The sequence below is a fragment of the Curtobacterium sp. MCBD17_013 genome (assembly GCF_003234565.1).
Taxonomy (GTDB): Bacteria; Actinomycetota; Actinomycetes; order Actinomycetales; family Microbacteriaceae; genus Curtobacterium.
Genome location: NZ_QKTU01000013.1, coordinates 1 through 56,170, shown reverse-complemented (window position 1 = coordinate 56,170; position 56,170 = coordinate 1). Strand labels below are relative to the sequence as shown.

The window sequence follows — 56,170 nt, the reverse complement described above, 5'->3', positions numbered from 1 at the left end:
CGCCCATGACGCCCGCGAGCCCGACCGGGCCGGCGTCATCGGCGATGACAAGGTCCTCGGGGTCGAGTCGGCGTTCGACGTCGTCCAGGGTCACGAGGGTCTCGCCCGGCGTCGCGCGGCGGACGGTGAGCCCGCCCTGCAGCGCGCCGAGGTCGTAGCCGTGCAGGGGCTGGCCGAGTTCGAACATCACGTAGTTCGTGATGTCCACGGGCAGCGAGATGCTCCGGACGCCGACGAGTCGGAGCCGCGCGATCATCCAGGCGGGCGTCGGGCGGGTCGGGTCGATGCCGCGGACCACGCGCGTCACGAAGGTCCGGGCGCCCACGTTGCCGCGGATCGGTGCGTCGTCCGCGATGGTGACCGCGAAGCCGTCACCCGACCGCGGAGCCGGACGCTCGGCGGGGTCGTGGAAGGTCGCCCCCGTGGCGTGGGCGTACTCGCGCGCCACGCCACGGATGCTGAACGCGTACCCGCGGTCGGGGGTGACGTTGATCTCGACCGCGGCGTCGTCGAGCCCGAGGAGCGCGATGGCGTCCGCGCCGACCTCGGGCTCCATGCCGAGGTCCGCGAAGCGGAGGATGCCGTCGTGGTCCTCGCCGAGGCCGAGCTCGCGGGCGGAGGCGATCATGCCGTCGGACACGTGTCCGTACGTCTTCCGGGCGGCGATCGGGAACGGACCGGGCAGCACGGCACCAGGCAGCGTGACGACCACGAGGTCACCGACGTCGAAGTTGTGCGCGCCGCAGACGATGCCCCGCGGTTCCGGTTCGCCCACGTCGACCTGGCACCAGTTGATCGTCTTGCCGTTCTTCTGCGGCTCCGGCACGCGTTCGAGGACTCGGCCGACGACGATCGGCCCCGTCAGGTCGAACGCGTGCTCGGCCTCTTCTTCGAACCCGACCGACACGAGGGCGGCGTGGACGTGCTCGAGGGTCGCGTCCTCGGGGAGGTCGACGGACTCACCGAGCCATCGGAGTGGGACGCGCATCAGACCACCGTTCCGAACTGCTGCGAGAAGCGGATGTCGCCCTCGACCATGTCACGCATGTCGTTGAGGTCGTTGCGGAACTGCAGCGTCCGCTCGATCCCCATGCCGAACGCGAAGCCCTGGTACTCGGACGGGTCGATGCCGGCCGAGCGGAGCACGTTCGGGTTGACCATGCCGCACCCACCCCACTCGACCCAGCGCGCGCCGCCCTTGGCGTTCGGCTGCCAGACGTCCATCTCGGCGGAGGGCTCGGTGAACGGGAAGTAGTTGGGCCGGAGCCGGATCTGGGCGTCGGCGCCGAACATCTGCCGCGCGAAGTGCTCGAGCGTGCCGCGCAGGTGCGCCATGGTCAGTCCCCGGTCGACAGCGATGCCCTCGACCTGGGTGAAGACGGGCGTGTGCGTCGCGTCGAGTTCGTCCGACCGGTACACGCGTCCGGGCGCGATGACGTACAGCGGCACACCGCGCCCCAGGAGCGATCGGACCTGGACGGGCGACGTGTGCGTGCGCATGAGCAGGTGCCGCTCGACCGGCTCGACGAACAGCGTGTCCTGCATCGCGCGAGCGGGGTGGTCCTGGTCGAAGTTGAGGGCGTCGAAGTTGAACCACTCGTGCTCGAGCTCGGGGCCCTCGGCGACCTCCCACCCCATGCCGACGAAGATGTCCGCGATCGTCTCCTGCAGCAACGACAGCGGGTGTCGCGCGCCGGGCTGGTGGCGCACCGGCAGCGCCGTGACGTCGACCCGCTCCGACTCGAGGCGGGCGCGCTCCTCGGCCACGGCGAGGACGGCCTCTTGCTCGGCGATCGCCTGGTTCACCCGGGCCCGCGCCTGGCCGACGAGCTTGCCGGCCTCGGCCTTCTGCTCCTTCGGCACCGTCCGCATGGACGCGTTGAGCCGCGCGAGCACCGACTGCTCGCCGGTGTGTTCGGCGCGGGCGTGCTTGAGCTCCGCGACCGTCGTCGCGGCGCGGACGGCGACGAGTGCCGACTCCACGGCAGCGGCGACCGCCGGCTCGCTGATCTCGAGTGGTTCTGACACGGTACGCAAGCCTACCGGGCAGGCGTCGGGCCTCCCGGTACACCGTCCGGACCGTGGACAGCGGCATGGGCTGCCGGACGGTGGAGGACCACCAGCGGTCAGGACCGGTGCGCGAACGCGCTCTCGTACAGACAGACCGACGCCGCCGTCGCGAGGTTCATCGACTCCGCCTGGCCGTAGATGGGCACCCGGACCGCGCGGTCGACGAGGGCCAGGTCCGCGGCGGTGAGTCCGCGGGCCTCGTTGCCGAACACCCAGGCGGTCGGACCGTCGAGCATGCCGTCGCTCCGCACCACCGGGAGTTCATCGCCCGACACGTCCGCCGCGAGCACGGTGTAGCCCGCGGCGCGTGCTCGGTCCACCGCCGAGGCCAGCTCGACACCGACGGACACGGGGACGTGGAACAGCGACCCCGTCGTCGACCGCACCACCTTGGGGTTGTAGGGGTCGACGCTCCGACCGGTCATCACGACGGCCTGCGCGCCCGCGGCGTCCGCGGCACGGATGATCGTGCCCGCGTTGCCCGGATCGCGCACCTGTTCGAGGATCGCCACGAGACCGGGCAGACCCGCGTCCTCGCCGGCGCCCGGCCGGAAGACGTCCTTGACCGACGTCGGGAACTGCTCGCACACGGCGACCACACCCTGCGGCGTGACGGTGTCGGCCATCGCCTCGAGGACCTGCTCCGTCACGAACACGACCGGGAGGTCGGCGGCCGCCGCGGCCTCGCCGAGCTCCGGATGGCGCTCGAGAGCCGTGGGGGTCGCGAACAGGTCGTGGAGCAGCTCGGGCCGGAAGCGCAGGGCCTCGGACACGGCCTGGGGCCCCTCGAGCAGGAAGCGCCGCGTCTCGGCGCGGACCTCCTTGCGGGACAGCTGTGCGACCGTCCGGACGCGGGAGGAGCGGGGGTTGTCGAGCAGTTCGGTCACCCGCCCAGTGTGGCAGGGACGGCCGTCACGCCCGTCCGAGCCGCGTGCGCCGCGGGCCGCGAGGCGCGGGTCGGGCCCGCACCGGACCTCCCGACCGCCCCCGGGACAGCGAGCGGGCCCGACCACGTGACGTGGTCGGGCCCGCTCGGGTGCGCGATGGCTCAGGCAGCGGCCTTCGGCGCGGACGTGTCCGCCGGGAGCGCGTTCTTGGCGGTCTCGACGAGCGCCGCGAAGGTCTCCGGGTTGTTGACCGCGAGGTCGGCGAGGATGCGGCGGTCGACCTCGACACCCGCGAGCCCGAGGCCCTGGATGAGGCGGTTGTAGGTCAGCCCGTTCGCGCGCGACGCGGCGTTGATGCGCTGGATCCAGAGGCGACGGAACTCGCCCTTCTTGGCGCGGCGGTCGCGGTACGCGTAGACGAGGGAGTGGGTGACCTGCTCCTTCGCCTTGCGGTACAGGCGCGACCGCTGACCGCGGTAGCCCTCGGCGCGCTCGAGAACGACGCGACGCTTCTTGGCGGCGTTGACCGCCCTCTTCACTCTTGCCATGGTGGTTTCCTAACGTTCCGGGTCGGCGATGGTCGGCGAGGGCCGATCAGTGGCCGAGGAGCTTCTTGACGGCCTTGACGTCGGCCTTCGCGAGGACCTGGTCCTCGTTGAGGCGGGCCTTGCGCTTGGCGGCCTTGACCTCGAGGTTGTGACGCATACCAGCCTGCTGCTTCATGATCTTGCCGGAGCCGGTGATCTTGAAGCGCTTCTTGGACCCGGAGTGGGTCTTCTGCTTGGGCATGTGGGTGCCTTTCCGTACGGGGTGTGGGGGTCGTGGTGCCGCAGCGCTGCGACGGGGCCGGACGGCCCGGGTGGTGCTCGGAGCGGTGTTACTCGGCGGCGCTCGGCGCCTCGGCCTCGGCGGCTGCCTTCGCGCCCTCGGGGTTCGACTGCGCGCGGTTGGCGGCGCGGACGGCGGCCTTCTTGGCGTTCGACTCGGCCTTGGCGTCCGACTTGTTCTTGAGCGGCGAGATCACCATCGTCATGTTGCGGCCGTCCTGGGTCGGTCGCGACTCGACGACGCCGTACTCCGCGATGTCCTCGGCGAAGCGCTGGAGGAGACGCACGCCCTGCTCCGGACGCGACTGCTCACGGCCGCGGAAGAGGATCATGGCCTTCACCTTGTCACCCGCCGCGAGGAACCCCTCGGCGCGCTTGCGCTTGGTCTCGTAGTCGTGTGCGTCGATCTTCAGACGGAACCGGACCTCTTTGAGGATCGTGTTCGCCTGGTTGCGCCGGGCCTCCTTGGCCTTCTGCGCGGCTTCGTACTTGAACTTGCCGTAGTCCATGATCTTGGCCACGGGCGGCTTCGAGTTCGGAGCAACCTCGACCAGATCCAGCTCTGCCTCTTGCGCGAGGCGGAGGGCGACGGCGATGGGGACAACGCCGACCTGCTCACCACCAGGGCCGACGAGTCGGACCTCGGTGACACGGATTCGGTCGTTGGTACGGGGATCGCTGATGCGGAACTCCTTCGTGAAGTGGTCTCCGTCCGGCGGTTCGGCCGGGACGGGGCACGCGATGCGAGGAGTTCGTACGCACGGATCGACCCGTGGTACCCGCCCGACCCCGGCCCGTGGGGCCGGACGACCGTCGGGACGCCCTGTCGGACAGGACGCCACCGTCGGCGGAGCGGTTGTGACCCGGTAACCTGTGGTGCGCGGTCGCGGGTGGGAGAGACTCCTCTTGTTCGCGCTGCTGCCGGTGCGTGAGCACGTGGACAGCAACTGCCGCTCAGAGTCTAGCAGAGGAGCACCGTGACCAACAGCCCGGACGAGGCCCAGCCCATCGCGACGGACGAGTCACCCGAGGAGGGCGGTGCCGCCCGGGACATCGCGGAGGTCCCCGCGGTCGAACTCATCAACACCGTCAGCATCCACCTGCTCAGCGCGGCCGCCGTCAAGGTCGGGCTCGCGGACGACCCGGACTCGCAGACGGACCTCGACGAGGCGCGGAAGCTGATCACGGCCCTGGCCGGGCTGGTCACGGCTGCCGCCCCGGAGATCGGCGACCACCACGCCCGTCCACTCCGTGACGGCCTCCGGAGCGTGCAGCTCGCCTTCCGCGAGGCGTCGAGCATCCCCGATGCACCGGGGCAGGGACCGGGCGAGAAGTACACCGGGCCGGTCAACTAGGGCGCCGCGGGCCGGTCGACCAGCGCGCCACGGTCCGCTCACGCGACCCCGCGCGCTCCGGCCGGACGACCCAGCGCTCCGCCCCGACCGCCCAGCGCTCCGCCCGACGGCCCAGCGCTCCGCTCAGGCCGCCCGGAGCGCGACGCCGAGGCTGTCGACGTGCTCGGTGATGAACCGGTCCGCCGACCAGCGGGCCTGGAGGCGCGACACGAGTCCGCGCACCGCCTCCGCATCCAGACCGGGTACGAGCACGAGACCGACGATGAGTTCGGGGCCCGCGAAGCGGCCACCGGCGTCACCAGGGGCCAATTCCACCCGGACGACGTCGGGCTCGTCGGCGAACGACGCGACGAAGGCCTCGCCGACGAGCGGGTCCGCGTAGCTGGGAACCCAGGGGACGTCCTGTCCCAGCGCCCACACGGCCGGACGGCGCACGACGAACTCCGTCGGCGCCGTCGGGTCGAGCACGATGAGCTCCGTGCCCTCACTCGCCGCCGCGAGCGCGACGCGGCGGGACTCGACCGGGACGGGTCGAGCTCGCGGCTCCCACGACCGCATGGCGTCGACCGAGGTGAACGCCGGCATCACGCGGCGCCCGTCCGGCCCCGCCACCGTGACGATCGAGAGCTCCTGCGTCTTGTCCACCGGGCGGCCGTCCGGTCCCACCCCGACGTCACCGGCGTGGGCCACGAGCGGCACGAGCAACCGGGCGCCGCGGAGCGCGTCGAGCACCGTGACGTGCGAGCCCGTCCCCGCCCGGACGCCCTCGAGCGCTGCGGACAGCGCCGGGTCGGCCGTGCCGTCGTCGCCCGCGAACGTCGTGTCGTGCGCCTGGAACGTGCGGCCCGCCCACGGGAGACCCGCGCTGTCGGCCGCCATGCCGGAGGACGCGGATGTGCCGTCGCCACCGTGGTGGTGACCGGCGTGGTCGTGATGGTCGGCGGCCACGCCCTACTCCCCCGCGACCTCGAGCGCCGCGGGCAGGGTGAACGCACCGGAGTACAGCGCCTTGCCGATGATCGCGCCCTCGAGCCCCAGGGGCACGAGTTCGCGGAGCGATCGGAGGTCCTCGAGCGCCGAGACACCGCCCGAGGCGACCACAGGTCGTTCGGTGCGCTCGAGGACCTGCCGCAGGAGGTCGACGTTCGGCCCCTGCAGCGTGCCGTCCTTCGTCACGTCCGTCACGACGTAGCGGGCACACCCGGCGTCCTCGAGCCGCGCGAGGACGGTGAACAGGTCGCCCGCGTCCTCGGTCCACCCACGGGAGGCGAGGGTCGTCCCGCGGACGTCGAGGCCCACGGCGATGCGCTCCCCGTGCTCGCCGATCACGCGAGCGGCCCACTCCGGGTGCTCGAGCGCCGCTGTGCCGAGATTGACCCGGGCCGCTCCCGTCGCGAGCGCCGCCTCGAGCGAGGCGTCGTCACGGATGCCTCCGGACAGCTCGACCGACACGCCGTCGACCGCGGCGATGACGCGCCCGATCACATCGCGGTTGTCGCCACGACCGAACGCCGCGTCGAGGTCGACGAGGTGGATCCACTCGGCGCCCTGCCCGCGCCACGCGGCGGCGGCGTCGACGGGGTCGCCGTACCCGGTCTCGCTGCCGGCTTCGCCCCGGGTCAGCCGGACGGCCGTGCCGTCGACGATGTCGACCGCGGGCAGCAGGACGAGGGCCGGTGTGGTGGAGGAATCGCTCATGGTGTTCCCGGGTTCGGAGGGTCAGAGGGTCCGGAGCCAGTTCCGGAGCAGCGCGATGCCCGGCTCGCCCGACTTCTCCGGGTGGAACTGGGTCGCTGCGAGCGCACCGTTCTCGACCGCCGCGACGAAGCGCTCGCCGTGCTCCGCCCACGTCACCTTCGGGGCGGGGAACGGCGGCTGTGCGTCGATGTCGAGGGACGTCGCGCCGTAGGAGTGGACGAAGTAGAACCGCTCGCCGCTCAGACCGTCGAAGAGCACGGAGTCGGCGGGCGGCTGCACGGTGTTCCATCCCATGTGCGGCAGGACCTCCGCGCGCAACTGGTGGATCGTCCCCGGCCACTGCCCGAGTCCCGGCACATCGGACCCGCGCTCGACGCCCCGCTCGAACATCACCTGCATGCCGACGCACACGCCGAGCACCGGCTTGCCCCCGGCGAGCCGTCGGTCGACGAGGTCGCCGCCCCGCACGGTGTCGAGCTGGTCCATCACCGCTCGGAACGCGCCGACCCCAGGGACGACGAGCCCGTCGGCCGCGAGCGCCGCCTGGCGGTCCGCCGTGACCGTGACGTCCGCCCCCGCCCGCTCGAGCGCCTTGGCGGCCGAGTGGATGTTGCCCGACCCGTAGTCGAGCACGACGACGTCCGGACGAGCGCTCACAGCGAACCCTTCGTGGACGGGATGCCCTCCACCCGCGGGTCCGGCTGGACCGCCGCACGCAGTGCCCGCGCGAACGCCTTGAACTCGGCCTCGGCGATGTGGTGCGGGTCACGGCCCGCGAGGACCCGGACGTGCACGGTGAGACCGGCGTGCATCGTCACGGCCTCGAACACGTGCCGGACGAGCGAGCCGGTGAAGTGGCCGCCGATGCGGTGCAACGCGAAGCCCTCGGGCTCCCCCGTGTGGACGAGGTAGGGACGACCCGAGACGTCGACCACGGCCTGGGCGAGCGCCTCGTCCAGGGGCACGAGCGCATCGCCGTACCGCCCGATCCCGGCGCGGTCGCCGAGCGCCTGCCGCAGCGCCTGTCCGAGGACGATGCCGGTGTCCTCGACGGTGTGGTGCGCGTCGATGTCGGTGTCACCCGACGCCTCGACCTGGAGGTCGATGAGCGAGTGTTTCGCGAACGCGGTGAGCATGTGGTCGTAGAACGGGACCGACGTCGAGATCGAGGAACGACCGGTGCCGTCGAGGTCGAGCGACAACGTGACACTCGACTCGCTCGTCACGCGGGTGATCGAAGCGGTGCGCGAGCCGGTCATGCTCCAACCCTAACGGGGTCGATCTCGCGCATCGCCGTGAGGAACGCCGAGGTCTCGTCGGCCGTCCCGGCACTGACCCGCAGGTGCTCGGGGATCCCGAGGTCGCGGACGATGACGTCACGCTCGAGGAGTTCCTCGAACACGCGGCGGGGTTCCGCCACGCCGCCGAAGAGCACGAAGTTGGACCAGGTCTCGTAGGGGCGGAAGCCCATGTCCCCGAGCTCGCGGACCATCCGGTCGCGCTGGACCACGATGTCGTCGACCATCCGGAGCATCTCCGGCGCGTGCCGCAGCGCGGCGACCGCGGCGGCCTGCGTCAGGGCCGACAGGTGGTACGGCAGCCGGACGAGGCGGAGCGCGTCGACCACCGCGGGATCGGCCGCCAGGTAGCCGACTCGCGCGCCCGCGAAGGCGAACGCCTTGCTCATCGTCCGCGACACGACGAGCCGTTCCCGCCCGGGCAGCAGGGTCAGGGCCGAGGGGTGGTCCTTCGGCATGAACTCCGCGTAGGCCTCGTCCACCATGACGATGCCGTCCGTCGCGTCGTAGGCCTCGGCCACGGTGTCGAGCGACAGCGGCGTGCCCGTCGGGTTGTTCGGACCACAGAAGAAGACGATGTCGGGGCGGTGCTCGCGCACCGCCGCGACCGCCGTCGCCGGGCTGATGCCGAACTCGGCGTCCCGCTGCGCGGGGATCCACCGGGTACCGGTACCCGAGGCGATGATGGAGTGCATCGAGTAGGTGGGCGGGAACCCGAGGACGGACCGCCCGGGACCACCGAACGCCTGCAAGAGCTGCTGGATGACCTCGTTCGAACCGTTCGCAGCCCAGACGTGTTCCGGCGCGAGGCCGTGCCCGAGGTACGAGGCGAGCGACGAGCGCAGCGCGGTGAACTCGCGGTCCGGGTAGCGGTTCACCGTGGCGAGCGCCGCGCCGATCGAGGCGAGGATGTCCTCGGCGACCTCGGGCGGCACGGGATGCGTGTTCTCGTTGACGTTCAGCTGGACGCGGACGTGCTTCTGCGGCGCCCCGTACGGGGTCTGACCACGGAGGTCGTCACGGATGGGGAGGTCGTCCAGGGTGATCGCCACCGGACCATCGTAGGGCGGCGGCAGTCAACGCGGACCGACCAGCCGGACGGGATGACGACGGCGTCACCCCGTCCGGGAGGCCGATCAGGAGCCCGTCGTGTACTGCGTCGGGATGGCGAGCTTCTCGCCCGCCTGGACGGCGGCGCTCGGGAGGTTGTTGAGGTCGACGACGTCCTGCACGAAGTCGCGCGGGTCGACGTTCGGGGCTTCGTCCTGCGCGAGTTGCCACAGGGACTCGCCCGGCTGGATCGTCACCGTCGTGAAGTGCACGTGCGCCGCGTGGTCCCCCGCTGCGGCCTGCCCACCGTTGAGGGCGGCGAGGGCGACCACGAGCAACACGGGGAGTGCACTGACGGTGGTGAGGACGACCCGGCCCCGCCGAGTGATCCGGAGCCGGGGACGGACCGTACCGGCGGATGTGCTGCTGATGGTGCTCATGCTGACGCCTTCCTCGTACATGGGTCGCCTCGGTGGTCCGAAGACTTGTACCGAACATACGTTCGATCCGAAGCGCACGCAAGTCCTACTGATGCTGAACGGGGTGTCGTATCGACGACACGCTCGAACAGGTGTTTGGCGCGCCTGGTCCTGGCGGATACAGTTTCGATCGACTGGAGCCAGCCTGGCGGGAACCACCGACATTCCCGTCGGACGGGGCGACGACCACTGGCCGGACCGGGGAGCACGACGCACATGGCAGACGACGCACCACGCGAGATGCGCACCCAGAAGCCCCTGACCCCGAAGCAGCAGGCGATCCTCGACGCCATCCGCTCCTCGATCGCGAACCGCGGGTACCCGCCGAGCATGCGCGAGATCGGTGACGCGGTCGGCCTCTCCTCGCTGTCGAGCGTCACGCACCAGCTCGGTCAGCTCGAGCTCGGCGGCTGGATCCGCCGCGATCCGAACCGACCGCGCGCGCTCGAGGTCCTCGTGGACGAGCCCCGACCGGAGGACGGCCCGGACATCGACGCGACGACGCTCGTTCCCCTCGTCGGCCGGATCGCCGCCGGTATCCCGATCACGGCCGAACAGCACGTCGACGAGATCGTCCCGCTCCCCCGTCAGCTGGTCGGGACCGGTGACCTGTTCATGCTCCGCGTGGTCGGGGACTCCATGGTCGACGCCGCGATCTGCGACGGCGACTGGGTCGTCGTGCGGAGCCAGCAGACCGCCGAGAACGGCGAGATCGTCGCCGCGATGCTCGACGAGGAGGCGACGGTCAAGGTGTTCCGCCAGCGCGACGGCCACACCTGGCTGCTCCCGCGGAACACCGCGTTCGAGCCGATCCTCGGCGACGCGGCCACGGTGCTCGGACGCGTCGTGGCGGTCCTGCGCTCCGTGTGACGTCGCGCACACCCGGGTCCGTCCGCTGGACGCGGAACGGCACGGTGGTGCGCCGGGCCGGTTTCGGGCCTCCCAGCCGCGACGCCCCGCTCAGGCGGAGTGGACCGGCGCGACCACGAACGGCGCGAGCTCGCTGACCTGGCGCGCGAAGACGCGGACGTCCAGGCGGGTGCCGTCGACCAGGTACTCGGTCTGCTCCACCGCGCCCTCGTCGTGCAGCCGGGACACGAGGTCGCCTCGGTCGTACGGGACCACGATCGTCAGCTCGACGTCGGGCTCCGGCAGACGCGCCTCGATCGCGGCGAGCAGCTCGGGGATCCCCTCGCCGGTCCGCGCGGACACGAAGACGGCGTCCGGTACGAGGCCGCGGAGGACGAGACGCTGGTCGGCGTCGACGAGATCGGCCTTGTTGAACGCGACCACCTCGGGCACGTCCCGGGCACCGACGTCGGCGATGACGTCGCGGACGGTGCTCAGCTGCGCGCCCGGGTCGGGGTGGGAGCCGTCGACCACGTGCAGCACGACGTCGGCCTCACCGACCTCCTCGAGCGTGGACCGGAAGGCCTCGACGAGCTGGTGCGGCAGGTTCCGGACGAACCCGACCGTGTCGACGAACGTGAACGGGCGGCCGCCCCCGGTCTCGGTCCGACGGACGGTCGCGTCCAGGGTGGCGAAGAGCTGGTTCTGCACGAGGACGCCCGCGGAGGTCAGGCGGTTGAGCAGGCTCGACTTGCCGGCGTTCGTGTACCCCGCGATGGCGACGCTCGGCACCTCGTTGCGGTGCCGCTCGGCGCGCTTCGCCTCGCGCGCCGGGGCGAACCCCGCGATCTGTCGACGCAGCCGGGCCATCCGGGTGTGGATGCGACGCCGATCGAGCTCGATCTTGGTCTCACCGGGACCACGGGACCCCATGCCGGCGCCCGCGCTGCCGACCTGGCCACCCGCCTGACGGGACATCGACTCACCCCAACCACGGAGGCGCGGGAGCAGGTACTCGAGCTGCGCGAGTTCGACCTGTGCCTTGCCCTCGCGGCTCTTGGCGTGCTGGCTGAAGATGTCGAGGATGACGGCGGTGCGGTCGATGACCTTCACCTTGACGACGTCCTCGAGCGCACGGCGTTGGCTCGGCGCGAGTTCCGTGTCGGCGATGACGGTGTCCGCGCCCGTCGCCTTGACGACCATCGCGAGTTCCTCGGCCTTGCCGCGACCGAGGTACGTGCTCGGGTCCGGGTGCGGGCGGCGCTGGAGCAGACCGTCGAGCACGACCGCGCCCGCCGTCTCCGCGAGGGCAGCGAGCTCACGGATCGAGTTCTCGGCGTCCTGGGCGTCACCCTGCGCGTACACGCCGATGAGGACGACGCGCTCGAGCCGCAGCTGCCGGTACTCGACCTCGGTGACGTCCTCGAGCTCGGTGGACAGACCGGACACGCGACGCAGCGCGGCGCGGTCCTCACGGTCGTACTGTTCGCCGTCGCCCTGCCACCCCACGACCTCGGCGTCGGTGGTCTGGATCGCCTGCGCCGGCGCGAACACCGCCGGGGTCGTCCTGCTCTCGGCGTTCCGCAACACCCGCTCGACCACACCGTCGTGCTGCTGCTCCTCGAGGACACCCTCGACCATGTCGTCCTGCTCCGTCATCGTCCACAGGCTACCTCCGGGCACCCGGCGACACACGGAGATGCCGGTACGGTTCATCCATGGCGAACGAGCACTACTTCTCGGCCCAGCCGGAGAGCGACGCCCGACCGCGGCGCATCACGGTCACCCTGGCCGGGAGGACGCTCACCCTCGCCACCGCCGCGGGCGTCTTCAGCCCGGACCGGCTCGACGCGGGCACGCGGGTGTTGCTGCAGAGCGTGCCGCCACCGCCCGCGACCGGGGCGCTCCTCGACGTCGGGTGCGGGTGGGGTCCGCTCAGCATCGCCATGGCGCTGCAGGCGCCCGAGGCCGAGGTCTGGGGCGTCGACGTCAACGAGCGTGTGCTCGACCTGGCTCGGGCGAACGCGGCGACGGCCGGTGCCCGGAACGTCACGGTGCGTCTGCCGGAGGCGGTGCCGGAGGACCTCCGGTTCGCCACCATCTGGTCGAACCCCCCGATCCGGGTGGGCAAGGACGAGCTCCACTCGATCCTGCTCACGTGGCTCCCGCGCCTGGAACCGGGTGGGGACGCCTGGCTCGTGGTGGCCAAGAACCTGGGCGGCGACTCGCTGCAGCGGTGGCTGGCCGAGACGCTCGACACCGACCTCGTGGTCACGCGCGCGACGACCGACCGCGGGTACCGCGTCATCCGGGTGCACCGGACACGCTGATCGCGGCGGGTGCGTCATGGCACCGGCCGTCAGACGGTGAGGTCGCCCTCGAACACCAGGTCGGCGGGACCGCTCAGCGCGACGTGCTCGCCGTCCTCCGCAGCGGCCATCCGGACCGTCAGGACGCCGCCGGGCACGCGGACCCGCCAGGTGTCCGGCGCCTGCGGACCGGCCCAGTGGCGGACCGCCAGGGCCGCCGCGACGGCCCCCGTGCCGCACGACAGGGTCTCGCCACTGCCGCGCTCGTGGACGCGCATCGTGATGTGGCCGACGCCGTCGCGCACGAGCGGATCGCCGGGCAGGACGAACTCGACGTTCGCGCCCGCGGGCGGTGCCGGCTCGAGGACCGGCACGTAGGTCAGGTCGAGCCCCGCGAGTTCGTCGTCCGTCGCCACGGCGACGACGACGTGCGGGTTGCCGACGTCGATCGGGAGGCCCGGGCGCGCGCCGTCGAGGTTGCGGGCGCGGACGAGGACCTCGTCGCCGTCGAGACCGGCGATGCCGAGCCCCCATCGTCCGAGGTCGGCCGAGAACCCGTTGGTCGACCGCTGCAGGTCGACCACGCCCTTCCGCGTCCCGATCGCCAGGGTCTCGCCCGGCGCGAGGTCGACCAGTCCGGCGTCGGTCAGGTAGCGCGCGAACACCCGCACGCCGTTGCCGCACATCTCGGCGACGCTGCCGTCGGCGTTGTGGTAGTCCATGAACCACTCGGCCTCGGGAGCGACGCCGGCGATCGATCGGCCGTCCGGCACCGCGGCCGTCCTGACCGCGCGGATCACGCCGTCGGCACCCACGCCGAAGCGACGATCGGCGATGGCACGGATGCGCTCCGGGGTCAGGTCCACTGTCGCGTCCGGGTCGGCGAACAGCACGAAGTCGTTGCCCGTGCCGTGGCCCTTGGTGAAGTGGAGTTCGGTCACGCCCCGATCCTAGCGAGGGCCTCGGACGCGTCCCCGCGGCCGCGGTCGGCAGCCACGGCGACGGCCACCCGCTCGAGGTCGTCGTGGCCCGCTCCGGTCACGTCGAGCGACTCCGCCTCGCGCAGCCGCCGGAACCAGGAAACCTGTCGGCGGGCGTACTGCCGCGTCGCGACCGCGGTCGACGTCACGGCGCCCTCGAGGTCCGAGCGGCCGTGCAGCACGTCGAGAGCCTGCGCGTAGCCGATCGCCGCGCGGGCCGTCCGTCCGGCCTCCAGGCCGACGTCGACGAGCCCCGCGACCTCGTCGACGAGGCCGTCGTCGAACATCCTCGCGGCACGCTCGTGCAGCATCGGCACGAGGACCTCACGCCGCCGTTGCAGGTGCAGCACCCGCATCGGTCGCCACGGCCGCGGTGCGGACGGGAGGCGCGGGCGCACCGGATCCCGGTTCGTCGCGACCTCGACGGCGCGCACCAGACGCCGGGTGTTCCGCGGGTCGACCGCTGCCGCCGCCGCAGGGTCGAGGGCACGCAGTCGTTCGAGCAGTGCGGCCGCCCCGTGCTCGTCCGCCTCGCGCTCGAGCGCCGCGCGGAGTTCCGGATCCGTGGCGGGGAAGGACAGGTCGTGGAGCACGCTCGACACGTACAGGCCGCTCCCGCCGACGAGCACGACCGGCGCGCCCGCCCCGACCACGGCGTCGATCGCCGCCCGGGCGTCACGCTGGTACGCCGCGACGCTCGCCTCGTCGGTCACGTCGAGCACGTCGAGCAGTCGATGCGGCACACCGCGTCGGGCGGCGATCGGGACCTTGGCCGTCCCGATGTCCATCCCGCGGTACAGCTGCATCGCGTCGGCGTTCACGATCTCGGCGGGGAGACCGTCTCGGCGGAGTGCTTCGGCGATGCCGAGCGCCAGGTCCGACTTGCCGGTGCCCGTGGCACCCACGATCGCGATGACGTCCGGGCCCTCCACGCCCGGATCGCTGGCCCGCGCCTCCGACGACGCCGACGCCGACGCCGATGCCGATGCCGATGCCGATGTCCCCGACGATGCAGGCGTCCCGAGCACCGTCAGCGGCCGGAAGGCGCGCCGACCCGCAGCGTCGGCAGCCCGAGCGACACCGGCCGGGGCCCGACCGCAGCGTCCGCCACACCGGCGTCGGCCCGGACCGGCACGCCACACGAGGCGGCCTGCGCGCGGTCCCACGCGTCGCCCGCGCGGGTGCGGCGGACGCGCAGCGGCGCGTTCGTGTCGGCGATGAGGTACCGGGGCGCGCCGCGCGTGATCTCGAGCGTCACGACGTCGCCCGGGCGCGGGACCTCCGAGCCGGCGGGTACACCGAAGTGCACGAGACGGGCGTCCTCGGCCCGCCCGCTCAGTCGGTGCGTCGCGTCGTCCTTCCGCCCCTCGCCCGTCGCGACGAGGACCTCGACCGTTCGGCCGACCTGCCGTGCGTTCTCCTCGGCGACGATCCGGTCCTGCAGCGCCACGAGTCGGTCGTAGCGGTCCTGCACGACCTCCTTCGGCACCTGTTGCTCCATCGTCGCCGCGGGCGTCCCCGGGCGGATGGAGTACTGGAACGTGAACGCCGACGCGAACCGTGCACGCTCGACGACCCGGAGCGTGTCCTGGAAGTCGGCCTCGGTCTCGCCGGGGAAACCGACGATGATGTCGGTCGAGATCGCCGCGTGCGGGATGCGGGCGCGGACCCGGTCGAGGATCCCGAGGAAGCGGTCGCTACGGTAGCTCCGCCGCATCGCCCGGAGGATGCGGTCCGAGCCGGACTGCAGCGGCATGTGGAGCTGCGGCATCACGTTCGGCGTCTCGGCCATGGCGTCGATGACGTCGTCGGTGAACGCGGCGGGGTGCGGGCTGGTGAACCGGACCCGCTCGAGCCCCTCGATCGAACCGGCAGCGCGGAGGAGTTTGCTGAACGCCTGGCGGTCGCCGAACTCGACGCCGTACGAGTTGACGTTCTGGCCGAGCAATGTGACCTCGATCGCGCCGTCGTCCACGAGCGCCTGGATCTCGGCCAGGACGTCGCCCGGTCGGCGGTCCTTCTCCTTGCCCCGGAGCGACGGGACGATGCAGAACGTGCACGTGTTGTTGCAGCCGACGGAGATCGACACCCACCCGCTGTGCGTGGAGTCCCGCTTGGTGGGCAGCGTCGATGGGAACACCTCGAGCGCCTCGAGGATCTCGACCTGCGCCTCGCCGTTGTGGCGTGCGCGCTCGAGCATCGCGGGCAGCGAGCCCATGTTGTGGGTGCCGAACACGACGTCGACCCACGGGGCCTTCTCGAGGATGACGTTCTTGTCCTTCTGCGCCAGGCACCCACCGACGGCGATCTGCAGCCCCTCGTGCTCACGCTTGACCCCGGCCAGGTGGCCGAGGTTGCCGTACAGGCGGTTGTCCGCGTTCTCGCGGACCGCGCAGGTGTTGATCACGACGACGTCGGCCTGCTCGTCCACAGCCGGCACGTACCCGGCCGCCTCGAGTGACCCGCTGAGACGCTCCGAGTCGTGCACGTTCATCTGGCACCCGTAGGTCCGGACCTCGTAGGTGCGGGGGCGCGCTGCGGTGGTGGTCGCCATGGTGCTGTCAGTGTACGGCGGCGTCACCGTCGCCCAGACCGGCAGGCCCGGCCCGCCTACTCGAAGCGCACGCCACCCCGTCGGCCGCCGCCGTCGAGTGCGATCCGGACGGCGGTCCGCACGACCGATCCGCCGTAGCCCTTGCGCATGAGGAACCCCGAGAGCCGGCGCTCCGCGGTCTCGTGGTCGAGCCCCCGCATCTGTCCGGCGCGCTTGCGGGCCAACTCGATCGCACGCTCGGACTCCGCCGCGTCGTCGTCCTGGTCCGCCAGGGCCGCGTCGATCGCCGCCTGGTCGACGCCCCGCCGCCGGAGCTCCGCCACCACGCCTTGTCGCCCCAGGCCCTTGCGGTCGTGCAGACGGTCGACGAGGTCGGCAGCGAGCCGCACGTCGTCGAGGAGACCGACCCGGGCGAGTCGAGCGATCTCGTGCTCGACGATGTCCTCCGGGAGTTCGCGGCCGAGGAGGACGGTCCGCAGCTCGGACGTGCTCGTGCCACGGCGGCTGAGCGCCCGGATGCTGATCCGCTCTGCCGCGGCGAGCAACTCGTCCTGCGTGGGTGGCGACTCGACCGTCTCGTGCTCGGCGTCATCGTCCCGGTCGGCAGCCCGCAGTCGGCGCACCGGGGCGGCGGGCCCGACGGTCTCGACGGACCCGACGGTGGAACCCGTCACCGGAGGGAGCCACGCGTTGGAGGCGTCCGGGCGGTCGACGTCGGTCTCGTCGCGGACGAGACCGACCGGGATCGCGTCATCCCCGTCCGGGCCGCCCATGCTCGCGCCGCGTGCGTCGGGCTCGGCAGACGGTGCTCCGCCTTCCGCCGGTCCGCGCCGGGACGACGTCGCCCGTGCCGACGACCGCGCACCGAAGATGTCGGTGACCGGTGCGAGGCCGTCGTCAGGCATGGAGCTGTCTCGGGAGCTCACGCGCCCTTCTTGGCGGCGAGTTTCTTCTCGAGGGACTCGACCGGCGCCGGGACGTCAGCGGTGGCAGCGGCAGCACCGACACCGAGCTTCGCGAGGATCTTGCGCTCGATCTCGGCGGCGATGTCGCCGTTCTGGATGAGGAAGTTGCGCGAGTTCTCCTTGCCCTGGCCGAGCTGGTCGCCCTCGTACGTGTACCAGGCGCCCGACTTCTTGACGATGCCGTGCTCCACACCGAAGTCGAGCAACGAGCCCTCGCGCGAGATCCCCACGCCGTAGAGGATGTCGAACTCGGCCTGCTTGAAGGGCGGCGCCATCTTGTTCTTGACGACCTTGACCCGGGTGCGGTTGCCCACGGCCTCGGTGCCGTCCTTCAGGGTCTCGATGCGGCGGATGTCCAGCCGGACCGAGGCGTAGAACTTGAGCGCCTTACCGCCAGCGGTGGTCTCCGGGCTGCCGAAGAACACGCCGATCTTCTCGCGCAGCTGGTTGATGAAGATCATTGTGGTCTGCGTCTGGTTGAGCCCACCGGCCAGCTTCCGGAGTGCCTGCGACATGAGGCGGGCCTGGAGGCCGACGTGTGAGTCGCCCATCTCGCCCTCGATCTCGGCGCGGGGCACGAGCGCGGCCACGGAGTCGACCACGACCAGGTCGATCGAGCCCGAACGGACGAGCATGTCCGCGATCTCGAGCGCCTGCTCACCCGTGTCGGGCTGGGAGACGAGGAGCGCGTCGATGTCGACGCCGAGATTCTTCGCGTACTCGGGGTCGAGGGCGTGCTCCGCGTCGATGAAGGCCGCGATGCCGCCGTTGCGCTGCGCGTTCGCGATGGCGTGCAGCGTCAGGGTCGTCTTGCCGGAGGACTCCGGACCGTAGATCTCGATGATGCGACCACGCGGGAGGCCGCCGATGCCGAGAGCGACGTCGAGCGCCACGGATCCGGTGGGGATGGTGGCGACGGGGGCGCGTTCGTCACTCCCGAGGCGCATCACCGTGCCCTTGCCGAACTGTCGGTCGATCTGGGCGAGTGCGGTCTCGAGGGCCTTCTCGCGGTCTGCGGGTGAGGGCATGATGCGCTCCTTCTGCTCGTGTACGGCGCCTGTAGGCTGTCGCCTTCGCGAGGACCGGTGGGGCAGGGTCCTCGGTTCACCGACAAGGCTCGGATGCTCATCCGATGGACCGAACCTACGACCGGCCACCGACATCACCGCGCCGAGAGCAGACCGCTGTGGACGGTACGTCGCCACGAGCATCTGTGCAGGACGGTAGCACCGGGTCGAACACCCGTTCGAGCAACACGCCGAAGACGTGTTCGAGTGGGCGTCAGTCGCGCGGAGCGCGGAGGCCCTTGCCGTGCCGCCGTCCGACGGGCACGTCCTGCGCGTCGCACAGGGCCTCCCAGACGTCGCGGGCCGGCACCCCCGCCGCGAGCGCGTCGGCCGCCGAGCGTCCGCCCACCGCCCCGAGGACGACGTCGCGCGTGACCACCTGACCGTAGGCCGGACCGAACTCGTCCTCGACCGCCTGCCAGAACTCACTCACGCGCACGGTCCCATGGTAGCCAGGACCCCGGACACGAGGCGGGGCCGGACGCGCTCGTCGAGGCGGCCACCGCCGCTGGCCCTGATCGCCGCGCCCCCGGAACGCGGAACGCCCCGGTCCAGCAGGACCGGGGCGTTCCGACGCGGACTGCGCTCAGCGCACCGCGAGGTCGTTGTCGAACTCGGCGACGAGGTCGTCCGGCAGCATGTCCGGAACCGGGGAGGTGATCCCCTCGACGACCGCGAGGCGGTCACCGACTTCGCGCATGATGACCGAGATGGGCGTGTCGAGCGCGTCGGCGACCGAAGCGAGGATCTCGGAGCTGGCTTCCTTCTGACCGCGCTCCACCTCGCTCAGGTATCCGAGCGCGACACTGGCCTTGCTGGCGACCTGACGGAGGGTCCGGCCCTTCTGCAAGCGGAAGTCCCGCAGGACATCGCCGATTTCCTGACGAACGAGAACCATGAGAACTCCTCCTTCCTGTCATCCCGATCCCGCTCGATCCCGGTGACCGAGAACGGGACAGCAACACTATCGCCGCCGGTTCGTGCATGCTAACCAGGGGGCTCTGGGTGGTGCTTGTGAATGCACCACTTGTAACCGGATGGAAACGCGCCCTATTCCCCGGACGTGCTCGCCGTGACCGCCTGGTGCAAGCGTGTGAGGAGTTCGGAGACGGCCCCCGCGCGGATTGCCGCACGGTCACCATCGAGCCGGAGTTCGGACGCCTCCGCGACACCGGCCCGCGCGATCCCGACGAACACCGTGCCGACCGGCTTGCCGTCCTGCGGTTCCGGTCCGGCGACGCCCGTCGTGCTGATGCCCCAGGTCGCCGCGAGGCCGTCGACCGCCGTCGCCGCACGCACCCCGGTCGCCATCTGCCGCGCGACCTCCGGATCGACCGCCCCCCGGGTCGCCAGCAGCGCCGCGTCGACGCCGAGCAGCCGGTGCTTCAACGGCGTCGCGTAGGCGACCACACCCCCGCGCACGACCGCGCTCGCACCCGGGACGGCGACGAGCTCCGCCACGACGAGACCGCCGGTGAGCGACTCCGCGACGGCGAGCGTCTCGCCGCGCGCCGCGAGTGCGCGCACGATCGCGACCGCCAGCGAGCCGGGAGGCACGACAGCGTCGGGTGCGTCGGTGACCGTCACCGCGCCTCCCGGCCGTGCCGCCAGGCCTGCCACAGGTAGTCGAGACCGCTCAGGATCGTCGCGAGGAACGCCAACACCATGAGGACGGCGTCGACGACGTGCACCCAACCGCCGAAGACGTTCCAGAAGGGGATGAGGGCCAGGGTGATCGCGACGGCCTGCAGGACCGTCTTGACCTTGCCGCCGCGGCTCGCGGGGATGACCCGGTCGCTCAGCACCGCGAAGCGGAAGACCGTGATGCCGATCTCGCGCACCATGATGAGGACGGTGACGTACCAGGGCAGTTCCCCGAGCACCGAGAGCGAGACGAGGGCGCCGCCGATGAGCACCTTGTCGGCGATCGGGTCGACGAGCTTGCCGAAGTCGGTGACGAGGTTCTGCCGGCGGGCGATGATGCCGTCGGCGCTGTCGGTGACGATCGCGACCACGAACAGCACGGCTGCCCAGATCCGGAGGGGACCGTCCTGCCCCGCGTCGAGGAGCAGGAAGACGAAGAACACCGGCGCCATCAGGATCCGGATGACGGTGATGACGTTGGCGACGTTCGCGGTCGACGCCGGCCCCGATCCCGATCGGATCACCCGCCCCCGCCACGGGAACCGCTTCTGCGTCGCGGTGGACTCACCGGAGGCGCTCATGGTGATCACTCCCTGCCGGTCAGGCTCCAGGCGTCCTCGTCCGGATCGCTCTCGACCTCATCGTACCCACGGGTCATGTCGGCGACCGGGTCGTCGGACCCGCGGTACCCGACGTCGCCCTCCGCGCCGTCGCGCGTCGGGGTGACCGGGGCGGCCGGCGCGGGGGGCTCCTCACCCCGGAGTCGCGCGAGGGTCTCGGGAAGCTGCTCGACCGTGATGAGGACGTCGCGGGCCTTCGAGCCCTCGCTCGGCCCGACGATCTCGCGTGACTCCATGAGGTCCATGAGCCGCCCCGCCTTGGCGAAGCCCACGCGGAGCTTCCGCTGGAGCATCGAGGTCGACCCGAACTGCGTCGAGACGACCTGCTCCACGGCCGCGAGGAGGAGCTCGAGGTCGTCACCGATGTCGGCGTCGATCTCCTTGCGCTCGACGACCGCCTGGACGTCCTGGCGGTACTCCGGGCGGGCCTGGCGGGTGACGTGCGCGACGACCTCGGCGATCTCGCTCTCCTGCACCCAGGCGCCCTGCACGCGGACGGCCTTCGACGACCCCATCGGCAGGAACAGTCCGTCGCCCTGGCCGATGAGCTTGTCGGCTCCCGGCTGGTCGAGGATGACCCGGGAGTCCGTCACGCTCGTCACCGCGAACGCGAGCCGCGACGGCACGTTCGCCTTGATGAGCCCCGTGACGACGTCCACCGAGGGACGCTGCGTCGCGAGGACGAGGTGGATGCCGGCCGCCCGGGCGAGCTGCGTGATGCGGACGATCGAGTCCTCGACGTCGCGCGGGGCGACGAGCATGAGGTCCGCGAGCTCGTCCACCACGACGAGGAGGTACGGGTAGGGCTTGAGCTTCCGCTCGCTGCCGGCGGGCAGGACGATCTCGTCGTTCGCCACGGCACGGTTGAAGTCGTCGACGTGCCGGAACCCGAACGACGCGAGGTCGTCGTACCGCATGTCCATCTCCTTCACGACCCACTGCAGCGCCTCGGCCGCCTTCTTCGGATTCGTGATGATGGGGGTGATGAGGTGCGGGACACCGGCGTAGATCGAGAGCTCGACGCGCTTCGGGTCGACGAGGACCATGCGGACCTCGCTCGGCTTCGCGCGCATGAGGAGCGACGTGATCATCGAGTTGACGAAGCTCGACTTGCCGGACCCCGTGGAGCCGGCGACCAGGAGGTGCGGCATCTTCGCGAGGTTCGCCACGACGAAGCCGCCCTCGACGTCCTTGCCGACGCCGATGGTCATCGGGTGCTTCGACTTCGTGGCCGCGTTCGACCGCAGCACGTCGCCGAGCGAGACGATCTCGCGGTCCGAGTTCGGGATCTCGACGCCGATCGCGCTCTTGCCGGGGATCGGCGAGAGGATGCGGACCTCGTTCGAGGCGACCGCGTACGACAGGTTCTTGCTCAACGCCGTGACGCGCTCGACCTTGACCCCCGGGCCGAGCTCGATCTCGTACCGGGTGACCGTCGGGCCGCGCGAGAACCCGGTGACCTTGGCGTCGACCTTGAACTCGGTGAGGACGCCGGTGATCGCCGCCACCATCTCGTCGTTCGCGGTGCTGTGCGCCGTCGCGGGGGTGCCCGGGCTCAGCGTCGAGGCGGCGGGCAGGCGGTAGGGCGCGGCCGGAGCGTCGTCGGCGGTCGTGTCGGGCAGGCCGTCCTGCTCGTCTTCGTCGAGGGGCAGCACGTCCGTGACGGGCTCGGCCACGGCGGGACGGATGACCTCGGTCGCGGCCTGGGCCTCGTCGTGGCGCACGCGGCCCGGCGCCTGCGCGTCGAACGCACGGAGGGCCTCCTCGGCGCGGTCGAGGTCCTCGGCGACGTCCTGTTCGAGCGAGTCGTTGAGGTTGACCGACACGGGTTCGGCCGGCGTCAGGTCGACGAGGCCCGCCGCGGCGCCCGAGCCCACCGCTCCCGCGACCCCGACCGGACCCGGGGCGACCGGCGCAGCCGCGGCGCCGCGGCCGGTGGCGGCCGCGGCGCCGGACGTCTCGGCGTGCGGGAGCACGGGGGTGTCGTAGGCGGGATCCTCCTCGCGCCCGGTCTTGTTGCGCCGCCACCACGGGAGCGTCCCGGGCTCGCCCTCGCCCGAGCCGTCGCCGCTGCCGTCGCCGTCGAGGTCCTCGAACGGGTCGAACGACGACGACGCCGAGGTGTTCCGGCCACGGCGCGGTGCCACGGGCGCGGGTGCGTCCGCGTCGATCGGAGCCGGCCCCGGCGTGCCGAACAGGTACGCGTAGAGCTCGTGCACGCGTCGACCCACGTGGTTCGGGGGCGTCTTCGTGATGATGAACAGCGAGAGCGCGATGAGCGCCACGGCCACGGGGGTGGCGATCCACGCGGTCGCGGCCGCGACGATCCAGCCGATCACCACCCAGCCGATGATCCCGCCCGCCTGTGCGAGCACGGGCATGCCGTCGGACGCCGGGGGCTGACCGCCGTAGATGTGACAGACGGAGGAGATGCCGATGACGAGCAACCCCAGGCCGATGCCGATGCGGGTGTTGTCGTGCACGGACGCGGGATGCCGGAACAACCACCCGGCGAACACGATCATGATGACCGGCAACGCGACCGCGAGCCGACCGAACAGACCACCGAACGTGTAGGCGTCCAGGGCCACCGCGACCGGGTTGGCGGGGTTGAGCCACTCGACCACGGCACCGGCGATCGCGAGCAGGAACAGCAGGAACGGGAAGCCGTCGCGTCGTTCGTCGTGCTCGAGCGACTCCTTGCCGAGCAGCCGGAACACCGCGCCGACACCGTGCGCTGCACCCGTCCAGGCGGTCACGAGGGGGTTCGGCCCGACGACCTCGACCGGTTGCGGGAGCTTCCGGGTGGTCGCCTGGGTCCGGGAGGTGCTGCCGCGGGCCCCCGTGCCGCCGGACCCGCGCGCGGGCGAGGACGCCCGCGACCCCGAGGACGCGCGGGACCCCGAGGACGCGCGCGACGACGACTTGGTGCTCCCGGCCATGAGCGGAACCCTAACCCGAGCCGGGGACGTCCGGCGGGAGGCCCGCCGTGACGGGCCGCGCCCCCGCACCCGGTACCGTGGGGCCAGGAGTGACGAGGAGGACGACACGATGGTCACGGTCCGCCCCGACGCACCGATCCGTCGCCTCAAGGGCGCCTCGGTCGCCGAGACCCGGAGCGCGATCGTGGACCTCATCCGCTCGAGTGGCACCATCAGCCGCACGGAGCTCGCGGAGCGGTCCGGACTGACGAACGCGACGATCTCGAAGATCGTCCGGACCCTGCTCGACGACGGCCTCGTGTCCGAGGTCGGGTACGCGGAGTCGACCGGCGGCAAACGCGCCGTCCTGCTCGAGCTGAACAGCACCGCCGGCTACGCGGTCGGGGTCGCCCTGGACACCGCGCAGGACGTGTACGTCCTCGTCGACCTCAGCGGTCGCCCGATCGACGCACGGAGCGTCGCGGGGACCGGGACCGAGTCACCCGAGGCCGTCGTGGCCCGCGTCGCCCGGGACGTCGCCGTCATGCTCGCCGACCACGGGATCGACCGCGACACCGTGATCGGGATCGGCGTCGCCGGCGAGGGACGGCTCGACCTGCCCGGTCGGGTGCTCCGGTCCACCGACTCGTGGAGCGAGTGGGACGACTTCGCGCTCGGGCACGCGCTCACCGCGGCGACCGACCTGCCGGTCACGGTCGACAACGACGCGAACTGCGCCGCCCTCGGCGAGTTCTGGTCGGGCCGCGTGCCGTCCACGCGCGACTTCGCCACCGTCTACATGGCGACGGGCATCGGGTGCGGGCTGCTCGTCGGAGGCGACGTCCACCGGGGCGCGTCGTCGAACGCCGGGGAGATCGGGCACATGTCCCTGCGGTGGGACGGGCCGCCCTGCTGGTGTGGGTCCCGCGGCTGCCTCGAGGTCCTCGCCGCGCCCGCCGCCGTCGTCGCACGAGCCCGCACCGACGCGGCCCTCGTCGCGCGGCTCGGCATCGACACCACCACGGACGGCGACGACGCCCGGGCGGTGACGGCCGACGTCCGCGCGACCTTCGCACGCGTCGCGGCCGCGGCCGTCCAGGGCGACACCGGCGCGCTCGCCCTCGTCGAGGAGTCCGCCGAGTACCTGGCGCGGGCGATCCTGAACCTCGTCAACCTGCTCGACCTCGACGAGGTCTACCTCGCGGGCCCGGGGTTCGCCACCGCCGGCGAGCGCTACCTGCGGGCGGTGCAGCGGGAGCTCCACGCGCACGCGGTGATGCGGGGCACGCATCCCGTGCACGTGGCGATGAGCGCCGTCGGCCGGGACGCCGCCGCGCTCGGCGCTGCCGCCGCCGTGCTCCACGCCCGGCTGACGCGGACCCGCGCCGGTCGCGGCTGACGCGGCGGCCCTGGCGGACCCGGCGGCCCCGGCGGACCCCGCGACTCCGGCGGACCCGGCGGCGTCGGTCAGTCGAGCCGCACGACCCGCAGGTCCCGCCACCGCACGACCGCGCCCGGCCCCCACCGCTCGTCCCCGAGCGCGGGGTCGTTGTCGTGCACCTCGAGCGCGATGTGCCCGGCGCGACCGAGCAGGGCGCGGACGGCGGCGCGGTCGAACCGGTCCGGTGGGAGCGCCCCGGTGTCGCACTCGGCGACGAGGAGCCCGTTGACCCAGGTCGTCAGCACCGGCCACTCCCCCACGCACCGGATCCGGAGCTCGTTCCAGTCGTCCCATCGCCACGCGGCGAGGAACGCCTCGGCGCTGGCGGCGTACGTCAGCAGGGCCCGCTTCTCCGGCGTCACCGGCTCGCGGCTCGTCACCGGGTCGTCCTCGGTCAGACCGACCGCTCGCCCGCCGGCGTCGCGGACGGCGTCGACGGCGAACCCGACGGCGTGGAACCCGCCGATCCCGTTGCCGTAGAACCCGCCGATGGAGCCGGACGGCCGGTGGTCGACGAGCACCTGGTACCCCTGCGACCCGAGCGCCGAGGCTCGGAGCATGATCCCGGTGTCCGCGGGCCAGTCCGGTCGCACCAGCACCGTCAGGTCGACGTCACCGAACACCTCGTCGCTGACCAGGTAGCCGCCGAGTCCGCGGCGCTCCTGGCCACCCACGACGGCGCCGTCGACCACGGACCACGCACCACTCGTGGCGAGGGCGTCGCGGACCGCGGGTGACGCGGGGTCCGGTGCCGGGCCTCCCGGCCGTGCGGCCACGGGCGTGCGCGGGACGGCGTGCCAGCCGTCGAGCGTGACGCCGTCGAAGAGCGCGGTCGCGACGAACGACGGCGCGGATCGGCCGGGAGGGCCGGCGACGTCACGCACGCGACGTCACCCAGGGCTCGTTCGAGATCGTCACCGCCGTGCCGGTGCCAGCGGCCTCCTCGATGGCGAGCCCGACGTGGTGGTCGTGCAGGCCCTCGGCGAGCGGGTAGGGGCCCGGGGCCTCGTCGCGGGTCCATGCGCCGGTGCGCGTCAGCAGCTCGGCGACGGCGAGGTCGTCGTCCATGAGGCGTCCGCCCTCGTACAGGTTCCGCCACACTGGGCGCCCGTCGAGGCTGATGTGCGTCGTGTCGAGCCCCTCGTAGTCCATGCCGTGGCCGGTCTGCGCCCGCTCGAACCGCGACGTCACCGGGGTCGTGGCGTCGAGCATGCGCACGAGGGTCTCGTCGTGGAGCTCGCCCGTCGACCCGCGGACCGCCAGGTGGTCCGGACGCACCGGGTTCCACCACTGGTTGTCCGTGAAGTCGTAGAGCCCCGTGCGGCCGTCCCCGAGGTCGAGCGTCGACAGGATCGTCCGGGCCGGCTTCGGCTCCGTGTCGTGTGTCCAGCCGTCCGGCGTGATCGGGTCGACCAGGGGCGCGGTCGAGGTCACGGACCGCACGGTCACCGGCCCCGGGGCGACGTCGAGGAACCCGCGGATCATCGACACCGCGTGGTACAGGTGCGTCGAGCTGACGTGCACGGAGGTCGGGGCACCGACTACCCCGTCCCGCACCGCTGCCAGCCGAGCGGCGTGGAGCGGCATGAGCAGGTACTGCTCGGCGACCTGGACGAGGTCCGCCGCGCCGACGTCGGCCCAGAGCGACCGCATGCCGTCGAGGTCCGGCGCCGGCGGCGTCTCGGTGAGCACGGGGACCCCGCGTCCGACGAGCTCGCGGACGAGCCCGGGCGTCACCGGCCACGGGACGCTCGGCACGACGAACTCGGGACGCTCCGCGGCCAGGAGGTCGTCGAGCGTCCGCCAGGTCGGGACGCCCCACCGGCGCTCGAGTTCCGCCCCGGCCTCGGCTCGACGCGTCACCACGCCGGTCACCCGGAACCGGTCGGGCAACAGCTGCGCCACCCGGAGGTAGACCTCGGTGCGCCACCCGTTGCCGACGAGCGCGTACCGGGTCGGTGCGACGGTCGGGAGGCGCTTGGTCGCGACCGCCGGGGTGCGCAGCGGTGGCTCAGCGGCGGCCGGGTCGGTGCGGTCCGTGTCGGTGGTGGTCATGCCTGGGCTCCTGACTGCTCGGTGGTGGTCGCGAGGGGGCCGCCGAGCACGCCGGCCAGCCAGCGGCCGCTCCGCTTGACGGTCCGCTGCTGGGTCGCGTAGTCGACGTGCACGATGCCGAAGCGGCGCGTGTACCCGAACGCCCACTCCCAGTTGTCGAGGAGGCTCCAGCAGAAGTACCCGCGGAGCGGGATCCCCTCGCGGACCGCGTCGGCGCACGCCGCGAGGTGCGCCTCGACGTACGCACGGCGCTCCTCGTCCTCGATGGCACCCGTCTCGTCGACCACGTCCTCGTAGGCCGCGCCGTTCTCGGTGACCGCGATCGGCAGCTCGGGCCGGAGCGTGTGGACCATGCGCAGGACGTCGACGAGGCCGTCCGGGTGGATCTCCCACCCCATCTGCGTGCGCGGTGCACCGGTGTCGACGGTCTCGACGAACTCGCTGCCCGGGTTCGCGCTCACCGCGCCGACGGCGCCACCGGCGTTGGTCGCCGCGCCGGTCCCGCCACCGGCCCGCACGGTGTGCCGGCTGTAGTAGTTGACGCCCACGAAGTCGACGTCCGCCGCGATCTCGGCGGCGTCGGACTCGGGGTTCGCCGCGAACCAGTCCTGCTCCCCGAGGTCACGGACGACGTCCTCCGGGTAGTGGCCGAGGAGCAGCGGCTCGAGGAACAGCCGGTTCTGGAGGCCGTCGATGCGTCGGGCGGCGTCGCGGTCGTCGGCCGAGTCGGTCGCCGACCGCACCGAGTAGAGGTTGAGCGTGACCCCGACCTGCGCGGTCGGCCGGGCGGCAGCACGGATGGCCGGGACGGCACGCCCGTGCCCGAGCATCAGGTGGTGGGCCGCGTGCGCGGCACGGGTCCCGAGCTGCTTGCCCGGCGCGTGCACACCCGACGCGTAACCGAGGAACGCCGAGCACCACGGCTCGTTCAGGGTGATCCAGTGGTCGACGAGGTCACCGAGGCCCGCGACGACGAGGCCCGCGTACTCCGCGAACCGGTCCGCCGTGTCCCGCTCGAGCCAGCCGCCCCGCGCCTCGAGCGCGCTCGGGAGGTCCCAGTGGTACAGCGTCGCCCACGGGGTGATGCCCCGCTCGAGCAGTGACTCCGCGAGGCGGCGGTAGTGGTCGAGCCCCGCCTGGTTCGCCGGCCCGGTGCCGTCCGCCTGGACGCGCGGCCACGCGACCGAGAACCGGTACGCGTCGACGCCGAGGTCCGCCATGATCGCGACGTCCTCGCGGTACCGGCGGAGGTGGTCGTCGGCCGGGTCGCCCGTCGAGCCGTCGGTGATCGCGCCGGGGACGCGGGCGAAGTCGTCCCAGATGCTCGGTCCGCGGCCGTCGACGTCGACCGACCCCTCGACCTGGTACGCGGCCGTGGCGGTGCCGATGACGAAGTCGTCGGGCAGATCGCTCCTGGTGAACGCCACGTCAGGCCTCCTTGTCCGGGGCGCACCAGTCGCTGCCCTCGTTCTCGGTCACGGCGATGAGGACCTCGTCGCGCTTCACCCCGGCACCCACCAGCTCGTCGACCACGCACCCGTACATGCGCTGCTTGTCCTCGGGACCGTAGATGCGGGCGAGCAGGATCTGCACGAAGAGGATGTCGTTGCGGTCCGCGTTCGGGAACGTCCGTGAGTACACGAGCTCCCCGGGCTCGTGGAGCCGGAAGACCTGGAACAGGTCGTCCTCGGGCATCGCGAGCCCGTCGACGAGTCCCTTGTGGATGGCGGCGCTGATGGCCTCGCGACGTGGTGCGAGGGCCGCGTGCATGTCGACGCGGACGAGGGGCATGGTCTCCTGCTTCCCGGGCCCGCGTCGGTGCGGGCCCATGTCGTGGTGCTCGGCGCCTCAGCGGGCGTCGAGCCAGTGCTCCGGAGCCGGCCGGAGGGCGGCGAGTTCCACCCACAGGTCGTCCGGGAGGTCCGTGGTCGCGGCGTCGACGGTCGTCGCGATCCGCTCGGGTCGACTGAACCCGACGATCGTGCTCGCGACCGCCGGCTCCCGCACGGACGCGGCGAGCGCCGCCGTCGCGAGGTCGGTCCCGTACCGGTCGCAGACGTCGGCCATCGCGGTGATGGCGGCGCGAGTGGCCGGAGGCGCGGGGCGGTAGCCGTAGTCGGTCCGGCCACTCCGCGGTGCGGCGAGGATCCCCCCGCCGAACACCGCCGCGTTGACGACCGCGACGTCGGTCTCGGCCGCCCGGGCCACGAGCGACTCGGCGCTGCGGTCGACGAGCGTCAGGCGGTTGTGCACGAGGAGGACCTCGAACACCCCGAGGTCGAGGTACCGCCGCATGACGTGGACGTCCCCGCCCGCGAGGCCGATGTGCTCGACGACGCCCTCGTCCCGGAGGGCGACGAGCGTGTCGACCGCGCCACCCGGTGCCGTCATCGCGTCGAGGTCGTGGAACTCGGGGTCGTGGAGGTGCACGAGCGGCAGCCGGTCGATGCCGAGCCGCTCCTGGCTCTCGCGGACGGACGCGCGGACGCGGGCGCCCGAGTAGTCGCCGTCCCGGGCGTCCACCTTCGTGACGACGAGCACGTCGTCCGGCAGGCCGCCGGCGCGCGCGATGCCGAGGCCGATGCGCCGTTCGCTCGCGCCGCCCGAGTACCCGTTCGCGGTGTCGATCGTCCGGATCGGGCTGTGGAGGACCTGGTCGACGAGGGCGACCGCGTCGTCCTCCTCGACGGCATGGCCGAAGTTCTCCGGCATGCTGCCGAGGGGTGCGGCGCCGAGGGTGACCGCGGAGACGGTGAGCCCGGTCCTCCCGAGGGGCCGCATCCAGCCGCCCGGGGTCACATCGAGGTCGGGATCGATCGTGGTACCGAGGTCGACCATCAGCTCTTCACCGCCCCGAGGGTCATGCCCGCGACGAACTGTCGCTGCATCCAGACGTACACGAGCACGACCGGCACGATCGACAGCGTCAGGCCGGCCGCGAGCGACGGCCAGTCGGTCTGGTACTGCCCGATGAGGCTGAACAGGACCGGCTGGAGCGGGAGTGCCCGCGTGTTCTGCAGCACCGTGTTCGCGATGAGGAACTCGTTCCACGTCGACAGGAACTGGAAGATGACGACCGTCGCGACCCCGGGTCGGGCCAACGGCAGGATCACCCGCCAGAACACCGTGAACTCGCCGGCACCGTCGATCCGCGCGGCCTGGACGAGTTCGTCGGGCAGGGTCTCGAAGAAGGCGCGCATGAGGAACATGGCGAACGGTGCCGAACTGCTGATGTAGAGCACGAGCAGGCCGAACTGGCTGTTGAGCAGCCCGATGTTCTTGAGTTGCAGGTAGAGCGGGATGATGAGCGCCGTCGACGGCATCATCAGGGTCGACAGGAGTGCGACGTAGAGGACGTTCTTGAACGGGAACCGGAGCTTGGCGAAGGCGTACCCGGTCATCGACGCGAACACGAGCACGCCCGCGACCGTCGCCGTGGTGATCCAGAGGCTGTTGAGGAAGTGCAGCCCGAAGTCCGTCGACGTCCACGCCGTGCCGTATGCCCGCGTCGTGAGCATCGTCGGGAAGAACGGTCCGTTGAACACGGTGTTCTCCGGGCGGAGCGACGTCGCCAGCAGCCACAGCAGCGGGAACACCGTCACCGCGCAGATCGCCACGAGGATGATCGCCGCGACCGACCGGGCGTACGGGACCCGTCGGTGCCGCGGCGCCTGGTCGAGGCGGCGGACGTCCGTCCGGGACACCGGTTGCTTGATGGCGGTCATCGGGCGGCCCTCCTCGCGAGCACGATCTGGACGAGCACGGCGACGCCGCACAGGAGCATGACGACGACGCTGAAGGCACTGCCGTAGCCGAGTTGCGGCACGGACCCGCCGGTGGACCCGAACGCGAGGCTGTACAGGTAGGTGCCGAACACCTCGGACTGGTGGCTCGGACCACCGCCGGTCATGACGAAGATGATGTCGAACACCTTGAAGCCGTTCATCAGGTTCAGGCTGATCACGATCGCCGTCACGATCCGGAGGCCCGGGATCGTCACGAACCGGAACTGCTGGAACCGGGAGGCGCCGTCGACCTCGGCGGCCTCGTAGAGCGAGGGGTCGATGCCCTGGATGCCGGCGAAGAAGATGAGCATGTTCATGCCGATCGCCATCCAGAGTGACACCGCGATGATCGCCGGCAGCACGAGCGACGGGGTCGACAGCCAGTTCGCGGCGAGACTGCCGAGCCCGAGCCCGCGGAGCGTCCGGTTGAGCGTGCCGATGTTCGGGTCGTAGATGAGCTTCCACAGCGCACCCGAGACGACGAACGACACCAGGCCGGGGACGAACAGGATCGTCCGGACCACGACGCTGAGGCCCTTCCACACGTTCGCGACGAGCACCGCGATCACGAGCGGGATCGCGGTCTGGAGGACCGTGGTCACGACCGCGTAGAGCACGGTCACGACGAACGCGTGGCGGGCGACCGGGTCGTTCGCCATGCGGGTGTAGTTGTCGAGCCCGATGAACTGCGGGATGCCGAAGCCGCTCCACCGCGTCAGCGACAGGTAGGCGGCGTAGAGGATCGGCCAGCCGACGAACGCCGCGAACAGCAGGACGGTCGGCGCGACGAAGGTGTACCCGGAGACCCACTCCCAGCGGCGGAGGCGAGCGGAGGCTCCCGCTCGTCCCCGCCCGCGGTTCCGGCCCGGGCCACCGCCCCGACCCGTGCCGCGGGGACCGCGCCCACGCTGGCCCATCTCGTCCGACCGTCCCGCCCGCTCCGGCCGGAGCACATTGGTGACAGCCATGTCAGCCCTTCGCGTTGAGGACGGCGGCCTGCATCTGCTTGGCGACCTCGGCCGGCGAGGCGGTCTGGTCGAAGATCTTGCCGAGGGGGTCACCGGCCGCGCTCGATCCCGCGCCGAACGGGATGTGCGGGCAGCCGTCGGGGAGCCACGACGTCATGAGCTTGATGTGCGGGTCGCTCACGCGGTCCGCGGCGCTCTTGGTCGACGGCATGCTCAGCGAGTCGTTCATGAGCTGCGAGTACTGGGCCGGCTCGTACATGAACTTGAGGAACTCGATCGCGGCGTCCTTGGCCTTGCTCGTCGCGGACACCGCCCAACCGGCTCCGGCCTGGTCGGCGGTCCAGTGTCGGGCCCCGCTCTTGATCGCCGGGGTCCGCATGATCTTGTACTTGTCGAGGAACGCCTTGGGGGCGTCCTGCGCGAGTGACTGCGGGATCCAGGACCCGGCGAACAGCATGGCCGCACCCCCCGTGTAGAACAGCTGGGTCGCCTGGTCGCCCGACGTGCCCGTCGTGCCCTTCTGGAACACGCCCGCCTTGACGATCCGGTCGTTGAGCTGGAGCGCCTCGAGCACGGGCTTGTTCGTGTACGCGTAGCCCTTCTCGAGCTGGTCGAGCTTGAGGTAGTACGTCGGGTCGTCGGTCACCTGGGTGATGAGCGGGAGGAAGAAGTCGAGCGCGCTCGTCGTCGGGTTCGCGCTGAACGCGACGGTGGACTTGCCCGTGGCGTCGATCTTCCCGGCGGCGGCGATGAGGTCGTCCCAGGTCTCCGGCTCCCCGTCCACACCCGCGGCGCTCAGCATGTCCGGGTCGTAGAACAGGCCGAACGTCTGCGCCATGAACCCGAGCGCGTACTGCTTGCCGTTCTTCGTGTACTCCTGGTTGTTCGACGAGAAGAAGTCCTTGAAGAAGCCGGACCCGAGCTCCTTGCGCAGGTCCGCCGAGATCCCCTGTTCGCCGTAGGTGATGGCGCGGACGTGCGGGGCGAAGATCTCGGGCACGTCACCACCCGAGACGGCCGCGGTGAGCGCCGGGAGATACTGGTCCGGCGTCCCGAAGATCCGGTTCTGGATCTTGATGTTCGGGTGCTTCTTCTCGAACGCGGCGATCACCTTGGGGAACACGTCCCGCTGGCCCGTGTACCAGCTCCACATGCGGACGGTCGTCGTGCCGCTCGACGAGGCGGAGGACCCCGAGGAGCAGGCCGCCAGCAGTTCCGCGAGGGCGACGCTCGCGACGCCGGCGCCGCCGTAGCGGAACAGGGTGCGCCTGCTGATGCCCCGGCCGATCGCCTCAGCAGCGGCGCGCGTGTCGGTGTCGTGCATGGTCTCTCCTTTGAGATAGCCGAACCGCTCCCGCTGCTCTGCGGGAGCCCGTGCGGACTTTCTATCCCAAAGTAACGAAGTCTGTCAACGGATTCGGACGACGACGAGGGCGGGGTCCGTCGGACCCCGCCCTCGTGCTGCCGCGGCTCGTGCCGCTGGCTCGTGCCGCTGGCTCGTGCCGCCGCGCCTACGCCTCGATGACCACCGGCACGATCATCGGTCGCCGCCGGTGCTTCGTGTTCACCCAGCGCCCCACCGTGCGACGGACGGCCTGCGTGAACGCGTGCTGGTCACCCGCGCCGTTCGCCGCCGTGTCGGCGAGCGCCCGGACGATCTGCGGCCGGACCTCGTCGAACACGGAGTCGTCCTCGGCGAACCCGCGCGACTGGATCTCCGGGCCGACGATGCACTGGCCGGTGGTGAAGTCGACGGCGCAGAAGATCGAGATGAAGCCCTCTTCCGCCAGCACACGCCGGTCCTTGAGGTCCGCGTCCGTGATCTCGCCGACGGTCGACCCGTCCACGTAGACGTAGCCGAGGTCGAGTTGCCCGGCCACGCGGACCACGCCGTCCTTGAGGTCGACGACGGTGCCGTCCTCGCCGAGGATCACGTTGCGCGGCGGGACCCCCGTCTGGATCGCCAGGTCGGCGCTCGCGTACAGGTGGCGGTGCTCACCGTGCACGGGCATGACGTTCCGCGGCCGCAGGATGTTGTAGCAGTACAGGAGCTCGCCCGCGGAGGCGTGGCCCGACACGTGCACCTTCGCGTTGCCCTTGTGGACGACCTTGGCGCCGAGCTTCGTCAGCCCGTCGATCACCCGGTAGACGGCGTTCTCGTTGCCGGGGATGAGGCTCGACGCGAGGATGACGGTGTCCCCCTCGCCGATCTCGATCTGGTGCTCGAGGTTCGCCATGCGCGCGAGCACGGCCATCGGCTCGCCCTGGGACCCCGTCGACATGTAGACGATGCGGTCGTCCGGCAGGTCCTTGGCCTTCTTGGCGTCGATGAGGACGTCGTCCGGCACCCGGAGGTACCCGAGCTCGGCCGCGATCGTCATGTTCCGGACCATCGACCGGCCCATGAACGCCACCCGGCGGTTGTTCGCCGCGGCGGCGTCGAGCACCTGCTGCACGCGGTGGACGTGGCTCGAGAAGCTCGCCACGACGACGCGGCGGCGCGCACGGGCGATGACGCTCTCGAGCACCGGCCCGATGTCACGCTCGGGCGCGGTGAACCCCGGGACGTCCGCGTTCGTGGAGTCCGGCAGGAACAGATCGACCCCGGCTTCGCCGAGTCGGGCGAACGCGCGCAGGTCCGTGATGCGGTCGTCGAGCGGGAGCTGGTCCATCTTGAAGTCCCCGGTGTGGAGCACACGGCCCGCCGGAGTGGTGATGGCGACGGCGAGCGCGTCCGGGATGGAGTGGTTCACGGCCACGAACTCGAGGTGGAACGGGCCGAGCTGCTCGACCTGGTCCTCGCGCACCGTCAGCGTGTACGGCTTGATCCGGTGCTCCTTGAGCTTCGCCTCGACGAGCGCGAGCGTCAGGGTGGACCCGATGAGCGGGATGTCCTGCCGGAGCTTGAGCAGGTACGGCACGGCGCCGATGTGGTCCTCGTGGCCGTGCGTCAGGACCACGCCGAGGACGTCGTCGAGACGATCGCGGATCGGGGTGAAGTCCGGCAGGATCAAGTCCACGCCGGGCTGGTGCTCCTCGGGGAACAGCACGCCGGCGTCGACGACGAGCAGCTTGCCGTCGAACTCGTACACGGTCATGTTGCGGCCGATCTCGCCGAGTCCCCCGACGGGGATCACGCGGAGGGTGCCGGGTTCGAGCGGCTGCGGCTCGGAGGTCTTCGTGGGCATCTGGTCCTGACGGGTGTGGGCGGCGCACCGGGTGCGCCGCGGGTGGTCAACGGGTGGTGCCTGGCACCTTGGGCAGCGCGCCGCCGGCCGCCGCGTTGCGGTCCGGGCGGAAGTTGGAGAAGTCGGCGCCGGGGATGTCGCGCACGAACTCGAGTTCGGCCTCGATGACGGCGGCCTCGGACTCCTCCGGGCCGACGAGCGGCAGGCGCACCCGCGGGCTCGCGATCCGGCCGAGGCCGTGCAGGATGTACTTCGCCGCGACGGTGCCGGGCACGTGCGTCATGACGGCGCGGACCAGGGGCTCGAGCCGCTGGTGCTCGGCCGTCGCCGCCGCGAGGTCGCCCCGGTTCACCGCGTCGACGATCGTGCGGTACGGTGCCGCCGCGATGTTCGCCGTCACGCCGATCAGACCGGTCGCCCCGATCGCCAGGTGCGGCAGCACGTTGGCGTCGTCGCCCGAGAAGTACATGAGGTCAGTGTTGTTGAGCACCCGGCTGACCTCGCTGAAGGAGCCCTTGGCGTCCTTCACCGCGACGATGTTCGGGTGCTTCGAGGCACGGACGATCGTGTCGTACATGATCGGGACGCCGGTCCGGCCCGGGATGTCGTAGAGGATCACCGGCAGGTCGGTGGCGTCCGCGATCATCCGGAAATGCGTCAGGACGCCGGCCTGTGTCGGCTTGTTGTAGTAGGGCGTGACGATCATGACGCCGTCCGCGCCGGCGCGCTCGCTCTGCTTGTACAGCTGCATCGCGTGCGCGGTCTCGTTCGAGCCACCACCCGTGATGATCTTCGCGCGGCCCGCCGCGACCGACTTGCCGACCTCGACGAGCCGGAGCTTCTCGGGGTCCGTGAGCGTCGAGGTCTCGCCCGTGGTGCCGGTCACGACGATGCCGTCGGCACCCGCCGTGATGCAGTCGTCGATGTGCCGTTCGACGCCCGGCCAGTCCACCTCGCCGTCGGCGGTGAACGGCGTCACGAGCGCGACGAGGACCTGACCGAGGGGATTCTCACGCGAGGACACGCGAACCAGCGTACCGGCAGCGCTCATCCACCGGGACCAGCGGTCGGGAGGCCCGGACCGGCTCAGGCACGACGGCGCGACTCGACGAAGCGGTAGCGCAGACCCGTCCGCGACGTCAGCCACTCCGTCGCCGAGGGCGTGGCGGCGACCGTGTGCCAATCGGGTCCGAGCTCGGGTGCAGTGGTGTCCCCGTCGACGTCGAGGTCGATCACGGTCTCGAGGACGCGGTCCGCTCGCGACAGCGCCGCCTCGTACACCTGCGCGCCGCCGATCACCCACGTGGGCCCGTCCGCGGCCACCGTGAGGGCGGTGTCGACGTCGTGGACGACCTCGGCGCCGTCCGCCGACCACGACCGGTCGCGGGTCAGCACGACGTTGCGGCGCCCCGGCAGTGGCCGGAACCGCGGCGGGAGCGAGTCCCACGTGCGCCGTCCCATGACCACGGTCGCCCCGTTCGTCACCCGGCGGAACTCGGCCTGGTCCTCCGGGAGGTGCCAGGGGATGTCCCCGTCGGCACCGATCACGCCGTCGCGCGAGCGCGCCCAGATCAGACCGACCTCGCCCCGGGGCATCAGACGGCGACCGCGCCGCGGATCGTCGGGTGGTGCGCGTAGTCGACGAGCTCGAAGTCCTCGTACTCGTAGGCGTCGATGCCGTCGCGCGGGGCGATCCGGAGCTGCGGCGGCGCGTACGCGGTCCGCGCGAGCTGCTCGCGCACCTGCTCGACGTGGTTGTCGTAGATGTGGCAGTCGCCGCCGGTCCACACGAAGTCGCCGACCTCGAGCCCGGTCTGCGCGGCCACCATGTGCGTCAGGAGCGCGTAGCTGGCGATGTTGAACGGGACACCGAGGAACATGTCGGCGCTCCGCTGGTACAGCTGGCACGAGAGCTTGCCGTCGACGACGTGGAACTGGAAGAACGCGTGGCACGGCGCGAGGGCCATCGACGGGATGTCGGCGACGTTCCACGCCGACACGATGAGCCGACGCGAATCCGGGTTCGTCCGGATCTGCTCGATGACCTCGGCGATCTGGTCGACGTGGTCGCCCGAAGGCGTGGGCCACGAGCGCCACTGCACGCCGTACACGGGACCGAGCTCGCCGTCCGCGTCGGCCCACTCGTTCCAGATCCGCACACCGTGCTCCTGCAACCACCGCACGTTCGACTCGCCGCGGAGGAACCACAGCAGCTCGTACGCGACGGACTTGAAGTGGACGCGCTTGGTCGTGACCAGGGGGAACCCCTGCGCGAGGTCGAACCGCAGCTGCGCGCCGAACAGGCTCCGCGTGCCGGTGCCGGTGCGATCGCCCTTCGGCACGCCCTCGTCCAGCACCTTCCGGAGCAGGTCCTCGTACGGGGTGGCGACGGACGGGTCGGGCTGCTTGACGGAGGTCGGCGACGCGGTGTCGGTCATGGCTCCGAGCCTACGGGCGACCACCGTCCTCCGCGAGCGGCGGCAGGGCGACCGGCGGCAGGGCAAGCCAACGGCGGCAGGGCGACCGGCGGTAGGCCGAGCGATCGGCGGCAGGGCGACCGGCGGGCGGGCGTGACCCGATCCGGCGGGGGCGCGTCGGCCCTCCCGGTCGTGCGTCGGTCGTCGTCGGTACGGTGGGGCGGTCGAAGGAGGACCCATGGCGGACGCCCCGCTCTCCGTGCTCGTGGCCGGCGCGTCCGGCTTCATCGGCACGCCGCTCGTGGCCGCCCTGCGCGCCGCGGGGCACCACGTGACGACGCTCGTGCGTCGCGAGCCGACGTCGCCGTACGAGTTCCGGTGGCAGCCCGGCGTCGCCGACCTCGACCCCGCGGTCGTCGACGGTGCCGACGTCGTGGTGAACCTGGCGGGCGCGAGCATCGCCCGGCTGCCGTGGACAGCCGCGCGACGACGCGCCGTCCGGTCCTCGCGCCTCGACGCGACCCGGACCCTCGTCACCGCGATGCAGCGCGCGGCGACGCCGCCCCACGCGTTCCTCAGCGGCTCCGCGTCCGGGTACTACGGCGACCGCCCCGCCGACCGGCTCATCGAGTCCGCCGACCCCGGCGCGGGGTTCCTCGCCGAGGTCTGCACCGCGTGGGAGGCCGCGGCCTCCGAGGCGCCCTCCACGACCCGGACGGTCCTGCTCCGCACCGGGCTCGTGCTCGGGCCGGACGGCGGCGCGCTCGCCCCCGTGCTGCCCCTCACCCGACTCGGACTCGGATCGCGGCTCGGCACCGGCGGCCAGTACTGGCCCTGGATCTCGCTCGAGGACGAGGTCGCCGCGATCGTGCACCTCTGCTCGTCCGAGGTCGCCGGGCCGGTGAACCTCGCCGGCCCCACACCGGCGCTCGCCGACCACGTCCTCCGGCGCGTCGCGCAGGACCTGCACCGACCGTACGCGCTCACGGTGCCCGAGACGGTCCTGCGCCTGGCGCTCCGCGACGCCGCGGACGAACTCCTGCTCGCGAGCCAGCTGCTCGTCCCGGCGGTGCTCCAGGCCGACGGCTACACGTTCCGGCACGAGACGGTGGAGCAGGCGGTCGACGCGCTGCTCGGCTGACACCCGGCCGCGGGCCGCGGGCGGCACGCCGCGGGCCGGCAGGTCAGTGACCGGCCGACAGCCGGAGTGCCGTGCGCATCGCGTCGCGAGCGCGGCGCCGGTCGCCCGCGGCGTCGTACAGGACTCCGAGGCGGAACCACGCCCGCCAGTCCTCGGGCGCCGCCTGGACGGCGTCGCGGTAGCGCGCGAACAGCGCGTCGGCCGCCGCGCGGTCCGGGCGGCCCGACGGCCGGAGCGGAACGACGTCGTCGGGGGCGCCGCCCTCACGCTCGAGTCGGGTGGCGAGCCGCGTGACGCGGAAGCCGAACCGCAGCTCGAGCACGAGGAGCACGGCGCCGATCGCGGCCACGACGAGCAACGCGACCCCGATCCCGACACCGATGCCGAGCCCGGTCGCGATGAACGCCACCGCGCGCTGACCGACGAGCACGAGGTACAGGACGAGGAGCGCGGCGATGAGCGCGACGCCGGCGAAGCGCGAGCGCACGTCAGGCGATGCCGAGGACGCTGTCGAGCCCGACCGTCAGCCCCCGGAGGGAGGGCACGGCACGGAGCGCGGCGCGGACACCCGGCGTGTAGGCGACATCGTCCGTCGTGTCGTGCCGGATCGTCAGGGTCTCGCCGACGCCGCTGAGCACGACGTCCTGCTGCGCCCGGACGCCCGGTAGCCGGAGGCTGTGCACCGGCACGCTCGCCACCTGCTGTCCCCGCGCGCGCTGGTCCACGTGCGGCGCCGCGACCGGCCCCACGTCGCGCCGGGCCTCGGCGATGCGTTCCGCGGTCCGGACGGCCGTCCCCGACGGCGAGTCGACCTTCGCCGCGTGGTGGGCCTCGACGATCTCGACCGCGTCGAACCAAGGCGCCGCGATCGTCGCGAGGTGCGTCGCGAGCACGGAGCCGATCGAGAAGTTCGGGACCACCATCGCCCCCTGCTCCGGCCGGTCCCCGAGCACGGCGCGGAGGTGCGCGAGCCGGTCCGCGGACCACCCCGAGGTGCCGACGAGGACGTTGGCACCGCTCGCGAGCGCGGCGTCGACGATCGCCGGGCTCCGCGCCGGCACCGTGACGTCGACCACGACGCGAGCGCCGGCGAAGACGTCCGGACCGGCGTCCTCCACGTGGTCCCCCGACCCGAGCGAGGCGACGAGGTCGAACCCGTCGAGCGCCTCCACGACCGAGACGACGAGGCGACCGAGGCGACCGGATGCACCGACCACGGCGACGGGGATGCTCATGGGCCCATCCAACCATCCCCCGGTCCGCCCGTAGGATCGGGAGGTGGTCTCCGTGCGCGCCGTCCCCGCCGATCTGCCCGAGGTCGACGTCCTGCTCGACCACTACCTCGACGAGCGGGCCGCGACGTTCCCCGTCGCGCAGGGGTCGTACCGACGCAAGCGGACCGACCCGCGCGAGTTCGTCCCGCCGCACGGCACCTTCGTGGTCGCACACGACGGCGAGGACGCCGTCGGCTGCGGCGGCCTCCGGCGCATCGACGACGACGGCGAGGACGTCCGGTTCGAGGTCAAACACGTGTTCGTCGAGCCCGCCGCGCGAGGGGCGGGGGTCGCGACCGCGATCATGGACGCGCTCGAGCGCGCTGCCGTCGACCTCGGCGCCACGAGCGTCGTCCTCGACACGAACGACAGCCTCGTCGCCGCCGGCGCCATGTACCGCGGCCGCGGGTACGAGCGGATCGCGCCGTACAACGACAACCCGAACGCGACCGCCTGGTACCGGCGGCGGGTCGGCTGACCGTCAGAGCGGTTGCGGGACCGGGAGGCCCGTCCGCAGTTCGACGGGCAGGTGCGCCGTGTCGTTCAGGGTCACCAGCTCCGGCGGCTTCGCCGACCGGACGCGGACGATGGTGAGCGCGGTGTGGGCGACGCTCGTCCCCATCCAGCGCCAGTCCGGCGCCTGGAACACCTCGCGCACGAACCAGGCGATCACCGCGTTGTGGGTGATGAGGAGGTCGTGGCGGTCCTCGATGGAGGGCGTGAACCACTCGGCGACGGCGTCACCCATCTGGGCCTGGCCGGCCGCGATCTCCTCTTCCGTCACGCCGCCGAAGAAGCTCCGGTAGGCGTGCGGCATCTCGGACGTCGGGCCCGAGGGCACGCAGTCGAACAGGAGCGTCGAGGCCTCGGGCACGATCGCCGGGAGCCGTTCACGCATGATCCTGGCGGTCTCGGCCGGCGCTTCGAGCGGCGAGTGGCAGACGGAGTCGAACGGGATCCCGCCGAGACGGTCCGCGATGAGCGTCGCCTGCCGCTTGCCACGCTCGGAGAGCTTGCCGTCGCGCAGGCCGTGCTCGGCGTCCTGGTGTTCCCCGTGCCGGACGAGGTAGAGGTAGTGCGACATGCCGGACCGGTCAGACGTCGTCCGCGCCGGGAGCGCCCTCGAGGTCGGCGCGGTCGACGGCGCCGACCACGCTCGTGACCACGGGGCGGGTCAACAGGTCGCGCGCGAGGTCGAGGACGTCGTCGGTGCTCACGCGATCGACGCGCTCGAGGGCCGTCGCGAGGTCCGTGAACTCCCCCACCCCGAGCTCGGAGCGGCCGAGCCGCGTCATACGCGCGTCCGTGTCCTCGAGCGACAGCGTCAGCGCGCCCTCGATCTGGCCCTTCGCACGCGCGAGCTCGTCGGCTGAGATCCCGCTGTCCGTCATCTTGCGGAACTCGTCGTCGACGATGCCGAGCAGCGCCCCGACGTTGTCGGGCGCACAACCGGCGTAGACCCCGAACGCGCCGTTGTCGAGGTACGCCGGGGCGAACGAGGACACGGCGTACGCCAGACCGCGGCGCTCGCGGACCTCTTGGAACAGGCGCGAGGACATGCCGCCACCGAGCACCGCGTTGAGCACGCTGAGCACCGGGCGGCGGTCGTCGCGGAGGTCGAGCCCGTGCGACCCCCGGATGAGGCTGACCTGTTCGGTGGGACGACGGATGAGTTCCAGGCGGGGCTCGACGCCCTCCGCCGGGACCTCGGCCGAGCGACGGGGGTTCGGGGTGGCCGGCGGGACGTCCCCGAAGGCCGCCGCGACGAGTTCGACGAGCTGGTCGTGGTCGACCGCGCCCGCGGCCGTGACCACGATGCCGCTCGGCATGTAGTGCTGCCGGTAGTGGTCCAAGACCTCGTCGCGCTCGACCGCACGGATGCTGTCCGGCGTGCCACCGATCGGACGCCCGAGCGCGTGGCCGGCGAAGGCGGCGGCGAAGAAGGCCTCGCCCGCGAGGTCGGCCGGGTCGTCGGCAGCCATCGCGAGCTCCTCGAGGATCACCCCGCGCTCCACGTCGAAGGCCTCCGGGTCGAGGACCGAGTTCGTCACCATGTCGCCGATCACGGCCACGGCCATCGGGACGTCGAGATCCCGGACGCGGGCGTAGTAGCAGGTGTACTCCTTGGCGGTCGCCGCGTTGTGCTCGCCGCCGACCGAGTCGAACGCCACGGCGATGTCCAACGCGCTGCGTTCGCGTGTGCCCTTGAAGAGCAGGTGCTCGAGGAAGTGGGTCGAGCCGTACTGGCCGGGTTGCTCGTCGCGCGAACCGACCCCCACCCAGTACCCGATGCTCGTCGACCGCGCCGACGGGACGGCCTCGGTGAGCACGCGGACGCCCGAGGCGAGGACCGAACGCCGGACGAGGGTCCCCCCTGCGGTGGGGAAGGCGGTCTCCGGCGCTTCGAGCGGCAACGGCACGGGGCGGTTCATCGCGTCGAGCCTACTGAGTCTCCACCGACGTGACTCAGGAACGGCCTGCGCTTGTGGACAGCCCGCGGATGACCCGGGAACGGGGTACACACGATGCGGACATACGGACTCGTCTGTCTGTCCTCCTCGTGCTACAGTGACGGCACCGGAACGGCACCGCCCCCCTCGATGCCGGTCCGGCGGCTACCGGACAACCGGGTCCTGGTGCGACACACGTCCCCCCGCGGTGTCGCGACAGCCGACGTTGCCCCGAGGAGCCACGCTGTGACGGTCGATTCCCCCCAACCGACCGTCCAGCGTCTCCCGGGACCGACGACACCCGGGTCGAGCGAAGCTCCCCGGACCAGCAGCGCGCGTCCGACCGGCGGCGCGAAGCTCCGGATCCTCGAGACGGCGGCCCGGCTCTTCTACGAAGAGGGCATCCGTGGCGTCGGCGTCGACCGGCTCATCGCCGAGGCGAGCGTGACGAAGGCGACCTTCTACAAGCACTACGGCTCGAAGGACAACCTGATCCTCGCCTACGTGCGGAGCCGGCACGAGCAGGTCAAGCAGGCGATGGACACCATCATCGCCGAGGCACCCGACGCACGGACTGCGGTCGGCACCTGGGTCGACACCGTCGTGGACACCACCAACGACCCCGACTTCCGGGGCTGCGCGTTCCTCAACGCCGCGGCGGAGTACCACGACCCCCGGCACCCCGTCCGTGAGGTCGTGTCGGCCCACCGCGACTGGTACACCGATCAGCTCGCCGAGCTCCTGCAGCAGGCCGGCCACCCGCTCCCGGGCGACGGCGCCGACGAGCTCATGCTCGCGCGTGACGGCGCGATGGTGGGGTCGTACGCCGGGGACACGATCGCGGCATGCGCGGCTCTGGGCCGCGTGGCGAGTCGCGTGCTCGGCACCGACGCACCCGCCGCCTGACCTGCCGCGCGGCCGCCGTGCCGCCCGGCCGCCCGGCCGCCCGGCCGCCCTGCGACTCTCCCGCCGAGATCGCAGTCGTTGCCGCTCTGCCGCGGGGCGGAGCGGCAACGTCTGCGATCTCGCGGTGTCCGGACGGCGGCCGGAGGACGGCGGCCGGACCGCAGACGCGGAACGGCCGCCGGCCCCCGAGGGGACCGACGGCCGTTCCGTCGAGCGCGAGCGTCAGACCGTGGCGCCCTCGGCGTCCGCGGACTCGGTCGCCGTGTCGGCCTCCTCGGCGATCACGGGCGCGAGCGACAGCTTGCCGCGGTCGTCGACCTTCGTGACCTCGACGAGGACCTTCTGGCCGACCCCGAGGACGTCCTCGACGTTCTCGACGCGCTTGCCACCGGCGAGCTTGCGGACCTCGGACACGTGGAGGAGTCCGTCTCGGCCCGGGAGGAGCGAGACGAACGCACCGAACGTGGCGATCTTGACGACCGTTCCGAGGAACTGGTCCCCGATCTCCGGGTTGGTCGGGTTCGCGATCGCGTTGACCTGGGCGCGGGCGGCCTCGGCCGAGGGACCGTCGACCGCACCGATGTAGACCGTGCCGTCGTCCTCGATCGAGATGTCGGCGCCGGTCTCGTCCTGGATCCCGTTGATCGTCTTGCCCTTCGGGCCGATCAGCTCGCCGATCTTGTCGACCGGGATCTGGACGCTGATGACGCGCGGCGCGGTGTCGGCCATCTCGTCGGGGGCGTCGATCGCCTCGGTGAGGACACCGAGGATCGCCGAACGGGCCTCCTTGGCCTGCTTCAGGGCGGCGTCGAGGACCGACGACGGGATGCCGTCGAGCTTCGTGTCGAGCTGGATCGCGGTGACGAACTCGCTCGTGCCGGCGACCTTGAAGTCCATGTCGCCGAGGGCGTCCTCGGCACCGAGGATGTCGGTGAGGGCCGCGTAGCGGGTCTGACCGTCGACGGTGTCGGAGACGAGGCCCATCGCGATGCCCGCGACGGGCGCGCGCAGCGGCACACCGGCGTTGAGGAGCGACAGGGTCGAGGCGCACACGGAGCCCATCGAGGTGGAGCCGTTCGACCCGAGGGCCTCGGACACCTGACGGATGGCGTAGGGGAACTCCTCGCGGCTCGGCAGGACCGGCACGAGGGCGCGCTCGGCGAGGAAGCCGTGTCCGATCTCGCGACGCTTCGGCGAACCGACGCGGCCGGTCTCACCGGTCGAGTAGGGCGGGAAGTTGTAGTGGTGCAGGTAGCGCTTCTTCGTGACCGGGCTCAGGGAGTCGATCTGCTGCTCCATCTTGAGCATGTTCAGCGTCGTGACGCCCAGGATCTGGGTCTCGCCGCGCTGGAAGATCGCCGAACCGTGGACGCGCGGGATGACCGCGACCTCGGCGTCGAGCGGACGGATGTCGGCGAGGCCGCGGCCGTCCATGCGGACCTGCTCGGTGAGGATCCGGCCGCGCACGACCTTCTTCGTCACCGACTTGTAGGCGGCGGAGACCTGACCGTTGGCCTCGGCGGGCAGCGTGCCGGCCTCGACCTGGGCCGCGACGGCCTCCTTGACGCGCGCCTTGAGGGCGTCGTCGGCGTCCTGACGCTCGAGCTTGCCTGCGATCTGGTACACGCCCTTGAGCTCGTCGAGGGCGAGACCCTCGACCGCCGCGTAGACCTCGTCGGAGTACGCCGGGAACACCGGGTAGTCCTGGATCTCCTTGGCGGACTGCGCGGCCATCTTCGCCTGGGCCTCGACGAGGACCTTGAGGAACGGCTTGGCGGCCTCGAGGCCCTGCGCCACGACGGACTCGTCCGGCTTGACGGCGCCACCCTGGATGAGACCCCAGCTGTTCTCGGTGGCCTCCGCCTCGACCATCATGATCGCGACGTCCTCGTTGCCGGCCTCGTCGGTGACGACCCGGCCGGCGACGGTCAGGTCGAACACGGCCTGCTCGAGCTGCGAGTGCTTCGGGAACGCGACCCACTGGCCGTCGATGAGCGCGAGGCGCACACCGGCGATCGGGCCGGAGAACGGCAGACCGGAGATCTGCGTGGAGGCCGACGCCGCGTTGATCGCGAGGGCGTCGTAGAACTCGTCCGGCGCGATGCTCAGGACCGTGATGACGATCTGGACCTCGTTGCGGAGACCGTCGACGAACGACGGACGGAGCGGGCGGTCGATGAGCCGGCAGACCAGGATGGCCTCGGTCGACGGTCGGCCCTCGCGGCGGAAGAACGAGCCGGGGATCTTGCCGGCGGCGTAGGAGCGCTCCTCGACGTCGACGGTGAGCGGGAAGAAGTCGAAGCCCTCCCGCGGGTGCTTGCCGGCGCTCGTGGCGCTCAGCAGCATGGTCTCGTCGTCCAGGTACGCGGCGACGGCGCCCTGCGCCTGCTGCGCGAGACGACCGGTCTCGAACCGGACGGTACGGGTACCGAAGCGACCGTTGTCGATCACTGCCTCGGCGAACTTGATCTCGGGACCCTCCAAAGGGGTGCCTCCTCGTGTGCGTGACGGCCACGCACACTCGTCGAGCGTGCGTGGTGGTGTCGGCGTCGTGGTCGACGCCGCATGGTGTGTGTGCAGCAGGGCCGGGGGTCGAGGGCACGGTGTGCACGTGCGCCCACACGACAGCGGGACGCATGCCTGGCCAGCAGTAGAAATCCACGGCGCCGCTCGCCCCGCGTGGGGGACGGTCCCGTAGGTCACCACCGATGACCAGCTTCGTGCCGGCCTGCTCCGGTTGGTTCCAGATCGATGACGGATACGTCACCGACGGTCACGAGCCTAGCATCCGGGTCCGCCGCTCCGGCATGGCTCGCGGCGAACACGCGGTGGGTCGTTAGCCTGGGCCCATGCGTCACTCCTCCCCCACGCGTGCCGCCGCGCCCGGACGTGCGCGCCGTCGGCTGCTCGTGACGGGCCTCACCCTGACCGTGTGCGCGTTCGTCGCGCCGGTCGTCGGAGCCCTCCCGGCCCAGGCCACGACCTACCCGTCGTGGGCGGACGTCCAGGCGGCGAAGGGCAACCAGGCGGCCACGCAGGCCGAGGTCGCGAAGGTGCAGGACGCGCTCAAGGGCCTCCAGTCGGTGGCCGCGCAGAAGTCCGCCGCCGCGCTCACCGCGTCGGCCCAGGCCGCCGCGGCCGAGTCCGACCTCCGGGCGGCGACCCAGACGGCCGACGACCTGACCGCCAGGGCAGCGGCCGCCGCCGAGACCGCGGCGCGCGCCAAGGACCGGGCGGGGCAGCTCGCCGCGCACCTCTACCGCTCGGGCGACAGCGACACGATCACGAGCCGCATCGTCGGTTCCAAGAAGCCCCAGGACCTCCTGTACCAGCTCGGCACCCTCGACCAGTTGTCGGACACGTGGGCCGGTGTGATGAGCGACGCGAGCGTGGCGGCGAACACGGCCACGTCCCTGCACGACCAGGCGCAGCGGGCCGAGGCGGAGCGCCAGCGCCTCGCCGACGCCGCGGAGACCAAGTCGACGGCGGCGGACGCCGCGGAGGCAGCGGCGAACGCCGCGGTGTCGAGCACGCAGCAGCACAGCGACGAGCTGTACGCGCAGCTCGCCACCCTCAAGGACACGACGGCGAAGGTCGAGCGGCAGTACGCGATCGGCCAGGCCGTGGCCGCCCAGGTCGCGGCCCAGAAGCGGGCCGCGCAGCTCGCTGCGGAGCGCGCGGCCGCCCAACGCGCCACGTCCGCCGTCGCGGCGGCCGCGCCCACGACGTCGTACCCGGATCCCTCCGGCGTCGCCGCGGACCCCGCAGGCGCGCAGGCGTACGCGCGAGGCGCGATCGGTGCCTACGGCTGGGGTTCCGACCAGTTCTCGTGCCTCGTGTCGCTGTGGACGCAGGAGTCGGGCTGGCGGGCGAACGCCCTCAACGTCTCGAGCGGCGCCTACGGCATCCCGCAAGCACTGCCCGCGTCGAAGATGGCCACGGCGGGCGCGGACTGGCGGACGAACCAGGACACCCAGATCAACTGGGGCCTGGCGTACATCAAGGACGCGTACGGCAGCCCGTGCGCCGCGTGGAACCACGAGATGAGCGAGAACCCGCACTGGTACTGAGCGGCTCTCCCCCTCCGCGTGCCCCCTACTGACCGAGGCCCTCGAGCAGACTCCCGAAGTCGACGACGTCGGGCTCCGTCACGGGGACACGACGCCGGGAGGTCCGGACCATGTGGGCGAGGTCGGCCCCCGCCCGGCGGATCCGACGGTCGAGTGCCGCCACGCCCTCGGCGTCGCCCCAGTCCTCGGTGGCCGCGAACACCGCGGTCGGCGCCACGGCGGCGCGCAGATAGCTGAAGACCGGTCGGAACCCGTGCTCGACCGTGAGCGAGTGCCGCGGGGAGCCACCGGTCGCACCGAGCAGCACGGGCATGTCGACGAGTGCGTCCGTCTCGAGGACGTCGAGGAACGACTTCGCGAGCCCGCTCATGCCCGCGGTGAACACCGGCGCGACGAACACGACGGCGTCCGCCTCGACGACCTCGGCGACCGCCGCGCCGAGCGCGGGCGGTGTGAAGCGCGTCAGCATCGCGTCGGTGATCTCGTGCGCGAGCGGGCGCAGGTCGACGTGCACGACGCGCGTCGCGCCTCCCGGCACCCCGTCGTCAGGGTCACCGAGGGCGGTCGCGGCGGCATCCGCCAGCCGGTCGGCCAGGAGGCGCGACGACGACGGTTCGGACAGCCCCGCGGAGACGACGGCGATGGTGGTCATGCGCGCACCTCCGCGACGTCGCTGGCGACGGCGGCCGACTGCGCGGCCGCGACGAGCGAGGCGTGGGTCGGGGCGTCGGGGACGCCCGGGGCACGGCGGGCCTCGAACTCCTTCCGGAGCACGGGCACGACCTCCTCGCCGAGGATGTCGAGCTGCTCGAGCACGGTCGTGAGCGGCAGCCCCGCGTGGTCCATGAGGAACAGCTGGCGCTGGTAGTCGCCGACGTACTCGCGGAAGCCGAGGGTCCGGTCGATGACCTCCTGCGGGCTGCCGACCGTGAGCGGGGTCTGCCGCGTGAAGTCCTCGAGGCTCGGGCCGTGGCCGTAGACCGGCGCGTTGTCGAAGTACGGGCGGAACTCCGCGACGGCGTCCTGCGAGTTCTTCCGCATGAACACCTGGCCGCCGAGCCCGACGATCGCGTTCGCGGCCGGCCCGTGTCCGTGGTGCTCGAACCGCTCACGGTAGAGCCGGACCATGTTCGCGGTGTGGCTCGCGGGCCAGAAGATGTGGTTCGCGAAGAAGCCGTCGCCGTAGTAGGCCGCCTGCTCGGCGATCTCGGGGGTGCGGATCGAGCCGTGCCAGACGAACGGGGCGACGCCGTCGAGTGGGCGCGGCGTCGCGGTGAAACCCTGCAGCGGCGTGCGGAAGTGGCCCTGCCAGTCGACGACGTCCTCGGTCCAGAGGCGGCGGAGGAGTGCGTAGTGCTCGATGGCGAGGTTGACGCCCTGCCGGATGTCCTGCCCGAACCACGGGTAGACGGGCCCGGTGTTCCCGCGGCCGAGGATGAGGTCGGTGCGGCCGCCGGACACGTGCTGGAGCATCGCGAAGTCCTCGGCGATCTTCACCGGGTCGTTCGTCGTGATGAGTGTCGTGCTCGTGCTGAGGACCAGCCGCTCGGTCTTCGCGGCGAGGTAGCCGAGCATGGTGGTCGGCGAGGACGGCACGAACGGCGGGTTGTGGTGCTCGCCCGTGGCGAAGACGTCGAGGCCGACCTCCTCCGCCTTCTGCGCGATGGTCAGGACCGCCTGGATCCGCTCGGCCTCGGTCGGCGTCCTGCCGGTCGTCGGGTCGGTGGTGACGTCACCCACGGTGAAGATGCCGAACTGCACGATGCGCTCCTCTTTCGATGCGTTTGCATGTACATGGTAGCCGAACGACGGTGCAGTGCACGCTATTCCCGCTCCGTGCGAACGCGCGGGGAGACGACCGCACCCGTCGGGAACGCAGAACGCCCCGCCCCTCCGGTGGGAGGGACGGGGCGTTCGGTCAAGACCGGATCCCCCGCCTGGCGGAGGCACTTCGATCGTCGACCGCAGTGACCGACAGAGCAGTGACTAGCGACGCAGGCCGAGGCGCTCGATGAGCGAGCGGTAGCGGTTGATGTCGACGTCGGCGAGGTAGCCGAGGAGACGACGACGCTGCCCGACGAGGAGCAGCAGACCACGACGCGAGTGGTGGTCGTGCTTGTGCTCCTTGAGGTGCTCGGTGAGGTCCTTGATGCGCTGCGTGAGCACGGCCACCTGGACCTCGGGGGATCCCGTGTCGCCCGGGTGGGTCGCGTACTCTTCGATGATCGCCTTCTTGACGTTCGATTCGAGTGCCATGGGTGATCCCCTTCCTGTTGCTGCGCGGTGCACCACACCGGATGTGTGGGCGCTCTGTGTCCGCGGCCGTTCGACGGCAACCTGACGATGATACCCCACCGGCCCGTCGCCGGACGACCCCGACGGGCCCCGTCCGGCCCCGGCCCGTTGCCGGACGACCCCGACGAGCCCCGTCCGTGCCCCGGAGTCAGCTGAACAGTGCCCCGACGAGGCCGGGGACGGCCGCGACGACCGCGACGAGGCCGGCCGCGACGCCCGCACACGCGGCACCCGCCCACGCGAGACGCGCAGCGCGGGCGACCCGTACCTCCCGTCCGAGCGCTGCGAACCGTGCCACGACGTCGGCGGGCTCACCCTCGGGCCGCACGCCCCACGTCTCGGTGGAGGTCACGGCCCCGGCGAGCGCCCATACCGCGTCCTGACCGAGGACCGTCGGGAGCCGGCGGAGCGTCCGGACGAGGTGACGGGCGTCGACGACGCGGACGTCCTCCGGCGCGCATCGGACCTGCACCCGGGCGGCGTGCACCACCGCGACGAGACTCGTCACCGGTGCGACGGGGAGCGTGAGCGCCGCCAGGGCACGCAGCACGCGCGTCCGATCGCTCCGTGCCGCGTGCACGTACGGCCGGCGCTGACCCGCGACGAGCACGGTGTCGCCGCCGACCCACACGCGAGCGTCGCGGTGGTGCTTCGTGTGCACCGTGACGACACCCATGGGTCCGACGACGAGGTGGTCGATGTCCGTGCCCGAGTCCGTCACCGGGATGGAGTGCAGTACGACGTGCTCCGGTCCGAGCCCCTCGAGGAGCCGCGCGGTCACGCGCTCCCCCACCACGCCGACGTACCAGGACCGCGCCGCGTCGGTGAGCACGCGCGCGCCGACGACGCGTGCGAGACGACCACGCGGTGGCGCGGCCGCCTGCTCGGCGAGGCAGGCCGCCATGAGCGTCTGCCCGGGGACCCGGTCCGTGAGGTCGTCGAGTCGTACCGCCCCCGGGACGTCGTGGGTGGGCACGCGGTGGTCCTCCTGTCGGGCCGTCCTGCACGGCCCACCACCCAGGGTGTCGGACCCGGGCAGGCCGGTGCCAGCTCCAGAAGGGGTGCCCCCCGGACGGCCGGACCAGGGGACGGACGGGAGGACCGGGGTCGACCGGTCGCGCGACGCGCGGCCGTCAGACCATGCGCGGGCGCCGGCGGCGGCGTTCGGGCACCGCCGACCGGGCCAACCCGATGAGCGTGGCGCCGAGGAACCCCCCGAGCCCGTTCGAGAGGACGTCGCGCGGATCGGCGACGCGGCCCGGCAGGGCGACGTGCTGCGTCCACTCGATGCCCACCGAGAGTCCGACGGCGAGCATGCCCGCGAGGAACCACGCCCGCCGGGGCAGCCACATCGCCGCGATCGCACCGACCGGGACGAACATCGCGATGTTCGCCATGAACTCCGCGCGGTCGTAGGTGACCCACGCCGTCGCCGCGTGCTGCTGGGCCAGCCGGAGGACGAGGGCGACCGCATCACTGCCGGAGCGGGAGAACAGCTGGGGTGTCAGCGTCATCCGCCACACCACCCAGGCGTAGCCGGCGGTGACGACGAGCAGCAGCAGTCTCCGGAACATCCGCACAGTCTGGGGCAGCAGCCTGCCGCACCCCTGTGCCCTGGCTGGACACCGACCGCGCCGCGCCTGGCAGATCGCACACAGCGGACCGGCGAGTGGCCGCCGCGGGGCCGGTGATGCGAGGCTGGTCCGACCGACCCGTGAGGACGAGGAGGACCGCCATGCCCACGGAGCGGCCTGACCCCCGCCCGCCGGCCGGCCACCACCGGTCGGGGCGGCGCCAGTGGGCCGTCCTCGGCGCGGTCGCCGTGGGGCTGGCGCTGCTGCTCGTGCTCGCGTTGACGGTCGTCCTGCCCCACGCCGACCGGAACGGAGGCTCCATGTCGACCCCCGATGCCACCCCCACGCCGACGCGCGTCATCGCGACCCGCAGGACCGCGGCTGAGGCCTTCCCCGGCGGACTCGCCGTGCAGCCCACGAGCGTGAACCACCCCGCCCGGTCCGAGTCCGCCGCTCGCACCCGCGGCGACGTCGCGACGGCGAACGCGCTCTCGGTGATCGCGGACCAGCCGATCGCCACGTGGCTCACGGGCGCGGGGTCGAACGCCGACACCGTGCGCACGGTCCGCGCGGTGCTCGAGAGCGCGCAGACGCACCAGGCGACCCCGACGTTCGTGCTCTACGCCGTGCCGGACCGCGACTGCGGCGGGTACTCGAAGGGCGGCCTCGGCACGGCCGCCTACGGCCACTGGGTGCGGCACGTGGCCGACGCCATGCGGGGATCGCACGCCGTCGTGCTCGTCGAACCGGACTCCCTCGCCCAGATCTCGAACTGCCCCCGCATCGGGACGAGTCGCATCCCGGTGATCCGGCAGGCCGTGCACACCCTCGTCGACGCCGGGCTCACGGTGTACCTCGACGGCGGCAACGAGGACCGCGTTCCCGTGGACACCATGGCGCGGCGTCTCCGCGAGGCCGGCGTCGACGAGGCCCAGGGCTTCTCGACGAACGTGTCGAACTTCTACCGCGTCGACCAGGAGCGCGCGTACGCCGACCGGCTCGCGGACCGCATCGGGGGCGACCCGCACTTCGTCATCGACGTGTCCCGCAACGGCCGGGGGTGGCTCGGCACCTGGTGCAACCCGCCGGGGGCCGGGCTCGGGCAGACCCCGCACGTCACCGCCGGCTCCACCCGACTCGACGCCCTGCTCTGGGTGAAGACCCCCGGGCTGAGCGACGGCACGTGCAACGGTGGACCGGCCGCCGGACAGTGGTGGCAGCAGTACGCGCTCGACCTCGTGGAGCACCGGAAACGGGGCTGACCGCCGGCGAGATCAGGCCGCGACGTCCCCCGCCTCCGCCGCACCGGCGTCCTCGTCGGTCGCGATGACGTCGAGCACGACGAGCCGCCGGGTCGGCCGCGTCATGGCGACGTACACGGCGGCGGCCGCGCGGGCAGCGTCGGCGCCGACGCCGTCCGGGTCGACGAGCACCACGCCGTCGAACTCGAGCCCCTTGGCCTCCGCACCGGTGAGGACGGTGACCGCGCCGGGCCGTGGCGCCTCGAGTGAACGGAGGTCGTCCGTGGTCGCCGCCAGCCGCTCGCGGATCACCGCGATCGCGTCGTCGGGCGCGATGACGCCCATGGTGCCCGTGCCGATCCGACGCCGCTCGGCCCGGACCTGCTCGACGACCGCGTCGACGAGGCCGGCGCGGGACACCGCGACGTGCTCGACCGGATCACCGTCACGGACGGCACGGGTGGCGGTGACCGCGAGCCCGGCGTCCTCAGCGAACCGACCGGCGGCTTCGACGATCTGCCGCGGCGTGCGGTAGTTGACGGTGAGGTACTCGATCCGGTGGTCGAGCGGCACGCGGGGAGCCCGGCCTCGACGACGGCGGGCGAGGGCACCGAGCACGTCGTCCCAGCTCCGCGCGGCGGCGGGCGAGGACCCCTGCGCCATGTCCCCGACGATCGTGAAGGACCGCAACGGGTTCCGCCGCGCGAGCACCCGCCACTGCATCGGCGAGAGCTCCTGGGCCTCGTCCACCACGATGTGGCCGTAGGTCCACTCGCGGTCCTCCGCTGCACGCTCCGCGGTGGTGCGCGGGTCACCGCCCTCGGCGAAGGACCCCGCGACCTGCTCCGCCGTCACGATGCCCTCGACGCCCATGTTCTCGATCGCGATGCGGGCGTTCTCGACGTCGCGCTGTCGGGCCGCCTTCGCCTGCCGCCGGGCGCCGCCGCCCGAGGGGTCGAACGGGCCGAGGAGCTCGGCGGCCTCGTCGAGCAGCGGGACGTCCTCGACCGTGAACCCGGCACCGCGCGAGCGTCGGAGCAACGCCCGCCGGTCAGCGGACCAGTGCGGGGTCAGCGAGGCGAGCCAGTTCGGGCGCGCGTAGAGGTCCTCGACGAACTTCTCGGCCGGGAGCGGCATCCACGCGCCGTTCAGCAGCACCCGCACGTCGTACGACGAACGGACGTCCTCGCGGAGGACCTTCTCGTCGGCCTCGTCCACCGTGGTCCCGCGCTCGCGCAGCTGCTCGGCGAGCAGACCGGTGAGGGCATCGAGTGCCGCCTTGTTGAAGGTCACCCGCGCGACGTTGTGCGGCTTGCCCCGCTCCTGGGCCTTCCGCATCGCCGCGGCGATGAGCGACGGCGGGACCACGAGACGCTCGCCCTCGATGTCGACCGTGACGGTCTCGGTCGGCACGATCTGCCGCGACCGCACCGCGCGGCGGAGCAGGTCGGCCATCTCGGCCGACCCCTTGACCGCGGCGGCCCGCGCACCGTCGTGCCGATCGGTGTCGACGCCCGGGTACAGGGACCCGAGGGAGGCCATGACGACGCCCGTCTCGCCGAGCGACGGGAGGACCTGCTCGATGTACGTCAGGAACGCCGGCGACGGACCGACGACGAGCACGCCGGAGCCGCGGAGACGCTCGCGGTGCGAGTACAGCAGGTAGGCCGCCCGGTGGAGTGCGACGGCGGTCTTGCCGGTGCCGGGGCCACCCTGCACGACGAGCACGCCCTCGATGGCGGACCGGATGATGCGGTCCTGCTCGCCCTGGATCGTCGCGACGATGTCGGTCATCCGGCCCGTGCGGTCCGCGCTCACGGCGGCCAGCAGTGCGCCCTCACCCTGCAGGTGGGTGCGCTCGCTGTCGTAGAGCGTCGCGTCGAACACCTCGTCCTCGACGCCGACGACCTCGCGACCGGCCAGCGTCAGGTGCCGACGCGCGCGCATGCCCATCGGGTGGGCCGCCGTCGCCTGGTAGAACGCGCTGGCGCCGGGGACGCGCCAGTCGAGCAGCAGCGGCCGGTGCTCGGCGTCGCGGAGCCCGACGCGGCCGATGTAGCGGAAGGCGCTCTCGTCCTGCTCCGGGTCCGCGACCTCGAGGCGGCCGAACACGAGCCGGTCCCCGACGCGCTCCAGCGTCGTGAGGGTGTCCTCGTAGAGGCGGGCGAAGGCGTCGCGTTCGCTGCGGCTCTGGTGGTTCCCACCGACGGACTCACGACGGGTCTCGGCCAGCCGCCGGGCGGCGTCCGCGGACAACTCGTCGAGCCGTGCGAACAGGCCGTCGACGTACTGACGTTCGCGGTCGACTTCTGACTCCTCGGTCACGCAACACCCTTCGGGACGGGGGTGACAAGTGTAGCCCCGCGCGCGCCGTGGTGGGAGGTGTCGGCGTGGAGGTACGACGGGGCCGGTCCGACCGGCCCCGTCGCGGGCTCACATCTCCTCGTGCGAGTCGGGGTCGCCGCCCCAGAGCCGGCCACGCTCGAGCCCGGAGATCGCCGTCATCTCGTCGTCGGTGAGCTCGAACGCGAACACGTCGATGTTCTCGCGCTGCCGTCCGGGGTCGCCCGACTTCGGCACCGGCACGGCACCGAGCTGCACGTGCCACCGCAGCACGACCTGCCCCGGGGTGACCCCGTGCACCGCCGCGGCGTCCGTGACGACGCGTTCGGTCAGGAGCTCGCTCTGCTTGGCGAGCGGGCTCCAGCTCTCGGTCACGATCCCGAGGCGCTCGTGCACCGCGCGGAGGGCGCCCTGGGGGAAGTACGGGTGCAGCTCGACCTGGTTGACCGCGGGGGCCACACCGGTCGCGTCGACGATGCGCTGCAGGTGCTCCTCGGTGAAGTTCGAGACGCCGATGGAGCGGACGACGCCGCTGTCCCGGAGGTCGACGAAGGCCTTCCAGGTGTCGACGAATTTGTCGACGGACGGGTTCGGCCAGTGGATGAGGTACAGGTCGACCGAGTCCAGCCCGAGGTTGCCGAGGGTCTCCTCGATCGATCGGTGCGCCTCGTCGTACCCGTGGTGTCGCCCGGGCAGCTTCGAGGTGACGACGAGGTCCTCACGCGGGAGACCGCACTCGCGTACGGCACGGCCCACGGCGTCCTCGTTGCCGTAGTTGAGCGCCGTGTCGAGGAGCCGGTAGCCCGCGTCGATGCCGGCACGGACCGCCGCCACGCCCTCGTCGCCGTTCAGCCCGTACGTCCCGAGCCCGAGGCGCGGGAAGGCGGTGCCGTCGTTGAGCTCGACGGTGGGGACCGCGGTCGGCATCAGCGCACGCCGAGGAGGTCGATGACGAAGATCAGGGTCTTGCCGGACAGGAAGTGCCCGCCACCGGCCGGCCCGTAGGCGAGATCCGGCGGCACGACGAGCTTGCGACGGCCGCCGACCTTCATGCCGGGGATGCCCTCTTGCCAGCCGCGGACGAGCGCCGCGAGCGGGAAGTCGATCGGCTCGCCCCGGTTCCAGGAGCTGTCGAACTCCTCGCCGGAGTCGTACTCGACGCCCGCGTAGTGCACCTTGACGGTCGATCCGGGCTGGGCCTCCGCGCCGTCGCCCTCGACGATGTCGGTGATGACGAGCTCGGTCGGGGCGGGGCCCTCCGGGGCGTCGAACTCGGGCTTGCTGTTGAGGTCAGTCATGTCGCCATCCAACACGACGAGGGTGACGCCCGCATGACGGCCGGTCCCACCGGGCGCGTCCGGGTGCGGGGGACGGCAGAATGGTCCCACCGTGACTCCACATCCGGCCGACGACGGCCCCGCCTCCCCCCACGATCAGACCCTGTCTCTT

At 72.1% G+C, this 56,170-nt stretch carries 57 protein-coding genes (1 of these 57 cut by a window edge); 9 read left to right on the top strand and 48 right to left on the bottom strand.

Annotated features, from left to right (window positions below; all coding sequences use genetic code 11):
* The 6 genes from pheT to infC all read right to left on the bottom strand — a co-directional run.
* A protein-coding gene (gene pheT / locus DEI81_RS12945; RefSeq protein WP_111011133.1) for a phenylalanine--tRNA ligase subunit beta crosses the window boundary here: on the bottom strand, window positions 1-988 show its beginning. Its footprint begins 1,505 nt before the window's first position; the window shows 988 of its 2,493 coding nt (coding positions 1-988); the start codon lies at window positions 986-988; its stop codon lies off the left edge, out of view.
* Window positions 988-2,028: a phenylalanine--tRNA ligase subunit alpha gene (pheS, locus tag DEI81_RS12940; protein ID WP_111011132.1), complete on the bottom strand. Its 1,041-nt coding sequence runs from the start codon at window positions 2,026-2,028 to the stop codon at window positions 988-990. The genes pheT and pheS overlap by 1 nt, the downstream gene beginning before the upstream one ends.
* 98 nt (window positions 2,029-2,126) lie before the next feature.
* Complete coding sequence (locus DEI81_RS12935) at window positions 2,127-2,948, bottom strand: RNA methyltransferase (RefSeq protein ID WP_111011150.1); 822 nt, start codon at window positions 2,946-2,948, stop codon at window positions 2,127-2,129.
* Window positions 2,949-3,118: 170 nt separating this feature from the next.
* Window positions 3,119-3,505, bottom strand: coding sequence for a 50S ribosomal protein L20 (gene rplT / locus DEI81_RS12930; protein WP_111011131.1), 387 nt, complete (start codon window positions 3,503-3,505; stop codon window positions 3,119-3,121).
* 46 nt (window positions 3,506-3,551) lie between these two features.
* Window positions 3,552-3,746, bottom strand: coding sequence for a 50S ribosomal protein L35 (gene rpmI / locus DEI81_RS12925; RefSeq protein ID WP_111011130.1), 195 nt, complete (start codon window positions 3,744-3,746; stop codon window positions 3,552-3,554).
* Window positions 3,747-3,834: 88 nt separating this feature from the next.
* A complete protein-coding gene (infC, locus tag DEI81_RS12920) occupies window positions 3,835-4,467 on the bottom strand; it encodes a translation initiation factor IF-3 (protein ID WP_111011149.1) in 633 nt (210 codons plus the stop codon).
* 324 nt (window positions 4,468-4,791) lie between these two features.
* Here infC and DEI81_RS12915 point away from each other — a divergent pair, with 324 nt between their 5' ends.
* Window positions 4,792-5,139: a DUF1844 domain-containing protein gene (locus DEI81_RS12915; RefSeq protein ID WP_111011148.1), complete on the top strand. Its 348-nt coding sequence runs from the start codon at window positions 4,792-4,794 to the stop codon at window positions 5,137-5,139.
* Between the two features lie 123 nt (window positions 5,140-5,262).
* On the opposite strand, the gene DEI81_RS12910 is transcribed toward DEI81_RS12915, so the two are convergent.
* The 6 genes from DEI81_RS12910 to DEI81_RS12885 form a co-directional block, all read right to left on the bottom strand.
* Window positions 5,263-6,018: an SseB family protein gene (locus DEI81_RS12910; RefSeq protein ID WP_111011147.1), complete on the bottom strand. Its 756-nt coding sequence runs from the start codon at window positions 6,016-6,018 to the stop codon at window positions 5,263-5,265.
* A 72-nt stretch (window positions 6,019-6,090) separates the two neighbouring features.
* Window positions 6,091-6,837 (bottom strand): bifunctional 1-(5-phosphoribosyl)-5-((5-phosphoribosylamino)methylideneamino)imidazole-4-carboxamide isomerase/phosphoribosylanthranilate isomerase PriA, encoded by a 747-nt coding sequence (priA, locus tag DEI81_RS12905; protein WP_111011129.1) that lies wholly within the window; start codon window positions 6,835-6,837, stop codon window positions 6,091-6,093.
* Between the two features lie 21 nt (window positions 6,838-6,858).
* Window positions 6,859-7,494: an imidazole glycerol phosphate synthase subunit HisH gene (gene hisH / locus DEI81_RS12900; RefSeq protein WP_111011128.1), complete on the bottom strand. Its 636-nt coding sequence runs from the start codon at window positions 7,492-7,494 to the stop codon at window positions 6,859-6,861.
* The gene (gene hisB / locus DEI81_RS12895) at window positions 7,491-8,096 is read right to left on the bottom strand and encodes an imidazoleglycerol-phosphate dehydratase HisB (RefSeq protein WP_111011127.1); all 606 of its coding nucleotides are present in this window, start codon (window positions 8,094-8,096) and stop codon (window positions 7,491-7,493) included. Before hisB ends, hisH begins: the two co-directional genes overlap by 4 nt.
* Window positions 8,093-9,187 carry a histidinol-phosphate transaminase gene (locus tag DEI81_RS12890; protein ID WP_111011126.1) on the bottom strand — a complete coding sequence of 365 codons (1,095 nt, stop codon included), beginning with the start codon at window positions 9,185-9,187 and terminating at the stop codon, window positions 8,093-8,095. Before DEI81_RS12890 ends, hisB begins: the two co-directional genes overlap by 4 nt.
* Window positions 9,188-9,271: 84 nt before the next feature.
* On the bottom strand, window positions 9,272-9,625 hold the full coding sequence (locus DEI81_RS12885; RefSeq protein ID WP_258368719.1) for a LysM peptidoglycan-binding domain-containing protein: 354 nt from the start codon (window positions 9,623-9,625) through the stop codon (window positions 9,272-9,274).
* A 255-nt stretch (window positions 9,626-9,880) separates the two neighbouring features.
* Here DEI81_RS12885 and lexA point away from each other — a divergent pair, with 255 nt between their 5' ends.
* Entirely contained in the window at window positions 9,881-10,534 is a 654-nt protein-coding gene (lexA, locus tag DEI81_RS12880; RefSeq protein WP_111011124.1) for a transcriptional repressor LexA, read from the top strand.
* Window positions 10,535-10,624: 90 nt separating this feature from the next.
* On the opposite strand, the gene hflX is transcribed toward lexA, so the two are convergent.
* Window positions 10,625-12,172, bottom strand: coding sequence for a GTPase HflX (hflX, locus tag DEI81_RS12875; protein ID WP_181435419.1), 1,548 nt, complete (start codon window positions 12,170-12,172; stop codon window positions 10,625-10,627).
* A gap of 59 nt (window positions 12,173-12,231) precedes the next feature.
* On the opposite strand from hflX, the gene DEI81_RS12870 reads away from it, so the two are divergent.
* Entirely contained in the window at window positions 12,232-12,843 is a 612-nt protein-coding gene (locus tag DEI81_RS12870) for a class I SAM-dependent methyltransferase (RefSeq protein WP_111011123.1), read from the top strand.
* Between the two features lie 29 nt (window positions 12,844-12,872).
* Here DEI81_RS12870 and dapF read toward each other — a convergent pair whose 3' ends face one another.
* The 10 genes from dapF to DEI81_RS12820 form a co-directional block, all read right to left on the bottom strand.
* Complete coding sequence (dapF, locus tag DEI81_RS12865) at window positions 12,873-13,763, bottom strand: diaminopimelate epimerase (protein WP_111011122.1); 891 nt, start codon at window positions 13,761-13,763, stop codon at window positions 12,873-12,875.
* Window positions 13,760-14,734, bottom strand: a complete 975-nt coding sequence (miaA, locus tag DEI81_RS12860) for a tRNA (adenosine(37)-N6)-dimethylallyltransferase MiaA (protein ID WP_111011121.1) — start codon at window positions 14,732-14,734, stop codon at window positions 13,760-13,762. The genes dapF and miaA overlap by 4 nt, the downstream gene beginning before the upstream one ends.
* Window positions 14,735-14,832: 98 nt before the next feature.
* Window positions 14,833-16,356: a tRNA (N6-isopentenyl adenosine(37)-C2)-methylthiotransferase MiaB gene (miaB, locus tag DEI81_RS12855; RefSeq protein ID WP_111011120.1), complete on the bottom strand. Its 1,524-nt coding sequence runs from the start codon at window positions 16,354-16,356 to the stop codon at window positions 14,833-14,835.
* Between the two features lie 56 nt (window positions 16,357-16,412).
* Window positions 16,413-17,261, bottom strand: coding sequence for a regulatory protein RecX (locus tag DEI81_RS12850; RefSeq protein WP_111011119.1), 849 nt, complete (start codon window positions 17,259-17,261; stop codon window positions 16,413-16,415).
* Window positions 17,262-17,278: 17 nt separating this feature from the next.
* Complete coding sequence (gene recA, locus DEI81_RS12845; protein WP_111011118.1) at window positions 17,279-18,349, bottom strand: recombinase RecA; 1,071 nt, start codon at window positions 18,347-18,349, stop codon at window positions 17,279-17,281.
* Between the two features lie 253 nt (window positions 18,350-18,602).
* Window positions 18,603-18,827, bottom strand: coding sequence for a DUF3046 domain-containing protein (locus tag DEI81_RS12840; protein WP_111011117.1), 225 nt, complete (start codon window positions 18,825-18,827; stop codon window positions 18,603-18,605).
* 147 nt (window positions 18,828-18,974) lie between these two features.
* Window positions 18,975-19,286, bottom strand: coding sequence for a helix-turn-helix domain-containing protein (locus DEI81_RS12835; RefSeq protein ID WP_111011116.1), 312 nt, complete (start codon window positions 19,284-19,286; stop codon window positions 18,975-18,977).
* A 152-nt stretch (window positions 19,287-19,438) separates the two neighbouring features.
* Window positions 19,439-19,975: a CinA family protein gene (locus tag DEI81_RS12830; RefSeq protein ID WP_258368718.1), complete on the bottom strand. Its 537-nt coding sequence runs from the start codon at window positions 19,973-19,975 to the stop codon at window positions 19,439-19,441.
* Entirely contained in the window at window positions 19,972-20,613 is a 642-nt protein-coding gene (pgsA, locus tag DEI81_RS12825) for a CDP-diacylglycerol--glycerol-3-phosphate 3-phosphatidyltransferase (protein ID WP_111011144.1), read from the bottom strand. Before pgsA ends, DEI81_RS12830 begins: the two co-directional genes overlap by 4 nt.
* 5 nt (window positions 20,614-20,618) lie before the next feature.
* Window positions 20,619-23,594 carry a DNA translocase FtsK gene (locus DEI81_RS12820; RefSeq protein WP_111011115.1) on the bottom strand — a complete coding sequence of 992 codons (2,976 nt, stop codon included), beginning with the start codon at window positions 23,592-23,594 and terminating at the stop codon, window positions 20,619-20,621.
* A gap of 109 nt (window positions 23,595-23,703) precedes the next feature.
* On the opposite strand from DEI81_RS12820, the gene DEI81_RS12815 reads away from it, so the two are divergent.
* A complete protein-coding gene (locus tag DEI81_RS12815; protein ID WP_111011114.1) occupies window positions 23,704-24,972 on the top strand; it encodes an ROK family transcriptional regulator in 1,269 nt (422 codons plus the stop codon).
* Window positions 24,973-25,040: 68 nt separating this feature from the next.
* Here the strand turns inward: DEI81_RS12815 and DEI81_RS12810 are convergent, their stop codons facing one another.
* The 12 genes from DEI81_RS12810 to DEI81_RS12755 all read right to left on the bottom strand — a co-directional run bounded on the left by DEI81_RS12810 (window position 25,041) and on the right by DEI81_RS12755 (window position 37,448).
* The gene (locus DEI81_RS12810; protein ID WP_111011113.1) at window positions 25,041-25,898 is read right to left on the bottom strand and encodes a DUF1080 domain-containing protein; all 858 of its coding nucleotides are present in this window, start codon (window positions 25,896-25,898) and stop codon (window positions 25,041-25,043) included.
* Complete coding sequence (locus tag DEI81_RS12805) at window positions 25,891-27,069, bottom strand: Gfo/Idh/MocA family protein (protein WP_111011112.1); 1,179 nt, start codon at window positions 27,067-27,069, stop codon at window positions 25,891-25,893. Before DEI81_RS12805 ends, DEI81_RS12810 begins: the two co-directional genes overlap by 8 nt.
* Window positions 27,066-28,496 carry a GH1 family beta-glucosidase gene (locus tag DEI81_RS12800; protein WP_111011111.1) on the bottom strand — a complete coding sequence of 477 codons (1,431 nt, stop codon included), beginning with the start codon at window positions 28,494-28,496 and terminating at the stop codon, window positions 27,066-27,068. Before DEI81_RS12800 ends, DEI81_RS12805 begins: the two co-directional genes overlap by 4 nt.
* Window position 28,497: 1 nt before the next feature.
* Window positions 28,498-28,860: a tautomerase family protein gene (locus tag DEI81_RS12795; protein ID WP_111011143.1), complete on the bottom strand. Its 363-nt coding sequence runs from the start codon at window positions 28,858-28,860 to the stop codon at window positions 28,498-28,500.
* A gap of 57 nt (window positions 28,861-28,917) precedes the next feature.
* The gene (locus DEI81_RS12790) at window positions 28,918-29,907 is read right to left on the bottom strand and encodes an aldo/keto reductase (RefSeq protein ID WP_181435418.1); all 990 of its coding nucleotides are present in this window, start codon (window positions 29,905-29,907) and stop codon (window positions 28,918-28,920) included.
* Window positions 29,907-30,794, bottom strand: coding sequence for a carbohydrate ABC transporter permease (locus DEI81_RS12785; RefSeq protein ID WP_111011110.1), 888 nt, complete (start codon window positions 30,792-30,794; stop codon window positions 29,907-29,909). Before DEI81_RS12785 ends, DEI81_RS12790 begins: the two co-directional genes overlap by 1 nt.
* Entirely contained in the window at window positions 30,791-31,822 is a 1,032-nt protein-coding gene (locus tag DEI81_RS12780) for a carbohydrate ABC transporter permease (RefSeq protein WP_111011109.1), read from the bottom strand. The genes DEI81_RS12785 and DEI81_RS12780 overlap by 4 nt, the downstream gene beginning before the upstream one ends.
* Window position 31,823: 1 nt before the next feature.
* Window positions 31,824-33,146, bottom strand: coding sequence for an ABC transporter substrate-binding protein (locus tag DEI81_RS12775; RefSeq protein ID WP_111011108.1), 1,323 nt, complete (start codon window positions 33,144-33,146; stop codon window positions 31,824-31,826).
* 187 nt (window positions 33,147-33,333) lie between these two features.
* A complete protein-coding gene (locus DEI81_RS12770) occupies window positions 33,334-35,010 on the bottom strand; it encodes a ribonuclease J (protein WP_111011107.1) in 1,677 nt (558 codons plus the stop codon).
* 46 nt (window positions 35,011-35,056) lie between these two features.
* Window positions 35,057-36,061, bottom strand: coding sequence for a 4-hydroxy-tetrahydrodipicolinate synthase (gene dapA / locus DEI81_RS12765; protein WP_375334776.1), 1,005 nt, complete (start codon window positions 36,059-36,061; stop codon window positions 35,057-35,059).
* 35 nt (window positions 36,062-36,096) lie between these two features.
* On the bottom strand, window positions 36,097-36,606 hold the full coding sequence (locus tag DEI81_RS12760) for a dihydrofolate reductase (protein ID WP_111011105.1): 510 nt from the start codon (window positions 36,604-36,606) through the stop codon (window positions 36,097-36,099).
* Window positions 36,606-37,448, bottom strand: a complete 843-nt coding sequence (locus DEI81_RS12755) for a thymidylate synthase (protein ID WP_111011104.1) — start codon at window positions 37,446-37,448, stop codon at window positions 36,606-36,608. Before DEI81_RS12755 ends, DEI81_RS12760 begins: the two co-directional genes overlap by 1 nt.
* Window positions 37,449-37,665: 217 nt before the next feature.
* Between DEI81_RS12755 and DEI81_RS12750 the strand changes: the two genes are divergently transcribed.
* Window positions 37,666-38,568: a TIGR01777 family oxidoreductase gene (locus DEI81_RS12750; protein WP_111011103.1), complete on the top strand. Its 903-nt coding sequence runs from the start codon at window positions 37,666-37,668 to the stop codon at window positions 38,566-38,568.
* 43 nt (window positions 38,569-38,611) lie between these two features.
* On the opposite strand, the gene DEI81_RS12745 is transcribed toward DEI81_RS12750, so the two are convergent.
* Together DEI81_RS12745 and dapB are read right to left on the bottom strand one after the other, a co-directional pair.
* A complete protein-coding gene (locus DEI81_RS12745) occupies window positions 38,612-39,055 on the bottom strand; it encodes a hypothetical protein (protein WP_111011102.1) in 444 nt (147 codons plus the stop codon).
* Window position 39,056: 1 nt separating this feature from the next.
* Window positions 39,057-39,803, bottom strand: a complete 747-nt coding sequence (gene dapB / locus DEI81_RS12740; RefSeq protein ID WP_111011101.1) for a 4-hydroxy-tetrahydrodipicolinate reductase — start codon at window positions 39,801-39,803, stop codon at window positions 39,057-39,059.
* Window positions 39,804-39,846: 43 nt separating this feature from the next.
* Here dapB and DEI81_RS12735 point away from each other — a divergent pair, with 43 nt between their 5' ends.
* Entirely contained in the window at window positions 39,847-40,320 is a 474-nt protein-coding gene (locus tag DEI81_RS12735; RefSeq protein ID WP_111011100.1) for a GNAT family N-acetyltransferase, read from the top strand.
* 3 nt (window positions 40,321-40,323) lie between these two features.
* Here the strand turns inward: DEI81_RS12735 and DEI81_RS12730 are convergent, their stop codons facing one another.
* Together DEI81_RS12730 and DEI81_RS12725 are read right to left on the bottom strand one after the other, a co-directional pair.
* Window positions 40,324-40,926, bottom strand: coding sequence for a histidine phosphatase family protein (locus DEI81_RS12730; protein ID WP_111011099.1), 603 nt, complete (start codon window positions 40,924-40,926; stop codon window positions 40,324-40,326).
* Window positions 40,927-40,936: 10 nt separating this feature from the next.
* On the bottom strand, window positions 40,937-42,274 hold the full coding sequence (locus DEI81_RS12725; protein WP_111011098.1) for a pitrilysin family protein: 1,338 nt from the start codon (window positions 42,272-42,274) through the stop codon (window positions 40,937-40,939).
* Window positions 42,275-42,538: 264 nt separating this feature from the next.
* On the opposite strand from DEI81_RS12725, the gene DEI81_RS12720 reads away from it, so the two are divergent.
* Window positions 42,539-43,198 (top strand): TetR/AcrR family transcriptional regulator, encoded by a 660-nt coding sequence (locus tag DEI81_RS12720; protein WP_258368716.1) that lies wholly within the window; start codon window positions 42,539-42,541, stop codon window positions 43,196-43,198.
* A gap of 222 nt (window positions 43,199-43,420) precedes the next feature.
* Here the strand turns inward: DEI81_RS12720 and DEI81_RS12715 are convergent, their stop codons facing one another.
* Complete coding sequence (locus tag DEI81_RS12715) at window positions 43,421-45,682, bottom strand: polyribonucleotide nucleotidyltransferase (protein ID WP_111011096.1); 2,262 nt, start codon at window positions 45,680-45,682, stop codon at window positions 43,421-43,423.
* A gap of 365 nt (window positions 45,683-46,047) precedes the next feature.
* Here DEI81_RS12715 and DEI81_RS12710 point away from each other — a divergent pair, with 365 nt between their 5' ends.
* A complete protein-coding gene (locus DEI81_RS12710; RefSeq protein WP_258368714.1) occupies window positions 46,048-47,268 on the top strand; it encodes a hypothetical protein in 1,221 nt (406 codons plus the stop codon).
* A gap of 25 nt (window positions 47,269-47,293) precedes the next feature.
* On the opposite strand, the gene DEI81_RS12705 is transcribed toward DEI81_RS12710, so the two are convergent.
* From DEI81_RS12705 to DEI81_RS12685, 5 genes are all read right to left on the bottom strand, one after another.
* Window positions 47,294-47,920 carry a CE1759 family FMN reductase gene (locus DEI81_RS12705; protein WP_111011095.1) on the bottom strand — a complete coding sequence of 209 codons (627 nt, stop codon included), beginning with the start codon at window positions 47,918-47,920 and terminating at the stop codon, window positions 47,294-47,296.
* The gene (locus tag DEI81_RS12700; protein WP_111011094.1) at window positions 47,917-49,029 is read right to left on the bottom strand and encodes an LLM class flavin-dependent oxidoreductase; all 1,113 of its coding nucleotides are present in this window, start codon (window positions 49,027-49,029) and stop codon (window positions 47,917-47,919) included. The genes DEI81_RS12705 and DEI81_RS12700 overlap by 4 nt, the downstream gene beginning before the upstream one ends.
* Before the next feature lie 225 nt (window positions 49,030-49,254).
* A complete protein-coding gene (gene rpsO / locus DEI81_RS12695) occupies window positions 49,255-49,524 on the bottom strand; it encodes a 30S ribosomal protein S15 (RefSeq protein WP_111011093.1) in 270 nt (89 codons plus the stop codon).
* Window positions 49,525-49,711: 187 nt separating this feature from the next.
* Window positions 49,712-50,539: a nuclease-related domain-containing protein gene (locus DEI81_RS12690; protein ID WP_111011092.1), complete on the bottom strand. Its 828-nt coding sequence runs from the start codon at window positions 50,537-50,539 to the stop codon at window positions 49,712-49,714.
* Between the two features lie 157 nt (window positions 50,540-50,696).
* Entirely contained in the window at window positions 50,697-51,137 is a 441-nt protein-coding gene (locus DEI81_RS12685) for a VanZ family protein (RefSeq protein ID WP_111011091.1), read from the bottom strand.
* A 161-nt stretch (window positions 51,138-51,298) separates the two neighbouring features.
* Here DEI81_RS12685 and DEI81_RS12680 point away from each other — a divergent pair, with 161 nt between their 5' ends.
* Window positions 51,299-52,399, top strand: a complete 1,101-nt coding sequence (locus DEI81_RS12680) for a glycoside hydrolase family 6 protein (protein WP_181435417.1) — start codon at window positions 51,299-51,301, stop codon at window positions 52,397-52,399.
* Window positions 52,400-52,411: 12 nt separating this feature from the next.
* Here DEI81_RS12680 and DEI81_RS12675 read toward each other — a convergent pair whose 3' ends face one another.
* The 3 genes from DEI81_RS12675 to DEI81_RS12665 form a co-directional block, all read right to left on the bottom strand.
* Window positions 52,412-54,703 (bottom strand): ATP-binding domain-containing protein, encoded by a 2,292-nt coding sequence (locus DEI81_RS12675; RefSeq protein ID WP_111011089.1) that lies wholly within the window; start codon window positions 54,701-54,703, stop codon window positions 52,412-52,414.
* Window positions 54,704-54,811: 108 nt separating this feature from the next.
* Window positions 54,812-55,648, bottom strand: a complete 837-nt coding sequence (locus DEI81_RS12670) for an aldo/keto reductase (RefSeq protein WP_111011088.1) — start codon at window positions 55,646-55,648, stop codon at window positions 54,812-54,814.
* On the bottom strand, window positions 55,648-56,019 hold the full coding sequence (locus DEI81_RS12665) for an FKBP-type peptidyl-prolyl cis-trans isomerase (RefSeq protein ID WP_111011087.1): 372 nt from the start codon (window positions 56,017-56,019) through the stop codon (window positions 55,648-55,650). The genes DEI81_RS12670 and DEI81_RS12665 overlap by 1 nt, the downstream gene beginning before the upstream one ends.
* Window positions 56,020-56,170: the final 151 nt, after the last annotated feature.

Bases quoted from the DNA above. Each gene is read 5' to 3' on its own strand.
- DEI81_RS12815 (WP_111011114.1), top strand. From the start codon at position 23,704: ATGGTCACGGTCCGCCCCGACGCACCGATCCGTCGCCTCAAGGGCGCC.
- DEI81_RS12780 (WP_111011109.1), bottom strand. From the start codon at position 31,822: ATGGCTGTCACCAATGTGCTCCGGCCGGAGCGGGCGGGACGGTCGGAC.
- DEI81_RS12885 (WP_258368719.1), bottom strand. From the start codon at position 9,625: ATGAGCACCATCAGCAGCACATCCGCCGGTACGGTCCGTCCCCGGCTC.
- hisB (WP_111011127.1), bottom strand. From the start codon at position 8,096: ATGACCGGCTCGCGCACCGCTTCGATCACCCGCGTGACGAGCGAGTCG.
- DEI81_RS12670 (WP_111011088.1), bottom strand. From the start codon at position 55,648: ATGCCGACCGCGGTCCCCACCGTCGAGCTCAACGACGGCACCGCCTTC.
- DEI81_RS12870 (WP_111011123.1), top strand. From the start codon at position 12,232: ATGGCGAACGAGCACTACTTCTCGGCCCAGCCGGAGAGCGACGCCCGA.
- DEI81_RS12685 (WP_111011091.1), bottom strand. From the start codon at position 51,137: ATGTTCCGGAGACTGCTGCTGCTCGTCGTCACCGCCGGCTACGCCTGG.
- lexA (WP_111011124.1), top strand. From the start codon at position 9,881: ATGGCAGACGACGCACCACGCGAGATGCGCACCCAGAAGCCCCTGACC.
- priA (WP_111011129.1), bottom strand. From the start codon at position 6,837: ATGAGCGATTCCTCCACCACACCGGCCCTCGTCCTGCTGCCCGCGGTC.
- DEI81_RS12770 (WP_111011107.1), bottom strand. From the start codon at position 35,010: ATGCCCACGAAGACCTCCGAGCCGCAGCCGCTCGAACCCGGCACCCTC.
- rplT (WP_111011131.1), bottom strand. From the start codon at position 3,505: ATGGCAAGAGTGAAGAGGGCGGTCAACGCCGCCAAGAAGCGTCGCGTC.
- dapB (WP_111011101.1), bottom strand. From the start codon at position 39,803: ATGAGCATCCCCGTCGCCGTGGTCGGTGCATCCGGTCGCCTCGGTCGC.
- DEI81_RS12680 (WP_181435417.1), top strand. From the start codon at position 51,299: ATGCCCACGGAGCGGCCTGACCCCCGCCCGCCGGCCGGCCACCACCGG.
- DEI81_RS12705 (WP_111011095.1), bottom strand. From the start codon at position 47,920: ATGACCACCATCGCCGTCGTCTCCGCGGGGCTGTCCGAACCGTCGTCG.
- DEI81_RS12710 (WP_258368714.1), top strand. From the start codon at position 46,048: ATGCGTCACTCCTCCCCCACGCGTGCCGCCGCGCCCGGACGTGCGCGC.
- DEI81_RS12760 (WP_111011105.1), bottom strand. From the start codon at position 36,606: ATGCCCCGGGGCGAGGTCGGTCTGATCTGGGCGCGCTCGCGCGACGGC.
- DEI81_RS12795 (WP_111011143.1), bottom strand. From the start codon at position 28,860: ATGCCCCTCGTCCGCGTCGACATGCACGCGGCCCTCGCACCACGTCGC.
- DEI81_RS12790 (WP_181435418.1), bottom strand. From the start codon at position 29,907: ATGGTCGACCTCGGTACCACGATCGATCCCGACCTCGATGTGACCCCG.
- rpmI (WP_111011130.1), bottom strand. From the start codon at position 3,746: ATGCCCAAGCAGAAGACCCACTCCGGGTCCAAGAAGCGCTTCAAGATC.
- DEI81_RS12785 (WP_111011110.1), bottom strand. From the start codon at position 30,794: ATGACCGCCATCAAGCAACCGGTGTCCCGGACGGACGTCCGCCGCCTC.
- DEI81_RS12755 (WP_111011104.1), bottom strand. From the start codon at position 37,448: ATGACCGACACCGCGTCGCCGACCTCCGTCAAGCAGCCCGACCCGTCC.
- DEI81_RS12725 (WP_111011098.1), bottom strand. From the start codon at position 42,274: ATGAACCGCCCCGTGCCGTTGCCGCTCGAAGCGCCGGAGACCGCCTTC.
- DEI81_RS12910 (WP_111011147.1), bottom strand. From the start codon at position 6,018: ATGGCGGCCGACAGCGCGGGTCTCCCGTGGGCGGGCCGCACGTTCCAG.
- DEI81_RS12835 (WP_111011116.1), bottom strand. From the start codon at position 19,286: ATGGTTCTCGTTCGTCAGGAAATCGGCGATGTCCTGCGGGACTTCCGC.
- DEI81_RS12750 (WP_111011103.1), top strand. From the start codon at position 37,666: ATGGCGGACGCCCCGCTCTCCGTGCTCGTGGCCGGCGCGTCCGGCTTC.
- DEI81_RS12820 (WP_111011115.1), bottom strand. From the start codon at position 23,594: ATGGCCGGGAGCACCAAGTCGTCGTCGCGCGCGTCCTCGGGGTCCCGC.
- dapA (WP_375334776.1), bottom strand. From the start codon at position 36,061: ATGAGCGCTGCCGGTACGCTGGTTCGCGTGTCCTCGCGTGAGAATCCC.
- pgsA (WP_111011144.1), bottom strand. From the start codon at position 20,613: ATGAGCGCCTCCGGTGAGTCCACCGCGACGCAGAAGCGGTTCCCGTGG.
- DEI81_RS12850 (WP_111011119.1), bottom strand. From the start codon at position 17,261: ATGCCTGACGACGGCCTCGCACCGGTCACCGACATCTTCGGTGCGCGG.
- rpsO (WP_111011093.1), bottom strand. From the start codon at position 49,524: ATGGCACTCGAATCGAACGTCAAGAAGGCGATCATCGAAGAGTACGCG.
- DEI81_RS12775 (WP_111011108.1), bottom strand. From the start codon at position 33,146: ATGCACGACACCGACACGCGCGCCGCTGCTGAGGCGATCGGCCGGGGC.
- DEI81_RS12665 (WP_111011087.1), bottom strand. From the start codon at position 56,019: ATGACTGACCTCAACAGCAAGCCCGAGTTCGACGCCCCGGAGGGCCCC.
- DEI81_RS12730 (WP_111011099.1), bottom strand. From the start codon at position 40,926: ATGTCGCACTACCTCTACCTCGTCCGGCACGGGGAACACCAGGACGCC.
- recA (WP_111011118.1), bottom strand. From the start codon at position 18,349: ATGCCCTCACCCGCAGACCGCGAGAAGGCCCTCGAGACCGCACTCGCC.
- miaB (WP_111011120.1), bottom strand. From the start codon at position 16,356: ATGGCGACCACCACCGCAGCGCGCCCCCGCACCTACGAGGTCCGGACC.
- hflX (WP_181435419.1), bottom strand. From the start codon at position 12,172: ATGACGGAGCAGGACGACATGGTCGAGGGTGTCCTCGAGGAGCAGCAG.
- DEI81_RS12805 (WP_111011112.1), bottom strand. From the start codon at position 27,069: ATGACCACCACCGACACGGACCGCACCGACCCGGCCGCCGCTGAGCCA.